At 46.6% G+C, this 57671-nt stretch carries 50 protein-coding genes, 1 tRNA gene and 1 pseudogene (1 of these 52 running past the window's edge); 21 read left to right on the forward strand and 31 right to left on the reverse strand.

The features are described 5' to 3' along the window. Positions 1–395 precede the first annotated feature (395 nt). From AB2U10_RS12685 to AB2U10_RS12740, 12 genes and pseudogenes are all read right to left on the reverse strand, one after another. Positions 396–929, reverse strand: a complete 534-nt coding sequence (locus AB2U10_RS12685) for a hypothetical protein (RefSeq protein WP_367914948.1) — start codon at positions 927–929, stop codon at positions 396–398. Then, positions 898–1092, reverse strand: coding sequence for a hypothetical protein (locus tag AB2U10_RS12690; RefSeq protein WP_493820569.1), 195 nt, complete (start codon positions 1090–1092; stop codon positions 898–900). Before AB2U10_RS12690 ends, AB2U10_RS12685 begins: the two co-directional genes overlap by 32 nt. 293 nt (positions 1093–1385) lie before the next feature. Then, positions 1386–1868 carry a hypothetical protein gene (locus AB2U10_RS12695; protein WP_367914949.1) on the reverse strand — a complete coding sequence of 161 codons (483 nt, stop codon included), beginning with the start codon at positions 1866–1868 and terminating at the stop codon, positions 1386–1388. 464 nt (positions 1869–2332) lie between these two features. Further along, the gene (locus AB2U10_RS12700; RefSeq protein ID WP_367914950.1) at positions 2333–2707 is read right to left on the reverse strand and encodes a hypothetical protein; all 375 of its coding nucleotides are present in this window, start codon (positions 2705–2707) and stop codon (positions 2333–2335) included. A gap of 170 nt (positions 2708–2877) precedes the next feature. Beyond that, positions 2878–3183, reverse strand: a complete 306-nt coding sequence (locus tag AB2U10_RS12705) for a hypothetical protein (protein WP_367914951.1) — start codon at positions 3181–3183, stop codon at positions 2878–2880. A gap of 848 nt (positions 3184–4031) precedes the next feature. After that, on the reverse strand, positions 4032–4508 hold the full coding sequence (locus tag AB2U10_RS12710) for a hypothetical protein (RefSeq protein ID WP_367914952.1): 477 nt from the start codon (positions 4506–4508) through the stop codon (positions 4032–4034). 153 nt (positions 4509–4661) lie between these two features. Further along, a complete protein-coding gene (locus AB2U10_RS12715) occupies positions 4662–5339 on the reverse strand; it encodes an Imm43 family immunity protein (RefSeq protein WP_367914953.1) in 678 nt (225 codons plus the stop codon). A gap of 31 nt (positions 5340–5370) precedes the next feature. Further along, positions 5371–5616 (reverse strand): DUF72 domain-containing protein, encoded by a 246-nt coding sequence (locus AB2U10_RS12720; RefSeq protein ID WP_493820571.1) that lies wholly within the window; start codon positions 5614–5616, stop codon positions 5371–5373. A 47-nt stretch (positions 5617–5663) separates the two neighbouring features. Next, a pseudogene (locus tag AB2U10_RS12725) lies at positions 5664–5831 on the reverse strand (DUF72 domain-containing protein); the annotation flags it as partial. A gap of 358 nt (positions 5832–6189) precedes the next feature. Beyond that, positions 6190–8586 (reverse strand): TonB-dependent receptor, encoded by a 2397-nt coding sequence (locus AB2U10_RS12730; RefSeq protein ID WP_367914954.1) that lies wholly within the window; start codon positions 8584–8586, stop codon positions 6190–6192. A 71-nt stretch (positions 8587–8657) separates the two neighbouring features. Beyond that, positions 8658–10379 carry an ABC transporter ATP-binding protein gene (locus AB2U10_RS12735; protein ID WP_367914955.1) on the reverse strand — a complete coding sequence of 574 codons (1722 nt, stop codon included), beginning with the start codon at positions 10377–10379 and terminating at the stop codon, positions 8658–8660. After that, complete coding sequence (locus AB2U10_RS12740; protein WP_367914956.1) at positions 10376–12121, reverse strand: ABC transporter ATP-binding protein; 1746 nt, start codon at positions 12119–12121, stop codon at positions 10376–10378. The genes AB2U10_RS12735 and AB2U10_RS12740 overlap by 4 nt, the downstream gene beginning before the upstream one ends. 265 nt (positions 12122–12386) lie before the next feature. On the opposite strand from AB2U10_RS12740, the gene AB2U10_RS12745 reads away from it, so the two are divergent. Then, a complete protein-coding gene (locus AB2U10_RS12745) occupies positions 12387–13100 on the forward strand; it encodes an O-methyltransferase (RefSeq protein WP_367914957.1) in 714 nt (237 codons plus the stop codon). A gap of 62 nt (positions 13101–13162) precedes the next feature. Here the strand turns inward: AB2U10_RS12745 and AB2U10_RS12750 are convergent, their stop codons facing one another. Then, positions 13163–13891, reverse strand: a complete 729-nt coding sequence (locus tag AB2U10_RS12750; protein WP_367914958.1) for a DsbA family oxidoreductase — start codon at positions 13889–13891, stop codon at positions 13163–13165. 177 nt (positions 13892–14068) lie between these two features. Here AB2U10_RS12750 and AB2U10_RS12755 point away from each other — a divergent pair, with 177 nt between their 5' ends. Together AB2U10_RS12755 and AB2U10_RS12760 are read left to right on the forward strand one after the other, a co-directional pair. Continuing rightward, entirely contained in the window at positions 14069–14680 is a 612-nt protein-coding gene (locus tag AB2U10_RS12755; RefSeq protein ID WP_367914959.1) for an ABC transporter ATP-binding protein, read from the forward strand. After that, positions 14677–15774, forward strand: coding sequence for a hypothetical protein (locus tag AB2U10_RS12760; protein ID WP_367914960.1), 1098 nt, complete (start codon positions 14677–14679; stop codon positions 15772–15774). Before AB2U10_RS12755 ends, AB2U10_RS12760 begins: the two co-directional genes overlap by 4 nt. A gap of 143 nt (positions 15775–15917) precedes the next feature. On the opposite strand, the gene AB2U10_RS12765 is transcribed toward AB2U10_RS12760, so the two are convergent. Both AB2U10_RS12765 and AB2U10_RS12770 read right to left on the reverse strand, forming a co-directional pair. Next, on the reverse strand, positions 15918–16751 hold the full coding sequence (locus AB2U10_RS12765; protein ID WP_367914961.1) for an arsenite methyltransferase: 834 nt from the start codon (positions 16749–16751) through the stop codon (positions 15918–15920). Positions 16752–16793: 42 nt separating this feature from the next. Further along, on the reverse strand, positions 16794–17123 hold the full coding sequence (locus AB2U10_RS12770) for an ArsR/SmtB family transcription factor (protein ID WP_367914962.1): 330 nt from the start codon (positions 17121–17123) through the stop codon (positions 16794–16796). Positions 17124–17415: 292 nt separating this feature from the next. Here AB2U10_RS12770 and AB2U10_RS12775 point away from each other — a divergent pair, with 292 nt between their 5' ends. Beyond that, complete coding sequence (locus AB2U10_RS12775) at positions 17416–18159, forward strand: SDR family NAD(P)-dependent oxidoreductase (protein WP_367914963.1); 744 nt, start codon at positions 17416–17418, stop codon at positions 18157–18159. 91 nt (positions 18160–18250) lie between these two features. On the opposite strand, the gene AB2U10_RS12780 is transcribed toward AB2U10_RS12775, so the two are convergent. From AB2U10_RS12780 to AB2U10_RS12800, 5 genes are all read right to left on the reverse strand, one after another. Next, on the reverse strand, positions 18251–19069 hold the full coding sequence (locus AB2U10_RS12780; protein ID WP_367914964.1) for an NYN domain-containing protein: 819 nt from the start codon (positions 19067–19069) through the stop codon (positions 18251–18253). Between the two features lie 102 nt (positions 19070–19171). After that, complete coding sequence (gene rbp / locus AB2U10_RS12785; RefSeq protein ID WP_367914965.1) at positions 19172–19462, reverse strand: RNA-binding regulator; 291 nt, start codon at positions 19460–19462, stop codon at positions 19172–19174. 223 nt (positions 19463–19685) lie between these two features. Beyond that, positions 19686–20090: an NAD(+)--rifampin ADP-ribosyltransferase gene (gene arr, locus AB2U10_RS12790; RefSeq protein ID WP_493820591.1), complete on the reverse strand. Its 405-nt coding sequence runs from the start codon at positions 20088–20090 to the stop codon at positions 19686–19688. A 347-nt stretch (positions 20091–20437) separates the two neighbouring features. Then, positions 20438–20644 (reverse strand): hypothetical protein, encoded by a 207-nt coding sequence (locus tag AB2U10_RS12795; protein WP_367914967.1) that lies wholly within the window; start codon positions 20642–20644, stop codon positions 20438–20440. Between the two features lie 18 nt (positions 20645–20662). After that, positions 20663–21295, reverse strand: coding sequence for a 3-keto-alpha-glucoside-1,2-lyase-like domain-containing protein (locus AB2U10_RS12800; RefSeq protein ID WP_367914968.1), 633 nt, complete (start codon positions 21293–21295; stop codon positions 20663–20665). A 166-nt stretch (positions 21296–21461) separates the two neighbouring features. On the opposite strand from AB2U10_RS12800, the gene AB2U10_RS12805 reads away from it, so the two are divergent. Both AB2U10_RS12805 and AB2U10_RS12810 read left to right on the forward strand, forming a co-directional pair. Then, positions 21462–22712 (forward strand): hypothetical protein, encoded by a 1251-nt coding sequence (locus AB2U10_RS12805; RefSeq protein WP_367914969.1) that lies wholly within the window; start codon positions 21462–21464, stop codon positions 22710–22712. A 186-nt stretch (positions 22713–22898) separates the two neighbouring features. Further along, positions 22899–23507 (forward strand): DUF2971 domain-containing protein, encoded by a 609-nt coding sequence (locus tag AB2U10_RS12810; protein ID WP_367914970.1) that lies wholly within the window; start codon positions 22899–22901, stop codon positions 23505–23507. A 378-nt stretch (positions 23508–23885) separates the two neighbouring features. Here the strand turns inward: AB2U10_RS12810 and AB2U10_RS12815 are convergent, their stop codons facing one another. From AB2U10_RS12815 to AB2U10_RS12850, 8 genes are all read right to left on the reverse strand, one after another. Then, a complete protein-coding gene (locus tag AB2U10_RS12815) occupies positions 23886–24188 on the reverse strand; it encodes an AtuA-related protein (protein ID WP_367914971.1) in 303 nt (100 codons plus the stop codon). Then, positions 24185–25498: an acyclic terpene utilization AtuA family protein gene (locus AB2U10_RS12820; RefSeq protein ID WP_367914972.1), complete on the reverse strand. Its 1314-nt coding sequence runs from the start codon at positions 25496–25498 to the stop codon at positions 24185–24187. The genes AB2U10_RS12815 and AB2U10_RS12820 overlap by 4 nt, the downstream gene beginning before the upstream one ends. Then, positions 25499–26794, reverse strand: a complete 1296-nt coding sequence (locus AB2U10_RS12825) for a CitMHS family transporter (RefSeq protein WP_367914973.1) — start codon at positions 26792–26794, stop codon at positions 25499–25501. Positions 26795–26798: 4 nt separating this feature from the next. Beyond that, the gene (locus AB2U10_RS12830) at positions 26799–27818 is read right to left on the reverse strand and encodes an alpha/beta hydrolase (RefSeq protein ID WP_367914974.1); all 1020 of its coding nucleotides are present in this window, start codon (positions 27816–27818) and stop codon (positions 26799–26801) included. Between the two features lie 53 nt (positions 27819–27871). Continuing rightward, on the reverse strand, positions 27872–30061 hold the full coding sequence (locus AB2U10_RS12835; RefSeq protein WP_367914975.1) for a beta-glucosidase family protein: 2190 nt from the start codon (positions 30059–30061) through the stop codon (positions 27872–27874). Positions 30062–30262: 201 nt separating this feature from the next. Further along, positions 30263–31447, reverse strand: coding sequence for an esterase (locus AB2U10_RS12840; protein WP_367914976.1), 1185 nt, complete (start codon positions 31445–31447; stop codon positions 30263–30265). 130 nt (positions 31448–31577) lie between these two features. Then, the gene (locus AB2U10_RS12845) at positions 31578–33155 is read right to left on the reverse strand and encodes a RagB/SusD family nutrient uptake outer membrane protein (RefSeq protein WP_367914977.1); all 1578 of its coding nucleotides are present in this window, start codon (positions 33153–33155) and stop codon (positions 31578–31580) included. 5 nt (positions 33156–33160) lie between these two features. Continuing rightward, complete coding sequence (locus AB2U10_RS12850; protein ID WP_367914978.1) at positions 33161–36256, reverse strand: SusC/RagA family TonB-linked outer membrane protein; 3096 nt, start codon at positions 36254–36256, stop codon at positions 33161–33163. Positions 36257–36504: 248 nt separating this feature from the next. Here AB2U10_RS12850 and AB2U10_RS12855 point away from each other — a divergent pair, with 248 nt between their 5' ends. Together AB2U10_RS12855 and AB2U10_RS12860 are read left to right on the forward strand one after the other, a co-directional pair. Beyond that, positions 36505–40479, forward strand: coding sequence for a two-component regulator propeller domain-containing protein (locus AB2U10_RS12855; RefSeq protein ID WP_367914979.1), 3975 nt, complete (start codon positions 36505–36507; stop codon positions 40477–40479). Positions 40480–41513: 1034 nt separating this feature from the next. Then, positions 41514–43967 carry an ABC transporter permease gene (locus AB2U10_RS12860; protein ID WP_493820578.1) on the forward strand — a complete coding sequence of 818 codons (2454 nt, stop codon included), beginning with the start codon at positions 41514–41516 and terminating at the stop codon, positions 43965–43967. A gap of 63 nt (positions 43968–44030) precedes the next feature. On the opposite strand, the gene AB2U10_RS12865 is transcribed toward AB2U10_RS12860, so the two are convergent. The 3 genes from AB2U10_RS12865 to AB2U10_RS12875 all read right to left on the reverse strand — a co-directional run bounded on the left by AB2U10_RS12865 (position 44031) and on the right by AB2U10_RS12875 (position 45507). Continuing rightward, positions 44031–44117: transfer RNA gene (locus AB2U10_RS12865), tRNA-Ser, on the reverse strand. A gap of 18 nt (positions 44118–44135) precedes the next feature. Continuing rightward, on the reverse strand, positions 44136–45188 hold the full coding sequence (locus AB2U10_RS12870; RefSeq protein ID WP_367914980.1) for an asparaginase: 1053 nt from the start codon (positions 45186–45188) through the stop codon (positions 44136–44138). Then, the gene (locus AB2U10_RS12875; protein WP_367914981.1) at positions 45175–45507 is read right to left on the reverse strand and encodes a tetratricopeptide repeat protein; all 333 of its coding nucleotides are present in this window, start codon (positions 45505–45507) and stop codon (positions 45175–45177) included. Before AB2U10_RS12875 ends, AB2U10_RS12870 begins: the two co-directional genes overlap by 14 nt. 105 nt (positions 45508–45612) lie before the next feature. On the opposite strand from AB2U10_RS12875, the gene AB2U10_RS12880 reads away from it, so the two are divergent. From AB2U10_RS12880 to AB2U10_RS12940, 13 genes are all read left to right on the forward strand, one after another. Next, entirely contained in the window at positions 45613–46347 is a 735-nt protein-coding gene (locus tag AB2U10_RS12880) for an electron transfer flavoprotein subunit beta/FixA family protein (protein ID WP_367914982.1), read from the forward strand. 21 nt (positions 46348–46368) lie between these two features. Next, the gene (locus tag AB2U10_RS12885) at positions 46369–47319 is read left to right on the forward strand and encodes an electron transfer flavoprotein subunit alpha/FixB family protein (protein WP_367914983.1); all 951 of its coding nucleotides are present in this window, start codon (positions 46369–46371) and stop codon (positions 47317–47319) included. Between the two features lie 266 nt (positions 47320–47585). Beyond that, entirely contained in the window at positions 47586–49805 is a 2220-nt protein-coding gene (locus tag AB2U10_RS12890) for an OmpA family protein (RefSeq protein ID WP_367914984.1), read from the forward strand. 24 nt (positions 49806–49829) lie between these two features. Further along, on the forward strand, positions 49830–50783 hold the full coding sequence (locus AB2U10_RS12895; RefSeq protein WP_367914985.1) for a glycosyltransferase family 2 protein: 954 nt from the start codon (positions 49830–49832) through the stop codon (positions 50781–50783). Positions 50784–50962: 179 nt separating this feature from the next. Beyond that, positions 50963–52684, forward strand: a complete 1722-nt coding sequence (locus AB2U10_RS12900) for a glycosyltransferase family 39 protein (protein ID WP_367914986.1) — start codon at positions 50963–50965, stop codon at positions 52682–52684. 3 nt (positions 52685–52687) lie between these two features. Next, a complete protein-coding gene (locus tag AB2U10_RS12905; RefSeq protein ID WP_367914987.1) occupies positions 52688–53614 on the forward strand; it encodes a glycosyltransferase in 927 nt (308 codons plus the stop codon). Continuing rightward, on the forward strand, positions 53611–53793 hold the full coding sequence (locus AB2U10_RS12910) for a hypothetical protein (protein WP_367914988.1): 183 nt from the start codon (positions 53611–53613) through the stop codon (positions 53791–53793). Before AB2U10_RS12905 ends, AB2U10_RS12910 begins: the two co-directional genes overlap by 4 nt. A 102-nt stretch (positions 53794–53895) precedes the next feature. Continuing rightward, positions 53896–54276 carry a glycine cleavage system protein GcvH gene (gene gcvH, locus AB2U10_RS12915; protein WP_367914989.1) on the forward strand — a complete coding sequence of 127 codons (381 nt, stop codon included), beginning with the start codon at positions 53896–53898 and terminating at the stop codon, positions 54274–54276. A gap of 62 nt (positions 54277–54338) precedes the next feature. After that, positions 54339–55616 carry a dihydroorotase gene (locus AB2U10_RS12920; protein ID WP_367914990.1) on the forward strand — a complete coding sequence of 426 codons (1278 nt, stop codon included), beginning with the start codon at positions 54339–54341 and terminating at the stop codon, positions 55614–55616. Beyond that, on the forward strand, positions 55613–56122 hold the full coding sequence (locus tag AB2U10_RS12925; RefSeq protein WP_367914991.1) for a DUF4199 domain-containing protein: 510 nt from the start codon (positions 55613–55615) through the stop codon (positions 56120–56122). The genes AB2U10_RS12920 and AB2U10_RS12925 overlap by 4 nt, the downstream gene beginning before the upstream one ends. 2 nt (positions 56123–56124) lie before the next feature. Then, positions 56125–56640, forward strand: coding sequence for a DUF4199 domain-containing protein (locus tag AB2U10_RS12930; protein ID WP_367914992.1), 516 nt, complete (start codon positions 56125–56127; stop codon positions 56638–56640). Positions 56641–56642: 2 nt separating this feature from the next. After that, entirely contained in the window at positions 56643–57368 is a 726-nt protein-coding gene (gene gldF, locus AB2U10_RS12935; RefSeq protein WP_367914993.1) for a gliding motility-associated ABC transporter permease subunit GldF, read from the forward strand. Then, positions 57365–57671, forward strand: the 5' end (the start) of a protein-coding gene (locus AB2U10_RS12940) for a PhzF family phenazine biosynthesis protein (protein ID WP_367914994.1). 488 nt of this gene lie beyond the right edge of the window; the window shows 307 of its 795 coding nt (coding positions 1–307); it begins with the start codon at positions 57365–57367; its stop codon lies off the right edge, out of view. The genes gldF and AB2U10_RS12940 overlap by 4 nt, the downstream gene beginning before the upstream one ends.

The following is a 57671-nucleotide window of genomic DNA, read 5'->3' on the forward strand; positions in this document are numbered from 1 at the left end:
TATTTATTAACTCATTTCGATTTCGGGGGTTAAATAACCCCCTTTCTATTATGTATTAAATTTAAGCATTTTATACATTATAACCTAATATGCTTCAATGCTTTTTTCCTTAACTAAATGGCATTGATATGGCAATACATAATATACTCGTTAAAGTATTTTTTAAAAGAAAAAAAGTTTATCTCTTTTGGAGAACTCATACTGATAGCCAGAAATATTAAGTAACTTTTCAATGATTTCCTGTTTCTTTTTTTATCTGGTACTTTATTTTCTTTAAAAAGCCACCTCCCCCCTTTTTGAATAAGGGAAGTTTTCTCGTAAATGAGTCACTTGATCATAAAATCCAGAATTATCTAAGATTTCCTTAAAAAATTCCCCGTTATTCCGGAGCGAGTCTAATTGTAATTCCATGTTTTGATTTTGTGATAAAACTCGTTTGAGAAATCCTCAAATATTTTTATAATCTCTAAAGTTATATGGTCAATATCAATGTTATTTAAAGCACAAAATCGATATGTTTCGTTTTCATATCCATTAAATTTCTGTATCAGATTATCAAACAAATTACCCCAAATAAGGAATTGAGGCTCTTCTTCTTTATAGTACACACCTATAGTCCCACCTATACTACTCTCATCTATTTTTATTCGTCCGATTGTAATAAAATTATCCTTTTCTTTATTTAATGAAAAAACCCATTCTTGTTTTCTAAAGTCAATAGGATAACCTACTCCCTTAAGAGTCTTTTCGATAATACTCTTTTTTTCATTTTTATCAGGGAGTTTATTAAAGTCATAAAATCGTTTTCCGTTCTTATAATAAGGGTACCTTTCTTTTAAATAAACAACCCTGTCATAAAAATTTATATTATTAAGAATTTCTTTAAAAAAGTCCTGATTATTCCGGAGCGAGTCTAATTGTAATTCCATATGATTTTGCAATATTTTTATACGTTTCCAAATCACTAAATGACGAATTAGACATAGGAATTTCTAAAATCATTTCTCCACTTATTTGCCTACTGCCCAATTGAGGAAGTCGATTAAATGTACCTGCACTAATTGTCTTTGGAGAGGCGTATTTTGTTTTCATTTCAGAAAGATAAGACTTAATGTTGTTATGTCAATATCTATCAACTCTGTGGCTTTTCTAGATACAATAGCAACCCCAGTTGTATAAGAATCTAACCTTTTCCGATTCTCTAATGTAATTTCATTAAATAAATAGGCTAGCTCCACTAACCGAGGTACCGGTAATATATGTACTTATCTTTCCGGAAAGTTTTTATTTCAATCTACGCATAATCAATTTGCTGCTACAATTCTGACAAGATCACCAATACATTTGATACATTACCCCAAAGCATTTCTGCATTGTTAAACTTTTTATTCACTTGGGATAACTGTTCGGAAAAAAACTTTTGATGTATCAGTTATAAATACATCAATTGGGCTTTTATCATTAAAATCGTATAGTTCAATATGAAGTTTATTTTTGAGTAGAGACTTCAACATGGGTATACTGGTGTCAACTACTTTCTCATCCTCGAATGGAAATAGGTCTATATGGTCAAAATGAATTAAAATAAGATTAGACCAGGAAAAATTATTTATTGAGATAACTACAGGCTCAATGTAATGAGAGTCCCAAAATAGCTTGGCACCATAAATAGATAAGGGTTCAACGCCTTCCGTTCTTAAATAGACTGAATCAACTCGGTGCTTATTCATAATCGGGTCCCTTAAGATTACAATTCTTTCAATTTTTGTTTTTGAAAAGGTAATTTTATCCTGTTTTTCATAACAGGATAAAATACTAAAAAGTATAAGAATTATCAATATCCTATACTTTTGAATTTTTTTCTCCATTCTGATTGGATTTTTGGATTATTCACTAAGCTCTCTAAAAGTGTATTTACTCTCTTTCTAACACACTCCTTATTAAAACTAGAACATTTATCGTATGTAAAATGTTGAACTTGCTTATGATAAATAAACAAATGTGCAACAATTCCAGGAACTGTAGTATCTCCTTGATTATCCAAGCCGTCTATTACATGTAAGGTTTCATGGAAAATAATATTTTTTACATCTCCGGGCCTTCTTAAAAATTCATTTATTCTTTCATTCGGAATTGTTGTGATATAAAAATTATTGTATAGGTCTACATCTATACGGGCGCTGACTTCTATCTCGCAACCCCCGCTGGTAATCTTCAGGCGGTATTCACCGGAGTACTCGAAAATGACACCGGAAATCTGTACAATACGGGTGTTAGCACGGGTGAGATGAAGTTTTTTTCCACCCCTTAACTCATCTTCACCTTTCCATGTTTAAAAAGAAAGCAACCCGAAGGTTGCCTTAATTTTTATTCTGGTCATCAAAATCAACCTATATAAGAGGTTAGCAACTCCTTTGTACATTACATCCCTTTTTTCGTTTATATAGCGTTTGATTACATTTAAAGTGTATTCTATATTCTCTTTACTAAAGGCCAAAACATCATTCATTTTTTCATCAAAATGATGCAATCCAATCTCTGTATTATCGACTTCTAATTTGTAATGTAGTATCCCTCGCTCACAACATATTTTAAATTCAATTTTTTTGTATAAAATCCATATTGCAAAGAAACCAAATTTGTTTTTTTGCATATCAATATCTGTTTTCTTTGTAACTATAAATTCTGAAAATTTTTCAGCTATCAAATTAATTAAATAGCTAAAGGCTTTTTCCCATCTCGGAAGTTATAAGTATTGTTTACCATATTACTTTCCATAAACTATTTCCTAAATCAATAACTTCGTAAGATAATTAACCTCTCTAAGGAAAAAGCCATCAGCACTTACTGGATTATGTGAAAAATAAAACTCTTTGTTCAGTATCTTTTGATCATCTCAAAACTTTTTGTTAATCTTCCACATTCGTCCAAATTATTACCTACTAAAGCCATTGCTTCATTCCATTTATTATCTCCCATGTCAGAATAGCAATGATCTGCTCCTGCTCGATTTATAGAACTGGTTGCCGCTCCACCATTATATTTCCCAAGCATTACTTTCGATTTACTTCCTTGCTTTGTTGCTAGTGCAGCATAATTATCTATTTCCTGTAAAATAGATCTACCCGCGCTCCTAACAACCTTAAACTTCTCAATAACTTTCCGCCAGTTTGCTTGTACCATTTCCGGCATCCTTGCAAACTTGGCAAATTTAGGGTTTTAAAGTATTTCTGCATATAGCTTTTTGCCTATTGGTTTCAGAGTAGAAGCTGTCACTTTAAGTGCTCCGTCTATCACTATATTTCCAGCCAGTACCCTGGCAAATTTCGAAGCAAACTTGTTCTTCATTGCAGGTATAACAGAACGCCCACGCTTCTGCAAAGCTGGTTGTTATCCATTGTCCCCTATTACTAGCAATGAATTGCCCGGCTGCAGTCTGACCCAAAGTTGTCTACCGGCAGCCACTCCTAATGCAACTGTTGCCGGAGCAGCAGCTACAGTACCCATAATTCCTACAAAACCATAGGCCATCATGTCTACCAATTCAGAACCGAGGCCTGCACCTGCTTCCAGATCTACACACTCGTAAGTACAGGTTCCGTTTGAATTTGGGCTAACACATTTGACCGAGGTACCGGTAAGCAGGGCGGTACCGCCGCTGACCACAGGACTGTTGGAAGTGACTTTGATATCATCGGGGATAGCCGATACAATGGTGAGGGGCTTTTCATCGCTTCCTCAGTTGTTGTCGTTTTTAATACAACGGAGCTTGACGGTCTGGAGCAAATAATATGAAGCGTTGTTTTTGCTTTTTGTGTATTCAAATTTAATCAATTTGCTGCTACATTTCGACAAGAATACCAACACGTTTGATACACGTGCGAGCCATTTATTTTATTCTGCCTTTTAAAGCTTCAAAAATAAAGAAAGCAACCCGAAGGTTACCTTATTATTTTTATGCCTGTCATCAAAATCAACCTCTCAAGCCATACTGAGGGGTTATCAACCCCTTTGCTACATTACTTGACTCTTCATAGTCCTCCGTAAAGCTCTTTCAAATGTATTTTACTGGTATCAAAAAATTCTACTTTACTTTTGCCATATTTTGTTGTATAAGTACTAAAAATATTATTTTTAATAATATATGTTTTGAGATATCGTCTTACAGAATCCAGTGAGACATCAAAACTATTTACAAATGGATCATTCCAAATAAAAGGTTTATTAGCACCATTATAGACTGCATTTACAAACACTAAATTATCTGATAAAACCAGGCTTTGGGATTTGAATTTTAACGTATCCCTAAAATCGACAACTACTTTTTCAATTTTGGTATTGTTAACAGGCTCTAATATTCTCAATCTGACAGAATCAACATCATAGCTGTTTCTTGATGGGTAATATGAAACATAAATCTCATCAATTAGTACTTTAATGTTGCTCTCTTTAGTATAACATGAGCAACAAATAAAAAACAATGTAATGAATGAATAGTAAACTTTCACTATAATCCCAAGTTTAAAGCTTTAAATTAAGGAATTGATCCCTTAAAGGCACTTATTTAGTGGATAAATGCCAAATTTAAATCAACTCCTTTGTCTGTCCAAAGGCCACACCCACGTCTTTACGCTTTAAAGAGCGAGTTAATAAGTAGTATTTCATAAATCTCCCAGAAAATCCTGCTCTTTTATCTCTATCCCGGTGATCTTCTCCTTTTTTATGGCTTTCATTAAACGTTCGGAGATAAAGAACTCTGTGGAAAATTGAAAGTATGGGATATAGAATAAATCTATGTGTTTAGAATTTTCTTTCAGAACTATTTTATACATATCAATTGAAACATTGTGTTTACTATAATAGCCCAAGGAGTCTTTTAACGACTTTAGCTTAACCAGATTTCCGTTGGTCTCTTTGAATATTGAATTTTCAAAATCTACAAATCGTTCTGCGTGTTCGCTAAGCGGATGAAACCAAAAATATTCTCTAAAAAACACTCCGGTTTTTACTTGTCCCTCATAAAAGCGATGCTCCATAAGGTTAAACTGCTCCAATAAAGCCTTAAATTTAGGACTCACCAGCATACCATTCGCTACCATATTAGGTATACCAACCCAATCAGATAACTTCCCCTTTTCACTTAACTCGAATTTGATTCTGGGCTCAAAGTCAGGAAATCTATCATTCTTTAAGTTTCCATGGTATTCGGGTAAAACTTCCAATTGATTCATTCTGGGAATCCCTTCAACAAAATTTAAATCGAACAACTCTTTTGTCTGTCCAAAGGCCACACCCACATCTTTGCGTTTTAGAGAACGTGTTAATAAATTATATTTCATAAACTAAATGTTAAATCGTCAACCTTGCCTTTCACTCCCCGTTAAACACCAGTTCCTGCATCTGCCGGCTGTTTTTTATAGCGGCATTTCCCCAGGTATTGTTGAAATAAATGAACATCTTTTTTATACCCTGTTCAAGCTGCTTAAGCAGATTCTGCAGGGCCTCTTCAGGGTATTCTGATGTATACAGAACCGGTTTCCCGTGGAAGCGGTAGTAGGCGGAAGGGTTGTTGACGACAAGCGCTTCCGGGATATCACCCGGTAGCTTTGCCCGCAAAAAATGATTTTGCTTTGCCGGAAACGTTCGAAAATCTCCGGCTGCCACCAGCTCTTGTGCCGAAATTCGACTGCATTGCTGAAACGGTTATCCAGCTTTTCGCAGATGAGCTGCAGGTGTTCAGGAGTGTAGTGGAAGGAGGGGGGCAGCTGGAACAAAATATTGCCCAGCTTCTTCTGCAGGCCCGCAGAGATCAATTGATAAAATGCGGCCATCTCTTCCCCGCTTACCCCGAACCTGCTGATATGAGTGATGCTTTTGGGGGCTTTGATCCGCTAAGTTATTGATACATTCCCGTATTTCCCTTTCCGGTGACCGGTTATTGCGTTTTCACGCGGATTCGGAAAAGGGCAAGTAAAATTATTCCCGCTCTGCATAAAAATGGTAACGGTCTTACCGGATGCCGGCAGCCGCTTTTAAACAGAAACAGGGTGTAATCCGTACGGGAAACACGAAAAAAACGTTATAGTATAAATGGGCATTGCTGTTGCCTGACTTTCGTTATTTTTAGTATGCCGGAGGGGCCGTCCATAGTTATTCTTAAAGAAGAGGCTGAAATTTTTACAGAAATGCTTAAAAAATCTTCTGCCCCGAAAACTGCATGGCTTCGCCCTTACCGAAGCCGTAGCTGATGCCCAGGGTTACAAAACGCCCCTGCCGCCGGCGACTGTAGAGCTCAAAATCAGGCTGATGCATGACGGTTTCGAAGAACCGGGAAGCGAAGACATCGCGTATGCTCAGGTTAACGATAGCCCGGCCTTTAAACAGCTTGTTCCGGGCGCCCAGGTCCATATAGGCAGCTTGGGTCACATAGCCCTGTATGGTGCGGTAGCCCGAGCGGTAATTCCCGGTCAGCTCCAGGTCAAACCCGGCGGGCAGCTTTAGTTTGGAGGTGAGCCGGCTGGTGAACTGGTCCGCACTGAATTCGTAGACCGTGCTTTCGTAGGCGCCGTTCCGGGTAAAGTAATTGTAATTCAGGTCGGTGCTGAGCGATAAGCGGTTCCCGGGAGCGTATTTGGCATTCAGCTCCAGTCCGTTGGCTTTTCGCGTGCCGATATTGGCGGGGAGGGTGGTCCGGATATTGTTTTCCACCGTGGAAATGTCTTCTATGGCATCGGTAGTGTACCGGTGATAGGCGCCCAGGTTAATGCTGACGGCAGAAAAATCGTAGATTCCCGTAATTTCATAGGAGTCGGTATATTCCGGGGTAAGCAGGGGGTTCCCCATCTCGATGTTATAGTTGTTCTGAATGCTGAAGAAGGGGTTAAGCTCCCACAGCCCCGGCCGGTAGATCCGCCGGGAGTAGCCCGCCTGTAAAGAAAGCTTCGATGTAAACTTATAGGAGGTGTGCGCACTCGGGAACAGGTTAAGATACCTTTGACGGCTGGTTTCCCCGGTATTTTCAAGCCGGGTGTCCAGGAAGGTATTCTCTGCCCTCAGGCCCAGCTTTATCCCGGCTTTTTTGCCTTCATAGGCTCCCGTGGCGTAAGCGGCCAGTACGTCGAGGTCCATAACGAAAATATTAGCCAGGTGGGTGTCGGTCACCCAGCTATCGTCCTGCCGGTTTTGTACGGCAAAATCACTGGAAAGGTCGTTGAGCTGGTACTGGGCTCCGGTTTCCAGGGTCCACTCTTTGGAGAAAGGTTTAGTGTAATCGGCTTTGAAAATATATTCTGCTTCGCCGTAATCCGTGTGTGATTTCTGGTCGGTAAATGACGCTACGCCTTGTGAAAGCCGGTGTGTAAAATCAGAATACTGGTCTTTTGCAAAAAAGTTTCCCGTGGAAGAGATCAGCAGCTTGTGCTTCTCATCATCTTCAAAGCTTTTCTGGTACTGTGCGTCGTACTGCCATTTGGGGTTATCGGCCCGGGTAGATTCGTTTCGGGTCCAGCCGGATTGCGTCACGCCGGCATTTCTGAGCAAAAAGTGATTGTCAGAAGTCTGGGTTTCTTTCTCAAAGCCGAACAGCCCGGATACGGAGATCAGGTTAAGCTTGTTCAGGTTGTAATCGGCCCCCAGCACCAGGTTATAAAACTGCTCGTTCATCTTGCTGCTTCCCGAACTTTCCACCTCAGAATCTCCGCTGGTATTAACCGACCGGTACCCGGCCGGGAAGGTACGGTATCCCACGCCGATCTGGCTGAATAAATTCAGCTTCGGGGTACGCCGGTTCAGGCTGAACCCCAGGCTGTGGTTATTGGGTATGCCGCCGTTCAGGGTAACCGAGCCGTTTACCCCGTTTTTATCTTCTTTTTTCAGGACAATATTAATGATCCCTGAGGTACCCTCTGCTTCGTATTTGGCCGAAGGGTTGGTGATGACTTCTATGCGGTCTATCATATCGGCGGTAATGGAACCGAGCGCATTGCCGCCTTCGGAGGCCATCACAGAGGGTTTGCCGTTAATGAGGATGCGTACCCCCTGGCTGCCCCGGAGGCTGATCTGTCCCTGGATATTGACCGTTACAGAAGGCACATTATTCAATACCTCCAGTGCGCTGGCACCGGTGCTGCTGAGGTCCTGGCCTACGTTAAAGACCCGTTTGTCGAGGTGAAACTCGGTTTGGGAGCGCTGCCCCCGTACATTCACCTCTGCCAGGGTTTGGGCATTCTGCTCCAGCAGTATTTCACCGAGGAGGATCTGCCCGTTCACCGCTTCCGGTAGCTTTATTTCCCGGGTTACAAAGCCGATAAAGCTGATTTCTATTAAAAACGGAGCCTGGGGAACCGTCACTTCGAACTCCCCGGTATCTGTGGCAGACGTTCCTGATATGATCGTATTATCCCGGTCTTTTAGAATTAAAGTGGCATATTCCACGGGGGCTTTGCCGGTACTTTCCAGCACTTTCCCTTTGACCGTTATATCTTTATTCTGACCTGAAGCAGGAGTGGATATGGCTAACAGAACGTATGCTGTAAGTACTGTAAGGATAAGCCAGACGGGTGTTCCGGCGGTTTGAGACGTATTCATAGGTACAAAAATAACACGAAACCAGGCATTTTGCCAAAAGAGATAGCTGCATTATTTATAATTAGTCTAAACTATTTTACTTTCCAACCGCCGGACTTCTGCTGAATTTCCCATAACCTGCAATACGTACCCTGCCTGCCCAGCAGTTCACCGTGCGTGCCTCTTTCCATGATCTGTCCGTTATCCAGTACAATAATCTGCTGAGCGTTTTGTATGGTGGCCAGCTTATGGGCAATCACCACCACGGTTTTGGATTTCACCAGCTCCTGGATGGCCTTCTGGATGTATATTTCATTTTCAGGGTCGAGGCTGGCGGTGGCTTCGTCCAGTAAAACAATGGGTGCATCTTTCAGGAGGGCTCTGGCAATACTGATGCGCTGCTTCTGTCCGCCGGAGAGCTTGCTGCCGCCTTCGCCCACTAACGTATCCATGCCATCCGGAAATTCCTGCACGAAATCCGGCACCTGGGCTTTGGCCGCGGCTTCCTGTATCTCTTCCCGGGTGGCATCGGGCTTCCCGATCCTGATGTTGTTATAAATGGTGTCGTCAAAAAGGTAGACCTCCTGGAAAACCTCGCTGATCAGCCGGTAAAACTTGTCCTGGTTGATGTGCCGGATATCCGTTCCGCCTATCCGGATGCTGCCTTCGTTCACATCCCAGAAGCGGGCAATGAGCGAGGCGATGGTGGTCTTGCCCGAGCCGGAATGGCCTACCAGCGCCAGCATGGATTTTTCGGGGATGGTAAAATCCAGGTGCTGAACCGTGGGCTTATCCAGGTACCCGAAGCTTACATTTTCAAATACGATATCATAGCTTTGCGGGAGCTCATCCCGGTCGGTTTCCATGGTGGGTTCTTCCAGCACGCCGATCACCCGGTTCAGGCTTTCGTTCATGTAGCGCAGCATCAGGTAATCTACCATCAGCACTTTCAGCGGGTTATACAGGTTGTAGCCCATGATCAGGAAAGTGATCAGCACCGGAACGGTGATGCTGTTTCCGCTCAGGTAGTACAATCCCAGCGCTACCATGCCCAGGAAGCATACCTCGAAAATGATGGTGGTGGTCACTACGATCGGCCCGGGCAGGGCTTCCATCCGGATGCTCTTTTTGCGGAGGTCATCAAAAGCGGCTTCCAGCGCCTGGTGCCTCTGGCCGGTGAGCCCGTACGACTTCAGGTGACGGATGCCCTGTACATATTCCAGGAATCTGGCTCCCACGTCATTGCGGGCAGCGATCTGCTTCTTAAAAAGCCGGCTGCCCAGGTAATCGGCCAGCCACAGGAACGGGTAGATCAGCGGAACCGCCACCAGCAGGCAAAGAGCCAGCCGCCAGTCATAAACGAGCAGGAAAACCGATAATACCACGGTGCCGAAGACGGCAGCGGCCAGGTTACCCACGCTGTGGCCGAAAATGCTTTCAAAATTAGCCACGTCCTGCAGCACCACCGAGGCGATTTCGCCCGGGTCTTTTTTCTTGAAAAAGCCCAGTGAAAACTTCTGGATGCGGTTGCCCAGCAGGATCCGCAGGCGGGTAGACAGGTCATAAACCCAGATATTGGACCTGACCATGGAGCGCGAAGCAATAAAAAACTGGATGACCAGCATAACGGCCATGAGGCCTGTCACCGACCAGACCCGGGTGATGTTGGGGTGTTCGGAAAACAACTCCCAAATAATCACCAGTAAAATGCCTGATGGCGCGGCCACAAAAAGACTGTGGGCGATTTCTCCTAAGGCTACCTCCCAGGTGCCTTTCCTATTAAACGAAGTAACGTATTTTAAATTCTTTATCATGATATTACAAATTCTTTGGCTCGGATATGTGCATTCCACATGCGCTCATAAAGCGCACTGTTTTGAAGCAGGTCCTGGTGCTTTCCCTGTGCGCTTAGTTTCCCGTGATCAAATAGCAGGATCGTATCGGCTTCGGTGATGGTGCTCAGGCGGTGGGCAATGATCAGCACGGTCTTGTCTTTGATCAGCTCGCTGAAGGCCTGCTGTATCCGGTACTCGTTTTCCGGGTCGGCAAAGGCGGTGGCCTCGTCGAGGATCAGGATGGGGGCGTCTTTCAGGATGGCCCGGGCCAGCTGAAAGCGCTGCTGCTCACCACCGCTCAGGTGCACGCCCGACTGGCCGAACAGGGTATCGTATCCCCGGGGCAGGCTGAGGATCAGCTCGTGTATCTGCGCTGCTTTCGCCGCATTTTCCACCTCTTCCCGGCTTTTGTCCATGCCCATACGGATGTTTTCAAACATAGTCTGCTGGAACATGAAACTGTCCTGGAAAACAAAAGACACCATCTGCATCAACTGCCCGGGCGGGTAGTCCCGGATGTCTTTCCCGCCAATGGAGATGCTTCCTTCGCTGACGTCCCAGAAGCGGGACAACAGCTGCCCGATGGTGCTTTTGCCTGCACCTGAAGGCCCCACCAGCGCGGTGATGGTTTTCTCCGGTATTTCAAAGCTGACGTTATGCAGCACCCGGTTCTGATCCTGGTAGGCGAACGACACATCGGCAAACCGGATACCGTAGCTTTCCGGGTTTTGCGGGGTGGTGCTTTCCGGCAGATCTTCCTGGTGAAGCAGGCCGTCAATCTGTTCCACACCCCGGTTGATGATAGAAAGCTGCATCCCCATATTGCTCAGCACAAACAGCGGTTTGATATAGCCCGTCCCGAGGATCAGGAACAGTAGGAGAGTGGCCAGGGTAACCCCGTTCTGAAAATACAGGTACAGCCCCAGGGCCAGCACGGGCAGCATGGCATTGCTGGTAAAGCTCATAAAGATGGCAAAACCCGGCGTACTGATCTTCACCCAGTCGGCTACAAAGCTGTTAAAACGCTTCACGGCATTCCCGTATTTCTCAAATGTTTCGGCCGATTGCCCGAAGATCTTCATGACCGGCATGGCCCGCACGTATTCTACGATACCGGCATTCATGTCTTCCAGCGACCGGTGGTAATTCTGTATCTGTTCCCGGTTTTTTCCGCCATACATTTTGGGGATCAGAACCGCCAGCACCAGCAGGGGCACGAAGCTGATGGCTGCCAGCCGCCAATCCTGGGAAAACAGGTAGATAATGGTGATCAGCGGCAGCGTTACCCCTTTCACAAAGTCGGGGATCTGGTGGGCAATGAAATTCTCGATACGCTCCACATCATCGGAAAGGATCTTCTTGAGGGCTCCGGAATTACGGTTGGTCAGGTAACCCATGGGCATTTTTCCTACTTTGTCGGTAATGTATCTCCGCAGCTCAAAAAGAATGTTGAAGGCGGCGATATGGGATAAAATTCCCGACAGGAACAGCACCAGCATACTCACCACGGCAGCAATAACCGCCCGGATAATATAGGTACGGATGAGCTCAAAATCTACGGTTTGGGTAGTGAGCTCCCGGATAATATAAAATACCAGCACATAGGGCACCAGGCTCAGGAGGGCGTGAATAACCGCCAACAGTCCGGAGGCCAGCAGCAGCCCTTTCTTCCTTCCCGCTATTTCGAGCAGGCGTGCAATGCCCGTTTTTCGTTTACTCATGGATAAATCAAAGTTTATTAAGAATAATTCTAAATAATTTTTAAATTTGGGCAAATATAGGAAAGCGGATGATGCCGGCAGGTGCGTTAGCGGGAGTATAATGTCCGCAAAACGGATTATTTGAAACAGAGAAGGCAAAACAGATGCTTACCCAGGACATGAGCATCGGGGAAGTGGCCCATATTTGAGGATATAAAAACCCGCGCCATTTTTCGGCCGCGTTTAAAGAAAATTCGGTGTGCTGCCGAACCGGATCAGGCGCTGAATGAACAAACTAATTCGTATGCCAAAAGTAACTCCCGATTTATTTGAAGTGCTGAACGACCCCAAAGTGGAAGCCGTTCTGACCCGACTCTATAAAGATGCCGTAAAGCAGATCAATTCCGTTATCTGGCACCTCCTGCCCAAGGCATTTCAGCTCTTCGGCAAGGGCATCCATTGGAAAACGGAAAAGAACGTCCGCTTTTACGATGACAAATACATTCCTGTCGTTCCCCAGCAGGGCACGTTCCTGTATATGCAGGCCCGGGCCCTGAACGCTAAAAATATTTTAGAATTCGGTACATCATACGGTATCTCTACCCTGTACCTGGCCAAGGCGGCCAAAGACAATGGGGGGAAAGTCATCACTACCGAATACCTGCCACATAAGGTGGCCGCAGCGAGGCAGAATTTTGAAGACGCCGGGCTGTCGGAGTACATTGAGCTCCGGGAAGGCGATGCCCTGGAAACCTTGAAAAGCATCGATACTGAAATAGATTTTGTACTTCTGGACGGCTGGCCTGACCTGGTTTACCCGGTTTTCAAACTGATAGAACCCCGGTTGAAAAAAGGGGCAGTAATAGCCGTAGATGATGTGAAAGAATACAAACCCTCCATGCAGGATTACCTGGATTATGTGCGAAATCCTGAAAACGGGTATATTTCCACCACCATTTATCCCAATAAAGGCACGGAGTTCACCGTAAAAGTAAAATGAAACGTACGCCCCGGGCAGCGCAATTGTTGAAAGAATGGCTTAAGAAATAATACCAGGGCAGATCAGTCGCATTTCCCGTCAGGGGTGCAGACCTGCCCTTCAATTACTTCTAATTGGGGTTCAGGATGGTCTTTCTGCCATTCGGAAAATGACTTCTCCAGGGTTTGCAGAAAGAGTTCTGCGGGCTGGGCCCCGGAAACGGCATATTTACGGTTAAATACGAAAAACGGCACACCCGTAACGCCCAGTTGCCGGGCCTCCTGTATGTCCTGGTTTACCCGGTAAGCGTACTCGTCGTCGGTAAAAGCCGCCTGCAGTTCGCTTTCATCCAGGCCGGCTTCTTTGCCCAGCTGAGTCAGGGTGCTTATGTCGGCCACGTTTTTGCTTTCGGTAAAAAAGGCGCGGAACAACCTCTCTTCCATGGCGTCGCCCAGTCCTTTTGTTTTGGCAAACTGGATCAGCCGGTGGGCTTTCATGGAATTAACGGTTACCGAATTATACAAATCGTATTCCAGGCCTACCTCTTTCGCATACCGGGTAACGTTTTCCAGCATTCCTTTTACCTGCTCCGCATCCATTCCCTTGCGTTTAACCAGGTAGTCGAGGTGGGTTTCGGTGGCCGTTTCAGGAGCCGAAGGATCAAGCTGGAAGCTTTTCCAGACAATTTCCACGCGACTGCTGCCGGCAAATTTTTCCAATGCCGCCTCGTACTGGCGTTTGCCGATATAGCAAAACGGGCACATAATGTCACTCCATACTTCCACTTTCATTTTAGGTGCTACCGGTTCCATGTCTTAAAATTTATGGTCATTACTGCTTACATAAATAACACCGGAACAAAGGAAATCATTCAAGTCCTCTTAAAAAGCCTTCCCGGGCAATGATAAGCAGATACCAGCATCCTGATCCGTTCGTTAATAAACATAATATGTATAACTACCCGTATGCCGTTTGAAACGATTGCGTTAATGAATTACAGAAAGTATTTCGGTGCGAGAGAAATACTGAATATTCCTGAATTAAAGCTGAACAGGGGTATTCATTGGATCAGAGGGGAGAACGGGGCAGGGAAGAGCACACTGCTGCGCTCGGTAGCCGGTATCTGCAGCTTTAAAGGTACGATTGTTTTAAACGATACCATTGACCTGGTCAGAAATCCGGTAGAATACAGAAGGAAGGTCAATTTTGCAGAAGCGGAACCGCTTTTCCCGCCTTTCCTGACGGGAAACGACCTGTTTGAGCTTTTTTGCGAGACCAAATCGGCCGACAGACCCCGGGCGGAAGCCCTGACAGAACAGATGAAGATTGACTTCCTGGACGATCCGGTTTCCTCTTATTCCAGCGGGATGTTGAAAAAGCTTTCCCTGGTGCTCGCCTTCACGGGCCAGGCAGAGGTGATACTTCTGGATGAGCCCCTGATTACGCTTGACGGCGCTTCAACGGCTGTGGTGCTGGCATGGATCGAAGAATATTACAGGAGGTACAATACGTCGTTCCTGGTGACATCACACCAGGAAATTCCGCAAAGCTTATATACAAGCCAATGGTTAATGGATAAAAAGACACTGCACCTTCTATGATCAGATCCACCCGTGTCTTGTATAAGCTTTTTGTCAAAAGCTACTACCGGGCCCATGCCAGCCAGATACTCGTCTTCTTTACCCTTTTCGGGGTCTATTTCTTTTTTACCCCGGTATTGAAAGACTCCCTTCTCAGCTTTTCCGAGAAGGTCTATCATAACCTGCTGCTGACCATATCTGTAGTGAGCGAGCCCCTGTTTGCAGGGCTTTTTGCCGTTTTTTTTGTGATCTTCCTGATCCGGGTAAATAAATATATAAAAGAGCTGCTGCCCGATCCGCAATATACTTTTTTGTTCTATAGCATAAATTCCCTGCAAAAAAGCCGGCAATTGCTTTGCTGGGTTTTGGTGAGCCTGGGCATTTCCCTGCCTTTCCTGGTTTTTATTGTTTTTTCAGTGGTGGTCGGCATTGTCAAAGGCTACTACCTTATACCCCTGGTGCTGCTGTGCCTGGCCGGTGTGGGTGTAACCATTAATTCGGTGCTGCTGGTTAACCGGTTAAATTCTCCCCGGCATTTTGATTCTGCCTCATTTTTAAGCAGCTATATTACCGGCTGGAAGAAACCCCTGTTTGCGATGTTCCCGCTCTATGCAGCAGAAAAACTGACGGGTACATTCTTCCTGTCAAAATCACTCAGCTTACTGTTGATTTTTGCCGTTTATTTCCTGTTCCGGGAAGATATGAACAACTACCAGCTTAACGCGGTATGCGGATTACTGGCCGCGGTGTCGAATGCCTACCTTTTGTTTGAAGAAAACAGGTTTAACACTATGTTTTTAAGCTTTTACAGGAACCTGCCCGTTCCGGCCTACCGGGTTTTTCTGCAAATCAGCTTCATGTGGATGCTGCTGCTGCTTCCCGAGATGATCGCCTTCGCCGCCCTGCCGGCTTACCGGGCCCCGTTGTTTTCGGTAGCCCTACTGCTCTTTTTCAGAGCGATTCTGCTGACGGTAACACAAGACTTTAAGCGGTATTTTTATGGGGTTTTACTGCTGTTCCTGGTTCTGTTTATAGCTATCCTGTTTAAGGTATTTGGCCTGCTGGTCATCGTTTGTTTTGCAATTTCCTGTAAATCGGTGTACTCAAACAGGTAAACGTTTCCCGGACACCGGAACTCTCTTGTACAAAACGCTCGCAGTAGTCCTTTATCAGGTATTATGCCAGCCGGAACTCCCGCATTACTTCTTTCTGGTTGCCTGTGACTTTTGCCGGATCAGAGAAGGCAGGGGGGGAAATGTCAACTGCAGCATGCCGTTCCGCAACCGCAGGTTTTAGATTTCTCTGCATAAACCGTGATGCTGAAAATTCCGGTATTTCCTGATTTGAAGCTTTTAAGCTCATCTTCGCTGAGGTAATTTCTTAGAATGTCATCGGGAACGGTGATCGGCTTTTCTTTTTGAAGGGTAATGTTGGAAAAGCCGGCGGTAGTGATCAGCTCCAGGTAGGCGTCTTTCTGAATAGCCCCGGCTACACAGCCTGCATACATTTCGGCGGCACTGCGTAATGCTTCGGGAAGGTGGCCGACCAGGACCACATCTGAAATGCTGAAATGCCCGCCTTGTTTCAGTACCCGGAAAATCTCCCTGAAAACCCGCTCTTTGTCGGGAACAAGATTCAGGACACAATTGCTCACCACCACATCTGCCACACCGTCAGAAACGGGAATATTTTCAATATCGCCCAGCCGGAACTCCACATTCATAAAACCTGCTTTTTGGGTGGCGGTTCTTGATTTGTCGACCATGGCAGGGGTAAAGTCGATACCGATCACCCTGCCGTCTTCCCCGGTTTCATTCCGGGCAATGAAGCAGTCATTACCTGCCCCGCTGCCCAGGTCAATTACCGTATCTCCCCTTTTTATTTTGGCGTATTGAGTGGGTAGCCCACAGCCCAGGCCCAGGTCTGCTTCCGGGTTATAGCCGCCCAGCTCGTTATAGTCTTCGCTCATGATGTTATAGACCTCCGTGCTGCAGCCGCCCGCACCGCAGCAGGAAGACGCATTGGTGTCTTTGTCCTGTAGGGCTATCTGCGCGTACTTTTGTCTTACCATTTCTTTGATGTCATTTTCCATTATTCCTATTGTTTTATTGTAATATTACGATATTTAAAAACCTTAACAACACTCCGGACGGTTGTTTAGCCCTGATATAACAGCTGACAAATAGCTGCTCAGTACCTCAAACGTACTTTCATCTATGCAATAACAGATGGAATTCCCCTCAATATTCCCCTTTATCAGCCCGGCGTTTTTTAATTCTTTCAGGTGCTGGGAAACGGTAGGCTGCGCCAGGGGCAGCTCTTCCACGATATCGCTGCAAATACAGGCATTGACTTTAAGCAAATGCTCGATGATGGCTATCCGGGCGGGGTGGCCCAGGGCTTTGGCGATAGTAGCTACCTGGTTTTGGCGGTCGGTGAAGTGATCTGTTTTAGTGGCTCCCATTGATTTCGTATTTTAATATCGCAATATTACGATAATAATGCTCTGTAGCAAAACATTCCCTGCTTTTTTTTCAAATCGCTCATAATTCAGGTCGTTTTCTGTTTTTCACCGGCTTGATAAACACCTATTGGCAGAATTTGAATACATGCTGAAGAAGAAAAATTATCAACGGAATTTTCGTTATCTTTATAACATGAAACGCCGGATCTTTATACAGCAAACTGCATGGGCAGGAGCGGGGCTGATGTCTGTTCAGTCCTTCACGCAGGCTTTTTCACCAACACATCCTCAAATGGCAAGAATATTTATTACCGGCTCTTCAGACGGGCTGGGCCTGCTGGCGGCAAAATCACTGATAGCACAGGGGCACCGGGTGGTGCTGCATGCCCGCAATGCCGGGCGAAAAGAAGAGACTTTACAAAAGATACAGGGAGCAGAGGCGGTTTTAACGGGTGATTTCTCCAGCCTGGAGGAAACCCAGGCGCTGGCAGAGCAGGTCAACCAATTGGGGCATTTTGACGCCATTATCCATAATGCCGGGGTGTATAAGGCCTCGGCGCAGCAGATTTTTTCAGTCAATGTGCTGGCGCCTTATGTGCTTACCTGCCTGATTCAGAAACCCGAACGACTGATTTACCTGACTTCCGATATGCATGCCGGCGGGCGCCCCAAGCTGGAACATTTCAAAACCGGCATTGAACAGATCAACTATTCAGACAGCAAGCTGCATGTACTGATGCTTTGCAAAGCCGTGGCCCGGAAATGGAAAGAGGTGTATGCCAACGGGGTAAACCCGGGTTGGGTGCCTACAAAAATGGGCGGCGCTAATGCACCGGATGACCTGCAGAAAGGATACGAAACACAAGTATGGCTGGCTGTCAGTAACGATGCAGAGGCCAAAGTGAGCGGTCGCTATTTTTACCATCAGCAGGTAAAAAGCGCTAACCCGGCCGCAGATGATACCTCGCTGCAGGAGAGGTTTATGAAGCTGTGTGAAGAGATTACCGGGGTGAAATTTCCTGAAGACGGTAAGTAGATTCGGTGGGGACCTGAAGCTACCGGATAGGTGAATCCGATCAAATAGTTACCTTCAGACCTCCTCCAAAACCGGTCAGTACCGGCCGGAATTATACCAGCTTAACGATGGGCTGACTTAACCCATTGACCTGATTTTTGATAATGGAATATTTGTCCAGCGTGGAAAGCAGCTTGGTTAAGGTCTTAAAGCCGTAGGTCCTGGAATCAAAAGAAGGCTCTATTTTCCGGATATTTAAACCTACCTGCGATACAAGAGCCTGGTCATCTTCATTGGCCGAAATCTGGAAAGCACGGTCAATAAGATTTAAGTCCAGTTCCGGAAATTTCCGGGAGGGCTCCTCCGGCTGTGGTTTAGCCGTTTCTGTTTTTTGCTTCTCTTGATTTTTAACCCCCTTTTCTTTACCGGCAGCCGGTGCTTTCGGTTTTTTTGTTGTTTTTGAAACCGCCTTTTCTTCTTTTACAACCGTGCTTTCTTCAACGATCAGGTTTTCGGTAAACGTGAAAATCTCGCAGGAGTTTACAAAGGCTATGGGGGTTGTTCTTTTCCCGATTCCCATGACAAACAAACCTTCCTCCCGTATTCTTTTGGCTAAACCGGTATAATCACTGTCGCTTGAAACAATACAGAATCCCTCCATATTTCCCGCATAGAGAATATCCATTGCATCAATAATCAGGGAGCTGTCGGTGGAGTTTTTTCCTGTAGTGTAGGAGAACTTCTGAATAGGGCTGATGGAATATTGATTTATTTTTTCTTTCCAGCTGTTCATTTGGGGGTTGGTCCAATCGCCGTAAACCCGCCGGATGGTGGCTTTCCCGTAGACAGAAACTTCTTCTATGATCTCCTTAATGAGCTTTGCCTGGGCATTATCTCCATCAATTAATACAGCAATATTGAATTTGTTCATTGGGTAAACCGGGATAAAGTGATAAATTCCGAGGCTAAAATAAAAAATCCCCGGTTACTATAACCAGGGATTCTTAAAAAAGATCTCATAAGACTATTGGTCTCAATATCTGCTTCTGTTAGAATACGAATTGTTGCTTCTTTCTCTGGAGCCTCTTTCTTCAGCTTGCTTCACCACGATGGTTCTTCCGTCCAGCTCGCTTTCGTTTAACTCGGCAATAGCTGCAGATGCCTCCGAGTGGTCACCCATTTCCACAAAACCAAAACCTTTTGATTTTCCGGTGTAATTGTCCATAATTACTTTCGCAGAATCAACTGATCCATACGTTTCAAATGCTTCTCTCAGGCCTTCATCGTCCGTGTTGAAGCTCAACTTCGCTACAAAAATGTTCATAATACTAATAAAAAAATAATTGAAAAATCAGAGTAGCTCTATTTGACAGGATTTGAAAATATAATTCAGAAGAAAAATCTTGAAAAGCTATAAACGAAATACTCTATTAACTTCACAAAGGTACAAACAATATTTTACATAAAATACTTTATTCCAATAAATTATCCGGAATACTTTATGTTCATTGATCAACCTGTGTTTTCTTTTCCCGGAATCCGGCCTGCTAATTGATAATCTCTCCCTTATTGTTGGCCAGCCTTTCCCGCCATTTCTGAAGCTCTTCTTCCGGTAGTCTGCTCCATCCGGTGAGTTCGCCGGTAATTCTCAGCGGCTCTGCGCTACGGTAGGAGCGTGTCGGGTTGCCCGGAAATTTTTTATCTGTAACATTCGGGTCATTTTCAAAGCTCCCTGTGGGTTCAACGATATACACCCGTGGGGCTCCCTCGCCTTTGGCCAGTTCTGCGGCCAGTCCTGCATTATTAACCAGGGCAGTAAAATAAATATGGTTCATTTTGAGCCCGGATTTATAATTGGAGCTGCCACCGGCTGTCAGTAAATCGCCCGGTTGCAGATCTGCTTTTGTACCGTGATAAAACAGACCTTTATCAGCAGGGTTGTGCTTAAACAGGGCGGCTGATTCCGAATTCTTCTTTGCCTTTTCTGCATCACCCAAATCTTCGTAGCATCGGGCAATGTTTGCGTATAGTGACGGGAAAGCGCTCTTAACCGTATCATCGTTTATTTTCAATGCATGCTGCAGGGCCGTTTCAAGCCACGCTAATTTACCCGAAACCGTTTCCTGGTGCCGGGCTACATAATGGGCGGCAAGAAATTTCTCCAGGTCGTTGGTTGCTTCCTCCCAGGCCTGCAGAAACAATTGGGCGGCTTCTTCCGGCCGGCCTTTTTCTTCTATATCCATGCCCCGTATGCAGCGTTTAACCACAGGATTAAAGGGTGAAAATTCCATTCTCTGATCTAATCATCGTAAAAAGAAACGGCAATATAGGAAAAAAGAGAGGCATCCGCATTCTTCCGGTTTTCCAGGTTGACCCCCATACCGCTTTCAAAAATGATAACCGGATCGTTTTCCTTCCTGTTTTCAAGCCCTTTTACAAAAACATGATAATTGCTTCCATTGACATTCACTGTTTTTTCCTGTCCGGACATAGCGACAGATAGCATGAAAAATGAAAATTACTCTCATGGATAAATGATCCGGAGGTTCCTGAACCACCCCTCTGAGCCGTTACCTACCCAGAAACCAATACGACCCTGCCTTTGACTACTGAGTTGTTCCACCTGAAGGGCGGGTTCAGATGCGTTATTGATATAGACCTTTACTTCGGGGTAGTTTACGACAATCCGGACATGAAACCAACTGTCTGCCGGGTCAGGCACGGGATTAGCTGCGTTTTCGTATCTTCCGGGGAATTTCTCGCGCAATTTCTCCCAATCGTTTCCGGGCAAGCTTATATACTGAACGGAATGCCCCTTTCGTTCCGGGTTACGGAAGTTGAACGGACGGAAATACACCGCATCAAAAGTAGTATTGTCCCGGCCATGAAAAGCCAGCCCCACGAAACTTTGCCCCGGGATGGCCGTACCCTTCAGCTCGAGTTCAAGGATGCCGTTCGCAAAAGAGGAGTCGTTAAGCCAAAGCACGCCATAATCTTCTTTTTTATTCAAATGAACTTCGCCGTCTGTAAAGGAAGCCTTGCGGTTGAACTCCGTAAAGCGTTCAGCATGTATAGAAACAGTTCCGGCTTCAGACTGAGCCAGCAGCCGCCCGAAGGTTCCGGCCAGGATAAATGAAATCTTAAAAAGTGTTCTCAAAGTTCTTGTTATTTTTAGCGCAAAAGTAAATTCTCCGGAGTGCGTAACGCCGGTCAAACCCGGTTCAAAACCCGGTCAAACTGGATTCTGACATCGTTTATAAAACTATATGAATATTTGTAGCTACTTTTAAAGAGAATTACACCGAAAGAAAACAATTTCAGTTATGCCTTTTTCTGACCAGGCTTACCTGGCACTATGCAGGAAACAGATCGAAAAAAAACTGGCGTTCGGGAACGGCAACGGATACACCCAACGCGACCTCGAAACCCTATCACAGCATATTGAAGAACGAACAGGAGTTGTTTTGAGCTTGTCTACCCTGAAGCGCCTCTGGAAAGACGACTTCAAGCAACGACCTCAGCCGGCTACCCTGAATGCCCTGGCCGCAGTATTGGATTACCGCGACTGGCAGGATTTCAGGCAGCAAAACACTCTCCCGGCCCAACGCTCCGTTTCAAAGAAAACCCTACTGCAGATCGGTGGGCTACTCCTGCTCCTGGCCGTTGCCTCTCTTTTGATCATGCACCTGATGAACCGATCTGCCAGGGATGTAAAAATCAGGGGGCCTGTACGATTTACGGCTCAAAAAACCGTAGTTTCAGGTACCCCGGCCACGGTCATATTCAATTATGACGTATCCGGCGTAAGCGCCGACAGCTTCTTTATTCAGCAATCCTGGAACCCCTCACACCGGGTTCTTATTGACCCTAAGGGAAATATCTATTCGGGCATTTACTACGAATCGGGTTATCACCGGGCGCGGCTGATGGCTAACGACACCGTTCTGGCCATGCAACCCATACACATACTCAGTGAAGGCTGGGAACCCCGGCTCTATTACAATTACCGCGACAGAGAACCCATTCACTTTAAGAAGGAAAATTTTACCGGCCACGGGCGTCTGCACATCAGTAAAGAACTGCTCATCAAAAAGAACGTAGATCTCTCCCGGGCATTCGAGACAAGGATCACCAACAGCCGGGTGTTCGGCTCTTCTTCAGACCATTTTGATTTGGTCTCCCGCATAAAAGTAGACAGCCTGACCGATACGGCCTGCCCCTTTATGCAGATCAATATCGTAACCGAGAAAAATTTTTTCTGGATAAAGCTGCAAAACCGGGGTTGCGAAACAAATGCCGGCTACAAACTGGGCGAAATCATACGCTCAGGTACCAACAATGACCTTTCTCACCTGGGAGTTGACGTATTCCAATGGCAGGAAATACGCGTTCAGGTGAAAAATAAGGAGGCCGAAATAACACTGAACGGGCAGCCACTGGTAACCGAAACTTTCCGGGAGGACTTTGGAGACATTATGGCAATCACTTACATCTTCAGCGGCACCGGGTCTATTGACCACGTCAGGCTGACCGGTAAAAACGGGGAAGTCACTTTTGAAGATAATTTCAATTAGGCGAAAGCCTGCGGGTTAACCACATAGATAACTTAGTTAGGAGCTTACAGTATTAACAACGACCTGTATTATCTTCCCGGTAATCTATCATGACTCCGATTTTACCGGGTGCCTCTAAATTTTATAAGGCCGGTTTGGCTCATTGAGATGCAACATATAACTTGAAGGCTTTAAGCTGGTAGAATTATGAGAACCACTCGGGCAAGAGAGGAAGAGACTACTTCTGTAAATACTTCAGAGCTAAGTCTCCGTCAGATTCGTAATCTTATTCCCCGGAAGCTTTATAAGTATAATTCAGTAACAGACTATTTCCTGAAAGGTCTGGAAGCACATTCGTTATGGTTTTCTTCACCCCTGGACTTTAATGACCCCTTTGATTGCAAGGTCAATCTGTATTATGGCAGGAAGAAGAAAGAAATAGCTCATAACCTTCTAAAAATTCTAACCCCTGAAAGATCTGCCGGGATTCTGGAAGACGAAGACCTCTTGAGAAAATTGCTCTCCAAGCCTCGTGCATTGGAAGATATTCTGAATAAGATCAGTCATTATACTTTCGGGGAAAAATTAGGAGTTTGCTGTTTTTCGGAGCGTAAGGACCATATTTTGATGTGGTCGCATTATGCTGCCAATCATTCGGGGGTATGCCTCCAATTTAATACCGCCAGAAGGGGTATCATTCATGATTCAATACACCAACAAAAGACATCGAAAGAATTGATGCCATTGTCAAGTACAATGGCTTCCCGGAATTGCAGTACTACAGGGCAGAGATGGATAGTAAAGATTATTTATTGAGGATCAGGAAAATATAGTTCGGCCATAAAAGTATAATGGTGAGTAAAATGTGGTAATCATTATTAACTGGAGAGCAAGGCATGTATCAACCTGTTTATTAAAATTTGCTTTTGGTGTATAAAAGGTGCCAAACACCGGGCCCGGAATATTGAACAGCTTATTAGTGCCTGAAGATTCCTGGCTACGCGTTTCAAACTGCTTTTTAGTAATCGAAATATCCTCAAACCCTAAATCCGGCTTTTTATAAAAATCAAGAAGCGCGTGTCGGGTCAGTTTGTTTTCCCATAAATCAAAAGCCTATTTCATCTGGTAAGAAATTATTATAAATTGATACAGAGATGTATTAAAGCAATTCCCTGTTTATATTTCCTGGTCATCCTATATGTCCATTTCAAGCAATAAAGAGCTAAGACACTTTCCGTGCGGATCAAGAGACAACGAGGTAGTTACCCCGCCAGAAAGAGCTTCTTCGCATACAAACAGCAGGCTTTTGATATTATCCAATTCATAACGTATGATATCTCCCTGTAAAAAAGACCATAAATGTTCTCGTACTTTTTCAACAGTGACTTTTTCGCACATCAACGGATAGTCTTCTTCATTAAAAGGAATTAATGATAGGGTAGATGTATTGCCCTTATCTCCCGCTCTGCTATGAGCCAAATGGTATAATTTTGTCATACTAAGGTTACTTTAAAGTGTACATTATCTTTTTCCATGAAAACCGAATGAATACCTATAACTTCTTTGCAATACTTTCTGCAGCCACCACCACCGGCAGGCCCGTTGGTATAAAGTGCTTCCACTTCTTCTCCAATCCGCTGAGCGGCAGCCTTTGAAGTACATTTTGCCGCCACTCTTAATCTTACATCATAAGGGAAACTCCTTACATTCAATTTATCTTCGTTGATAGAGTTCAGCCCGATCAGGTCGTAGCGTATTTCCTGCACTTCATCTGATTTTAATCTCTCCTCCAGGATAGTAATAGCTAGTTTTGAGCGGTCTACAGCGTCATAGCCCGCATAGGATATTTCACCCTCTCCGAGATAATATGCTTTATAACCCACACTCACCTTTAGCAGATTGCCGGCTTCTGTCCCTGTACCATCCGTTACTAAAACCTCATCTTTTCCGAGTTCTTTCAATCTCACTTTCGTAAAATCTGCAATAACATCCGGAGTTGCGTACCGGTGCGGATTAAGTACTTCATACAGTAATTGCTCCTTCACTGTTCTCAGGTTAAGACTCCCACCGGTTCCGGCAATTTTAGTGAGAACGGCCGTTCCGTTTTTACTTACTTCTGCTATCGGGAAGCCCAGGTTGGCAGGATTAGAAACCTGTTTTCCGGCAACATCCATAAAGTATCCACCTGTTAACTGGCCTCCGCATTCCAATAAATGACCTATAACAGTCCCCTGTCCTAACTGTTCAGCAAGGGTCCAGCCGAATTCAAACACCATAGGAGCTAAAAACAGGGATGGATCTGCTACCCTGCCGGTAATTATAATATCGGCATCTGCTGCCAAAGCTTCCAGAATTCCCTCTATTCCTAAATATGCATTTGCAGAAACCAGAATGCCTGACTCTGAAATGGTCCTGTTGTTTTCAATTACCTTTTCATTTCCCGTAATCGAACTTAAAACATCATCTCCGGTCAGGGCAGCAACTTTAAGATTAAAACCCTGTTTCACACACAACTCTTTAACTTTCCGGGCAGCGGCAAGAGGGTTAGCAGCTCCCATATTTGTAATTAATGTGATTTTTCTCCTGGCCAGAAAAGGCAAAAGCGAATTTATCCTCCTTTCTAAAAACGGGTCATAACCCAGCTCCGGATTGATTTGCTTTTGTTGCTGAGCCAGAGCAATTGTTCTCTCGGCCAGACATTCCAGAACCAGGTAATCCAACTGTCCTTTCTCTGCCAAAATAACAGCGGGCTCAAACCTGTCTCCGGAAAAACCCGCTCCGCACCCTATTCTAATCGTATCTTTCATTTATAAAAGTATTGAACCGGTTAAAACGGCCACCAGCGTCATAACCAGAGTAGTACCCCATGCCCATAAAAATGTGTGCTTCTGGTGATCGGCCAGATCCACCTCAGCCATACCCGTCAATAAAAAAGTAGATGCCGTTAAGGGGCTCAGCGGAAACCCCACCGTCATTTGCCCCAGCAAAGCCGCCCTCCCGAACTGAAGCGTATCGATATTTAGCTGGCTTGCCGATTCCCTGATAATGGGTAAAACACCAAAATAATAGGCATCGGGTGTAAAAAGGATGCTGGCCGGCATACTGGTTATGGCCGTAAACAAAACAAGTAACCCCGAATTTTCCGCCTTAACCACACGGATCAGTGACGTTGCCATGGCTTCAATCATGCCGGCACCCGTTAAAATTCCGGAGAAAACCCCCGCGGCAAAGATCATGCTGACTACCATAAAAATGTTATTGCCATGCCTGCCCAGCACCTGCTTCTGTTCCTGAAGCCGGGGGTAGTTAATTTGAAGAGCCAGCAAAGAAGCCAGCACAAACAAAACCGGGGAAGAAACCACCTCAAAAGTCAGCAGCACGATAACGGCGGTTGTTAAAATGGCATTTAATCCTACCAGCCCCGGTCTTCTCAGGCGCCGTTCTTCCGGAGTAAAATTTTCGCCAAATGAATACGTAAAATCTGCAACACCCAGCCGTCTTTTTTCCGCCCGTCCCCAATACCAGGCTACAAACAGCACCCAAAGTATCCCGGCAGCTATAGCCGGTAAGTTAGGAATGAAAATCTCCGCACTGCTGGCTTCGAAGACTGACAGGGCTCTGGCTGAAGTACCTGACCAGGGCACCAGGTGAACAGGCCCCACACTGAGAGCCACTATCCCGGCGAGAACAAGTTTACTCATCTTTAATGCCTGATAAACAGGTAAAAAAGCGGAAATCACAATCATAAAAGTAGCCGTGCCGTCTCCGTCTAAATGTACCAGCATGGTCAGCAGAGCCGTACCTGTTGCCACTTTCACCGGGTCGCCTTTTACTAATTGCAGCACCTTTTTTATTACAGGGTCAAAGAGGCCCGAATCTAACATGACTGAAAAATACAGTACCGCAAACATCAGCATTACAGCGGTAGGAGCCACCTGGCGGATTCCCCCCAATGCAAAACTCCCGATATCCGCAACCGCAAAACCTGCTGTCAGGCCTACCAGAACAGGTATCATGACCAGGGCTACCATCACTGAAACTTTTTTACTCCATATCAGGAGAAGAAAGATGATAATGATCATTACACCGTATACCGCCAGCATCGGGTTACTCGAATTTTAAATAATCATTAAAGAAAGGAAGCACAGCGTTTAGCACCCGTCCATCGGCTGTCCATATTTTATCTACATGTGTACCGATATACTCTTCAGCGTAATGATGGATGCCCAGGTTTTCGAGCTTCTGGCTAAAAGCCATGTTCTGAACAGGAAATCTCGGTGAATCATTTCTGCCCCAATCCAGCTTAATGGCTTTTAGTTTTCTTAAATTATCCGCATAATCATTTACCATTTCAACCGGCATATTCTTATGCCATTTCTCTAAAACATCCTGATTCACAATGAGGGAGTCACCCTGGTATGAAAAAGGCATATCGCAGTAAAACGGCGGTTTATTTGCATTAGGCGACCAGGCTCTGCCCACAGCGGCTAAAACTTTAGGATAATACGTTTTATTCAGATCCTCCTCCGTTCCGGCGTTCTGATAGATTTTGAAAAACGGGCTGTTAGGGCCGAATTCTTTCACAAAAGCCATTAAGCCGGGGCTTAAGCCATAGACTGAGCTAAAAACATCCGGATGGCGCATGGCTATTTTAATCGCTCCGTAGCCCCCCATAGAGTGTCCCGCAATTCCGCGGGACTCTCTGTTTGGCAGCGTACGAAAGTTTTTGTCCATATATTCCACCAGTTCCTTGCAGGTAAATGTCTCCCAATGACCCGTCAGCTCCGAATCTGTGTAAAAACTACCCTGGTAAAGGGTATGATGATTAGGAATAACCAGAATATAGGGCCTGATTTTTTTTCTCAGAATCCCTTCATCCAGCACCTGTTTCATCTCATCCGTAATCTGGTCTGTGGCGGTAAATCCATGAAGAAAGTAGATAACGGGATAGCGTTCTTTCCCCTGCTCATAACCCGGAGGTAAATAAACTGAACAGCTTCTGTCCGGGTTTTCTCCACCTTTATTGATTAAGGCTTTTGAGTTCAGGATAAACGTTTTAACACTTCCTTTCTGGGCGAAGCCCGCGAATGACACACAGGCTAATAAAATAGGGAACAGATATTTCATATTCATAATAGTTTTCCTCCGTTTGTACAGGACTGACCCCTTGAAATCAAAGGTTAAAACCTGGCAATAAGGGGTTTTTCCAACTTGTTTTTTACTTCAACCGATTGACTTGCAACGATCTCATCCACACTTTTTCCAAGAAGGAGCTTGTAAGCTCCCGGTTTTGTAAGCCAGCAGTTGCCGGCTTCATTAAAGCTGGCAAGGTCTTCTGCCGTAATCTTAAAACGCAAAGTTTCCTGCTCTCCCGGAGCCAGCTCCCGGGTCTTGGCAAAAGCCACAAGCTCCTTTTGCGGGTCATTGTCCGGAGTTGACCTGTACACCTGCACAATCTCTTTTCCTTTCCGTTTTCCTGTATTTTTAACGTTTACCGTTAGGTTAAATCCATTTTGAGAGTTACCGGAAACCTTTACATTCTCATAACTAAAAGTGGTATACGATAGCCCAAAACCAAATGGAAAAGAAACCGGTTTCTTATGGGTTACATAGTCTCTGTAGCCTACATAAAGATTCTCATCATAATGCGTAAAGTCCAGATTTCTCCGGGGCACTTCAGGAGCCGGAGCCATATTGGCCCCCATCATTTCCTGGAAACTCAGCTTAACGTCCAGGGGAAAATTTACATTGGAGGCTACATCCGATAGATCATTCGGGAAAGTCATGGTTAATTTTCCGGACGGCGTCACATGGCCACTTAAAATATCCGCAACCGAATGGCCACCCTCCTGTCCCGCCTGCCATGCAAGCAATATTGCATCCGGCTTGCTTTTCCATGAGGCGGTCTCAATTACTCCGCCGATATTCAGAATAACAACCACCTTTTTACCCTGGCTATGGTAGGCTTGGGTCACCGCAGAAATCAAATTCTGCTCTTCATCGGTTAAGTAAAAATCTCCCTTGGTCTTGCGGTCTTCAAACTCTCCCGAGTTACGCCCTATGGTCACAATAGCCAGATCAGTAGCTGCTGCGGCTTCTGCCACCTCTTTTTCAGACAGAACAAGCTCCGGCATTCTGGGCTTGCCAAGAATAAGCTCAAGTATATTGTTAGGGTCAGGCTTGTGCTTCTCCTTGTAGCCGGTAACGTACTCCTTGTATCTCCGGCTCAGCTTATCGTCTATAGGATACCCGGCAAGGCCTTCCAGCAATGAAACTACATACGCTTCATACACGTCTCCGCTACCGGTACCTCCCGCTACAAAGTCATAAGAAGTAACCCCGAAGGCGGCTATCTTAGCCCCCGGATTTAAAGGCAAAGTCTGCCGCTCATTTTTAAGTAAAATCATTCCTTCTGCCGCCGCTTGCCTTGCTATAGCTGCATGAGCTTTTAAATCGGGCTTATTGGAAAAAGGATACTTCTTGAATTTCGGGGTTTTAAGAATAAGCTCAAGTATGCGTTTCACATTTACATCTACATCACTGATTGCCAGTTTACCTTCTTTTATGTTTTTCAGAATGGCTTCTTTCTGTTGAGGCGTACCGGGCATTAACAGGTCATTGCCTGCGTGCACCTGTTTAACAATATCTGTTCCTCCAAACCAGTCAGTCATTACAATCCCGTTGTATTTCCACTCATCACGCAATACGGTTGTCAGCAAATCCCGGCTCTCAGAAGTATAAGTGCCGTTAATTTTATTGTAAGACGACATGATTGTCCAGGGCGAAGACTCCTTAACCGCAATTTCAAACCCTTTAAGATAGAGCTCCCTGAGCGGACGGTTTTTGATGATAACATCATTTCTGCCCCGTAAGCTTTCCTGGTTGTTAGCTGCAAAATGTTTGATGGAAGTTCCTACACCATTCGACTGAATACCTCTTACTGCTGCTGCGGTCATTTTCCCGGAAATAACCGGATCTTCGGAATAGTACTCAAAATTCCTCCCGTTAAGCGGATGCCTGTGAAGGTTTAAGGCAGGAGCCAGAAGTATATCCGCGCCATATTCCAGCACCTCATTTCCCATGGCTTTACCGACATTTTCAGCCAGCTCCGGATTCCAGGATGAAGCAATCAGTGTGGCTATCGGAAATGCGGTGGCATAATACGTTTGCGTGTCATTGGGGCGGGTAGGACTTATGCGTATTCCGGCCGGTCCGTCTGCCAGGACTATGGCCGGAATTCCTAACCTTGGAATGGCTTTTGTGGTTCCGGCAGCTCCCGGCACCAGGTTTTGGGTTTGCCCTACCGCAGGCCCCCCGAAACCGGGCATTCCCGTACCGATCAGTAAGTCTGCCTTTTCGTCTAAAGTCATTGCATTTAAGACTTCCTGTACGGTGTTTTTCCCAAGTTGAGGTACTTGCTGGGCATAAAGTGCGGATGAAACAAAAAATACGCCGATTGATATAAATAGTTTTTTCATCAGGTTTTCAATATGATTTCGGTTGAATTGCAAACAGTAGGGTATTCAGGCACATTCCTGAACAGAACATGCCTGAATACAGTGGTTATTTATCTACTTAAATAAAAGCGGGGCAAACTCTGACAGGTAAAGCCTCCAGTTTGACCACGTATGTCCGCCTTCTGATTCCCGGTAGGTATATTTTGCTTTTTTATCGTCCAGGAGTTTTCTGAAGTCTGCTCCGCTCTGGTAAAGAAAATCTGTTTTTCCCATTCCTATCCAGTATAACCTGTATCCGTTGTCGCGCTGCTTTTCCAGGTTTTTCTCGTAATTCTCATAAACCGCCGGAATCTCCTTTACATCCGGTCTGCCCAGGCGATACGCCGCAGAAAACAACCCTACATAATCAAAGGTGTTATTCAGGTATGCCGATATGAACAAAGTATGTGATCCGCCCATCGATAAACCTGCAATAGCACGATCCGCCTTGTTTTTCTTAACCCGGTAAGTTTTTTCCACGAAATCAACCACATCCTGAAACGTACTCTCCATATTTCCGGAACCTACATCAGGAGTCATCATGACAGGTTTGTAAAGTCCTTTGCTAGATTCTCCGGGAGCAGCGGCATTACTCGTATGCCCGTTTGTCATCACCACCAGCATGGGCTTTGCTTTTCCGGCCGCAATCAGGTTATCCAGGATCTGGGCGGTTCTTCCTAAGGAAATCCAGGCTTCCTCATCACCGCCTACGCCGTGCAGAAGATAAAGTACAGGATAGCTTTCTTTCGTTTGCTCATATCCCGGAGGCGTATAGACGGTTAAGCGCCTTGTAGCTTTTAAGCGGGGGGAATCGTACCAGGTACGGGAAACGGTTCCATGAGGTACATCTTCTACTTTGTACAAGGATGACTGGTTACCGTTGGTAATAAAAATACTGAAAATATTGGCAATATCCCTGATTTGATACACATTGTTAGGATCTGTGATTTTCAATCCGTCCACAATAAAATTATACATAAACAAATCAGACTTAAGCGCCTCAGACGTATATGTCCAGATTCCTTTTTCATCCTTACTCATGGCTGCTTTGCCCGGAACCCAGCCCTGTGACGGCATCCAGTCACCCTGAATAAAAACCTCTGCGGCTTTGGGGGCATCGAGCTTAAAGGTTACGGTGTTGTTATTATTCACCACGGGTGAGATGATCCCCTGTGCACCGGAGAAATCGAGATTTTGCTGAGCCTTAAGCGTAAAAACGCTGACTATCAGAATACTTAAAACTAAAAATGTTTTTTTCATGTACGTGTATTGTTTATTAATTTTTAAAAATTTCTTGTCGTAAATCTTAAAGCCTCATAGCGAGCAGAAGGGCCGTCTCTGCCCCCCGCTAAGAAGCGGGCAGCAGTGAGAAAGCTCCGTAAATTCCGTGTTACCATCCCGGGTTTTGCTTAATATTCCTGTTTACATTCATTTCGTGTTCGGGAAACGGAAGCAGTTCGTTTTTCCCTTTTTTGAAACCAAAGGCCTGGTTGGTATAAGGGTAAGTTACCGCATGGCTTCCGTCGCTGTTGAGCCCGGTAAAAGTGGGTATCTTTTGCCCCTGGCGTTCCAGGGGCTGCGTATCGCCCCAACGTACCAGATCCTGAAAACGAACCCCTTCAAAACACAGCTCAAGCCTCTTTTCTGTCTTCACATTGGCCAGCGAAACATTATCCAGGGGCTTTAATTTTGCCCGGCTTCTGACCTGGTTGATATAGGCCAGCGCCTGGGTGTTTTTCCCGGTTTGTACTGCAGCTTCTGCCGCTAAAAGGAGAACCTCGGCATACCTCAGAACCCTGAAATTGGCGGTGGTAGAAAAACCAAACGATGACACCAGCACTTCAGAACCTAAGTACCGGTGCTTCCAGTTAAAATATCCCTCATTTCCATAAAGGGTACTTCCCGGATTGAGGGTTATACCGATCCCATTCAGTTGCTTATAGGTCCTGATAGTGCTGTTTAAACGATAGCCGTCCGTTCCCTCCTCGGCCACAAAAGCCTGGTACAATGCTGAAGTAGGGTTACCAAATCCCCAGCCTGAAGGATAAATCCCATGTGAACCGCTGAAATATCCTGAAAGATTAAGCTTATCACTTCTGTACCCGTTCATAATTCCCCAAAGGGTATTTCCCTGTGCAAAGGCGTTGTTATTGTCTCCTATGGAGTTAAATTCAAAAACTGACTCGCTGGAAAAATCAGAAACCGCCCGAAGCACATTTTCATAATCCGCCACCAAAGCATGTTTTCCGTCATTGATTATTTTCGACAAATTTTCAAACGCTTCTTCATTTTTCCCTTGAAACAGCTGTGCTTTTCCTAAGAAAGCCCTGGCGGCATCGGCCGTAAGTCTTGCGGGCTGGGCGCTGTTAACCGTACTTTTCTTTTGCGGAAGGCTGTTGCTCTGCAAGGCATCCCTGTAACCTGTTTCGATCAGCTCCCAGAGTGCATTTTTATCTCCGTTAGGCTGCTGATATTCGTCCGGAGACAACTCGGCAGTCACCAGGGGTACGTTTCCCCATAAGGTAACCAGATCAAAGTAAACTGCGGCACGGATGGTCTTCGCTTCAGCGACAACTCTTTTCTTGACGTCTGAGTCCGGCTCTATACGGTTGATGATCAGGTTAGCCAGGTAAATTGTGTTGTAATATTGGGCAAAAGGCCCACTTACGGTGGTACTTGCCGCTCCAAAATTGTACTCGTTGATCTGCTCATACATGCTGTTGTCGCCCCTTGATCCGCCACCACATAGGATATCATCGGAAAGCAGGTTTTTTAACCAGAACTGACCATACAGGGAAGCACGCCACGATGAATAAACCGCTGCAATTGCCTCTTCGGCATCTTTATCTGTCTTGTAAAAATTATCCACGCTGGTGGCCCCCGGCTGTACTATTTTCAGCTGGTTTTCGCAGGCAGAAGTAATCGTTATGACTATAAATAAGGTTAGACTTTGAATTATCTTTTTCATGATTTTTAAAAGGAAAGGTTAATACCGAAAACCAGTTTTTTTGCAATGGGATACGCTCCTTTGTCTACTCCCAGAGCCGAAGTGGAGCCTGCTGAAGCCTCGGGATCCATACCGGGGTATCGGGTAAATACAAACCAGTCATCCAGTGACGTATAGATCCGGCAGTTTTCTACTTTTAATTTACCCAGCAGCGACTGCGGCAGCCTGTAACCCACCTGCAATTGCTTGATCTTAAAGAAGGATCCGTCAAAAATGGCGGCATCGCTGATCCAGTACTTATCTTCCCCGTTTGCGTTAGGTCTTGGTCTTGAAGCATCCTTATTGGCGGGGGTCCACCTTTCATCATAAAAAATACTGAGCTTGTTTCCCCTCGGTCTGTCAATACGGGTTAAGGCGTTGTAAATCTGGTTCCCTTTTGACCCTGCTCCGAAAACCGTTAAATCAAATCCCCTGAATGAACCTGTGAGGGTAATGCCATAGGTAAAATCGGGGATGGCGCTGCCAATCATCGCCATATCCTGATTGTTGATCACCCCGTCGCCCTGATCCGGAATCCCGTCACCGTTGGTATCTACGGTAAGCTGATCTTTGAAAACCGGGTCACCGGTTTCCCGGTTGATTCCCTGCAATTCATACCCTCTGAAATACCACACGGGAAGTCCCTGCTGAAATGCCGTTATTCCTGTGAATGTATGGTAAGAAGCCCCGCTGATTCTTGAGATGCTGGGATCCAGGTACGTAACCTTATTGGTAAGCGTGGCTATATTTCCCTTAATCCCATACTTAAAGCCATTGCTGAACCGGTCTTCCCAGCCTAATTCCGCCTCAAAACCTTTATTCATTACATTTCCGGCATTAACTACGGTAGAGGTAACCCCGGTTTCGTAAGGAGGAGTAATGGCCACTAACAGCCCGCTTGTTTTCTTGTGAAAGTAATCAAGCGTGGCGGAGAAACGATTATCAAAAGCCCTGAGATCTATACCGAAGTCAGTCTGCTCCGAGGTTTCCCATTTGAGGTTAGGGTTAGTGAGTGTATTGGGCGCTGAAGCTACCTGGTAGCTGATATCGGATGAATACGGATACATGCCGCCCGACAGAATTGAGGCAAGGTAGGCATATCTTCCCAGCGGGCCGGTGCTTCCGTTTTGTCCCCAGCTGGCCCGGACCTTAAGAAAAGAAACCCAGTCGGTCTTCGGGAAAAACTTTTCTTTTGAAATCACGTATCCCAATGACATGGCCGGAAATGTACCCCAGCGGTTTTCGTAAGGTAAAACCGAATTATCACTGGCATCTCTTCTTAAGGAGGCCTGAAACAGTACTTTATCCAGGTAATTGTAGCTCAGACGGCCGAAATAAGAAAGCTGCCGCGTGTAGAGTTTAATTCCGCCGATGGTTCGGGTGGCTGCCGGAGCTAAAAAATCCAGATCCCTGTAGGGTATATCGTTTTTGATGAGCTCATTGCCGGCAGCATTCACACTGACCGTTTCGGTGTGCTGATAAGATGTGCCCGCCATTAAAGTAAAATCATGCGCCTTCACCCTGAAATGGTAGTTGGCAAAGTTCTCCCATTGATAGTAGAGGCTGTTAGAGGTAGTTCTGCTCAGGTTGACCTTATCTCTGTAAGCCACGGCATTGCCGTAATAGATGTCCTGGAAAGTGTGATTATTGGAAAAAGCGCCCCGGTATCCGAATTTAGAGGTAAATACCAGCCCTTTAAGGGGCATAATGTCCAGAAACATGGTTCCGAGGAGGTTTGCTCCCGAATTTTTGTTTTGGTTAACATCCCGCATGAGAAGAGGGTGAATCTGTTCCGACTCAAAAATCCGGGAAAGCGCGTAATAATCTCCTGAACTGTTTTTTACCAGGGCCCGGCCGGCCTGCAAGTGATTTTTCATAAAATCAGGCAGGTTGTTTTTGCTGTATACATCGGGGGTAAGCGGATCCATGGTTAACACGGCTGCCAGCAGGCTTCCGTATTCTGAATTCTCCGATACGGCCTGGCTGGACCATTTTTCCAGCGTGTTGGTCGTTCCTACCTTCAGCCAGGGTCGTATTCTGTAATCTCCGTTAATCATTCCGGAAACACGGGTGTACACATCCTGGTTGCCCACCACGATTCCGTCCTGATCCAGGTAGGATAACCCCACGAAATAAGTTCCTTTCTCGTTTCCTCCCTGGAATCCCAGGTTATGCCTTTGCATAAGCGATTTCTCAAACGCCACATCGGCCCAGTTGGTATGGGTAACCCCATCCCATAAGGTATTTACCTCATTAGGAGTAATAAAATTAGCCTCTGTCATATAGGTCACATACTCCTGAGCATTCATAACTCTCGGAACCCGGTTCAGCTCACTGGTAGACATCTGGTAGTCGTAGCTTATTTTTGCTACGCCTGATTTCCCCTTTTTTGTGGTGATCAATACCACCCCGTTTCCCGCCTGAGCGCCGTAAATAGCCGCTGAGGCCGCATCTTTCAGCACCTCCATGCTCTCAATGTTGTTAGGGTCGATCCCGGAAATATTGGCCGTTCTTAACCCGTCTACCACATACAGCGGGTCGGAGGAGGAATTCGAGCTAAATCCTCTGATCCGGATTGTCGGGTTACTTCCCGGAGCTCCGGAAGTTTGTATAACCTGTACACCGGCAGCCTTGCCCTGCAAAGCCTGCTGCGCATTTACCACAGTTCTGTTTTCAATATCCTCGGTCTTTACCTGTGATATCGCTCCGGTTAAATCACTTTTCCGCTGCACACCGTAGCCCACCACCACCACTTCTTCCAGGCTGATATTGCTTTCTTCCAATATCACCTCCACAAAAGAAGAAGTAGCCGTTACTTCTTTCGTAATGTACCCAATCATTGAAAAAACAAGAACAGGCTTTTCTGCTGATGTTTTTATTTCAAAATTACCTTTCGCATCCGTAAACCCTCCCGTACCTGCTCCCTTTACGGTTACGGATACGCCAATCAGGGGTTCTTTTCCGTCGGTAACTTTCCCTTTAACGGCTTGTTGGGCATTGGCCGGCGGCGGCAATAAAAAAAGGAGTAATAAGGTGACACCGATAAAGCGCCACGTTTTTCTTTCAGATAAAACATTTTTCATATTTATTAAGGTTGAATTGTACCCGTGTTTAAAAGCCTGAAGAGCCCTCAAACATTACGGATGCAAGTACACACCCTGATTTTTTTTAGGCTTTCACAAATGCTTATCTATTGCTCTCATCCTGTTGAAATGTTTTTATTATTTGTTCAAATACTTATATTTTTGTTCAAAACAGCCCTTTAACGCTTGAAATGCACGCCTGGTCGTCTATTATTACGGTGAAATATTTCAAAACCCGGTGCTCATTTATGGATCGCATTTATAAGGTCATTTTCGCTTTACTTTTGTTAGGTTGCGGTTCTTCTGAGAACAGCGCTGAAAACACCGCAGTGGAGACGGAGAGCGAAACCGTATCAAATAAGTTTGTGACTGCTATGGCCGAAGATCAGTACGGTTATATCTGGATGGCTACCACACGCGGACTAAACCGGTACAACGGGCATGAATTTACCCAGTTTTACTTCAATAACGATAGCATAAGTTTACCGGCCAATGTGGTGAAGTGCTTACTGTATGACTCTCAGAAAAGGCTCTGGGTGGGTACGGCCACACACGGGGTTGCGGTCTACGAAAACGGACAATTCAGGAAAATTCCCTCGGGCAGCTCCAGTAATTTTGTCACCCAGATTTTAGAAGATAAAACGGGGAAAATAATCGTGAATACCAGCAATGATATCTGTGCCTATAACCCCGAAACGAATAAGTTGGATGTTAAGCTCACTTATTATTCCAAATTCCCGAATCCCACGGTGCTTAACCTGGAAGCCATAGATGGCCACAACAGGCTCTGGGTGGCTACTCAAAACGACATCTCCGTGTACGATTCCGATTTTAAACTGATTAAGAAGCTGTCTATACCTCCGGTACGGCTGATCCATAGCCTGTATGTTAACTCGTTCGGAGAACTTTGGCTTTCGCACTCCGGCGGTCTGACGATCGTAGACACGGATCATATTGCTTTTAAGCCTCTTCCCGCAAAAATTGAAAGTTTCCGCGGTTTCCCCGTTTCTGAGATTTCAAACATTTTTGAATACAATCCAAGGTCTGTCATCCTTAAAACTTTTCAGAATGAGCTCTATTACTTTGATTTTATCACCCATAATTTAATTCATCAATCCGGCAAAGACTTCCCTTTTGCAGCGCCTGATTTTGAAATAACCACCATTTTTACCGACTCCCGCAATAACCTCTGGTTCGGGTCCACCGACAAGGGATTTGAAATGGCCCGGAAATCAGAGAAGATATTCAACGAAAAATACCTCCTGGAAAATGCTCTTCAGGGAAAGTCAATTATGAAAATTGTGGTCTCTAAAGATAAGGATTTATGGATTCTTACCAGTAAAGACGGTATTTACAAATACACCGTAAGTGATGGCAGGATTGAAAAGGCCGCTTTACCCGGCCCGGGTTTCGGGAAAAACGGGAATATTTTTTTTGACTCTCACGGATACCTTTGGGTAACCTCCAATAATGATGTATTTCAGTGCAGTGTAAATAACGCGGCTGTTTCCATCCTGAAAAGTTTTAAGTTTGACCAGAGTATGTCGTCTATAGCCGAAGATGATAACGGAACTATCTGGGTAGCCGGGTTTGGCGAGTATATCTATTATAAAAAGAACGACACCTTCGAAAGAAAACAGTTTTACAAACCGGGCTATAACTTTACAACCGGGCTAACCAAGCTCAGAAGCGGTCAAATAGCCGTCTCGGCGCTTGGGAGAAATGTATTCTTAATTAACCCCGGCAATCTTACCGTACAAGACATAGCAATCAAACCAACCATTAAACCTTTTTTGCCCAATGTAGTGTTTGAGGACTCGAACGGTCAGATCTGGGTAGCCTCCCACTTAAACGGGTTATTCTCTTACTCGCCGGTGACTAAGAAAATAAAAAATTACATCAATCATAAAATGATCTGCAATGATGCCTCAGGTATCATTGAGGATAGCCAGGGTTTTCTGTGGATACCCTCTCAAAACGGCCTGTCAAAACTGGATCCGAAAACCGATAAGGCCATTATCTATTTCAGCGAAGACGGAACCGGCGGAAATCAATACAATTTCAATGCTCTTGCTAAAGATCATGAAGGCCGTTTGTATTTCGGCGGCCCCCACGGCATCACCGAGATTAACCCTTTGAAGCCCATTCCGGAGCAATCCAGCAAACTGATTATCGAAAAAATCACTTCTGATAAACACAGGCTCTTTGAAACCGGCATTCAAAAAGACCCGGTTGATAAAATACAATTGAAAAACTGGAACAACTCCTTCAACATACACTATACCATACTGAATTACAGTCAGCTGAAAAATTACCATTATGCCTATAAATTAGAAGGATACAACGACGACTGGACAGATGCCGGCAAAAGCCGCCAGGCTAATTTCTATAAAATCCCTCCGGGAAACTACGTCTTTCGGGTAAGGGCCGGCAGCACTAACCAGGGGGAAAGTTTTGAAACCTCCGTCAGGATTAAATTGCTTCCCCCCTGGTGGGCATCCCCGTTAATGTTACTTCTCTATGTTATCGTTTTTGCCGGGCTGGGTTACATATTTTTCAGGTTATACAATTCATGGAAAGCCGACAGGAACAAAACCCTGCTGGCCGAAAGAGAAAAAATGGAAGCCCTCAAGGTAAATGAACTCAACTTTAACTATTTTTCCAATATCTCGCATGAATTCCGTACGCCTCTTACCATGCTTAAAGGGCCGGTAACTATGTTATCAGCCAAAAAACTGGACCCTGAAACCCTGAACCTGATTTCGATAATTCAGCGAAACGTAGATAAAATGCTGGGCCTGGTGAATCAGTTTTTGGATTTTAATAATCTGAAAGAGGGCGAATCCACCCTTAAAACCACTTACCTGGATCTTGTTCCTGAATTAAAGCGGAATGTTGACTTATTTTCTTTTGTGGCCCGGGAAAAGAAAATCAGGCTTTCTGTTGAAATCGATACCGAGCCCGTTATGCTCTACCTGGACAGGGACAAATTTGACAAAATAATCTCGAATGTTATTTCAAATGCTGTAAAATATACCCCCTTGGGAGGAAGCATTGAAATTTCAGTGAGTATGGCAGACTACAGCAAAGCCATAGAGAAGCACTTCGAAAATATCTCTCCCGTAACATCCGGGTTGGTAAGAATAGATGTCACAGACACCGGGATAGGGATTCCGGATAAAGACCTGAAAAAGGTTTTTGACCGGTTCTACCAGGTAAATCACCATAACGGGCTGAATCACTATGGCACAGGCATAGGGCTTAACTATAGTCAGCGCCTGGTCAGAATTCACCATGGAGATATTGCCGCATTTCAAAACGCGGAGGGGGGAACCATACTATCCATTGTTCTTCCTCTCGGCAGGGAGGCCTATTCTCCTTCGGAAATAATAGCAGAAGATGACGCTCCTGCGCTGAAACATGATAAATCCTGGCTTTCCACCACGGCGGATGTGGAAAATATCGTTTCTCAGAAAGAAAAAATATTGATTGTTGATGACGAGCCCGAGATAACTTATTTTCTCAACACCATTCTCTCTTCCGATTATATCACAAAATGTGTTTTTGATGCCAAAGAAGCCATACAAAACCTGGAAACATATGAACCCGACCTCATTATTTCTGACGTTCTGATGCCGGGCATGAGTGGATACGACTTCTGCCAGTATCTGAAATCTAATATGGATTACAGCCACATCCCGGTAATTTTGTTAACGGCAAAAAGCACCACTCATGAGCAGGTGCAGGGCTTATCCCAGGGGGCCGATGCGTATATTGTCAAACCCTTTGACCCGCTCTACCTGATAGCCGTCATTAAATCTCAGATAAATAACCGGAAGCGGGTAAGGGAAATGCTGAGCACCACCACCACCACCAAAAAAATGCTTTCAGAGGCAAGTATCTCTCCGCACGACAAAGAATTACTTAAGGAATTCTATCTCTTAATGAATGAGGAGCTGGACAATACAGAACTTAACATTGTACGTATAACGGAAAAGCTAAACCTCAGCCGGACCAAGTTCTACTATAAGATAAAATCTTTAACAGGCGAAAATCCGGCCGCTTTCTTTAAAACCTACAAACTAAACAAGGCAGCGGAATTGATCAGGACAGGTCAGTACAACATCTCGGAAATAGCGTATATGACCGGTTTTAACACCCTGTCACATTTTTCTATCAGCTTCAAAAAGCAGTTTGGAGTACCGCCGAGTGAATATCAGTAGTTAGGGGCCCGGCCTGACCTGGTTTCAGCGGTTCGCCAGGGCCCGGCCAGGGAGCAACTGTCATGAGGCAATATTCCCTGTTTCCTGCTCTGCCATTCATAAGTCACTACATTCAATTTTGATTTTTAAGCTATATCTATCAGCTTGGGCATTATCTTCACCCCGGCGGTTTTCACTGGGTATGAATGGATAGAATATGGAAAAACTACTAACCATACGGCAAATCCGGCCATTGGCTATTTTGAAAAAATTTGTCAGACCCTTCCCCGAAATCTAATCGTTCCACAAACGCTGCATCGGATCTCCGGCACCTGATTTATAAAAAAAAAGGAGATTTCGTGAAGCCCCCCCAAGCAGGCTACAGGGGATTCCAGTCGAACACGTTATTCCGTTTTTGATGTTTTTTAATAGCACTAAGTTATTGTAAATCAGTAATATATGAGCGTTCTTATTTTTAAAGGAATAAATCTTCCCTGCTTGTTCCTTTATTTTTTGACATTTTGTTTAACAATGAAAGCTACTGATAACTTACGCATGTACAGGAACCAAATTGATGGCTGCAGGTTACAGTTCTTTACTTTCAAAATAACCACTGTTCCGATCTTACCTAAAATATCAACAAGGTTAGGAGACTGGTTTCCAGGATCATTTTCATCTGTAATGGTCATTCCCACATTTAGGCTGACTTGCTCGGTTCCAGGTTGTCGACAATGATTTTAATTTCTTCCCGCAGAAAGTAGTAATCGTAAGCGATCCGCTCCACCTCGGCCAATGTGATTTCACTAATGCTGAAACGGTGTGTAACACGGTTCCGATCCTCATATAACTCATATAGCCCATTATTGTACAGGTCATCGGTAATCACTCCTAAGGCCAATGCCTTTTTGTAAACATCTTTTTCGGATTTCTTCTTATCACCCGGCCCCCTGGTAGATCCATCACATTTTGTTTGTATTTGATCACATTTTGTATGTATAATAAAAAACTGCTACTACATTCATGTAATTAATACCCACCTTTTTATCAACCGGATCATGATCGGAAACTATGTAAAAACATCATGGCGCAACTTAATGCGCAACAAGTTGTTCTCGTTCATCAATATTGTCGGCCTTGCCGTCAGTATGTCCGTAGGCTTGCTGCTGATCGCGTTCCTGTTCGACCTGCATTCGTACGACAGGTTCCACAAGAATGGGGAGAGGATCTATCGCATCACCAACGTGGTTACTACAAATCATGAGCAAACCGGTAAGTTTGCCACCACATCCATAAAGACCGGAAAGCTCATCCGGGAGAAGGTGACCGGTATTGAAGAAGTAGCCATTGTTCGCAACGATTTTTCGCAGGATGCAAAGGTTGGCGACAATATTGTCCCTGTCAGGGGCCTCTGGGCAGAACCTTCGCTGTTCAGGATCTTTACATTTCCAATGCTGGAAGGTAATCCCTATTTGGCTCTGAAAGATCCTTACTCGGTGGTGCTGACGGAGACGGCTGCGAAAAAGCTATTCGGCAACGAACCTGCGTTGGGCAGGGCGATCCGGTTCGATACCCTCAATTACCAGGTGACAGGTGTCATGAAGGATGTCCCCTTCTTTTCACACATCGACTTCGAAGTGTTGGTATCGCTGTCAACAGCCGAGCAGCTCAACAAGAATAACAGCAACTTCGGGAAGTGGACGAGCATGTCGTCGAACTACGTGTACCTCCTGCTGCCGGAAGATGCGGAACTCTCTTCCCGCCGGGCCTCAATCCAGTCTCAGCTTGACGCGATTGCAAAAGAAGAAAATCGTACCGGAGAGAATTCAAAGATCGGGCTCGAGCTTCTTCCTTTGTACCAGATCGTGGTTGGAGAGAACCTTCGCCGTTCAGAGGGAGGGCCGGGGTCCCTGGGCCCGCACATGTCTCCGGTGATGCTTTGGATACTCGGCGGGCTTGCCCTCGTTGTGATTTTGTCGGCGTGTTTCAACTATACCAATCTTTCGATGGCGAGGGCCATGCGTCGTTTTAAGGAAATCGGTCTTCGCAAAGCCATCGGTGCCGGAAATAGCCAGGTATGGCAGCAGTTCCTGGTGGAAGCGGTCATGGTTTCCCTGGCAGCCCTTATCCTTTCATACTTGATCTTTCTCGTATTGCGGTCGCAGCTGATCAACCTGGCTCCGGAGATGCAGTATATGGTGAAGCTGGAGCTTACACCGCCTGTGGTTATCGCCTTCATTATTTTTTCGGTCGTTGTGGGGGGGATTGCCGGCTTCATGCCTGCCCTGTTCTTTTCGAAAGTCAGCGCGATCAATGCGCTCAGGAAGGTGTCCGCTCCGGCGTACCGGTCGGTGAAAGCATTCGAACACCTGACGCTCCGGCGCGCACTGGTGGTGATTCAGTATACGCTCACGCTCATCTTTATAACGACAACCGCTATCGGCTATGTGCAGTATAAAAACATCCTGGCATTTGACCTGGGATTCAATACGAAAAACATCCTGAACATCGATATGCAGGGGAACAAACCGGATGCTCTTCTCAAGGAATTGGGCGAGATGCCCGAAGTAGCTGCGGTATCGCGGTCGTTGATAGTCACCAGCATAGGGAACGCCTGGGGTGGATTTATGAAATATAAAGATTCGCGTGACTCTGTGCTGGTTCTGACCAACCACGTCGACGAAAACTACCTGGCTCTGCATGAATACAAGCTCATCGCCGGGGCTAATTTCGTTGCACGGCCCACTACAACCGCGGCCGCTACGGAAGTGATCGTTAACCAGCAGGTCTTAAAAAGATTCAACATTGGCAGCAACGACCCTGAGAAAGCAATCGGGGAAGAGATCATATTCAGCAATGTGCAGGGGCAAGGGCGCAGGATGACCATTGTCGGCGTAATGAAAGACTTTCACTACGGTAAGGTCGACAACCTCATCGAGCCGACAGCATTCATGTTCTGGACGCCCGAAAACGGGGCAATCATCAATGCCAGGATACAAAGCGCCGACATACCGGCAACCATGGCCAGGATCGCGTCCGCATGGAAGAAGATCGATCGGGTTCATCCGTTCCGGGCAGAATTCTATGACGAAGCAATCGAAAATGCATACAGCGAACTTTCTGCCATGATCAGGATCATCGGCTTCCTTTCGTTCCTCGCTATTTTTATCGCATCGATGGGACTGTTCGGAATGGTGGTATTCAGTACCGAGACAAGACTAAAAGAGATCAGCATCAGAAAGGTAATGGGGGCCGGCTACAGCAACCTTATTTACCTGTTGAGCCGTGGTTTTCTGATACTGTTATCGATATCGGCGCTCATTGCCCTGCCGGTAACTTATGTATTCTTTGAAAACGTAGTACTTACGAATTTCCCCTATCATAAGCCGGTACAATTTGCCGAGCTGTTCGCGGGCCTGTTGGGGGTATTACTTATTGCATTCATAATGATCGGCTCGCAGACGATGAAGGCAGTGCGGAGTAATCCGGTGGAGGTGCTGAAGAATGAATAGGGGATGACAGGATGGCATTTATAAAACAAAAAGCGCTGAGAAATCAGCGCTTTGAAAAATCTGCAGAGAGGAAGAGATTCGAACTCTCGATACAGTTACCCGTATACTACCTTTCCAGGGTAGCTCCTTCAACCACTCGGACACCTCTCTGTGTATCGGAGTGCAAAGTTAGGGCAAAGAAATCTCTCCTGCCAGATTTTGGGCGAAAATTTCTTTGAGCGACGTGTCCGTCCGGGTCAGGCCCCACATCATTTTGCCCACGGCCGCTTCCAGGGTCATGTCAGAGCCGGAGATCACCCCGATGTCTTTCAGGCGCTGGCTCGAGGCGTATTTTCCCATCATCACTTTGCCGCCCGTGCATTGGGTAATGTTCAGTACGGCTTTACCGCTGTCTATGCCCTGCTTTAAAGTATCAATAAACCAGTCGGCCGACGGCGCGTTGCCTGAACCGTACGTGAGGAGGATCACCCCGCGGGTGCTTTCATTCAGCAGGTGCTTTCTCAGGATCTCCCGGCTGATGCCGGGGAAGAGCGTAAGCACGCTGACCTCGTCAGATAATACATTGTAAAAACGGGTTTCGCCTTCGCTGTAGCGGATATGCCTGAAATTGTAATCAATATACACCCCGATCTCCGCCAGGTAAGGGTAATTTTCCGAATCAAAGGCGTCAAACTGGCTGCTTTCCCGTTTACGGGCCCGGTTGCCGCGCAGCAGCCGCCCGTTAAAATAAATGCATACTTCAGGCACTATGGCCTTGTTGTTCATCCGGGCGGCGGCTATTTCTATGCTGGTGATCAGGTTTTCACGGGCATCTGTGCGCGGAATACCAATGGGCAGCTGGGCACCGGTAAGCACAATGGGCTTGTGCGGGTTATGGATCAGGAAGCTCAGCGCTGAGGCCGTAAACGCCATGGTATCGGTGCCGTGAATGATCACGAAGCCGTCGTAAGAATGATAATGTCTTTCAATGATGCCTGCCAGCGTAAGGTAAATGTCGGCATCCACATCCGAAGAATCGAAAGGCTTCTCAAAAGACACCAGGTGAATTTCGGGCGGCAGATGGTTGAGCTCGGGCAGCTTCCGCAGCGTATCGTGAAAGCGGAACGGTACCAGCGTCTTCTTTTCTTCATCAAATACCATTCCCAGCGTGCCGCCGGTATAAATAATCAGTATACGGGTACCGTTGCCCGTCTTTATGGTTATCGGGTTAAAATTCGTCATCGGTTTCGGTTTTGAAAATAGAATAGCTGCCTTTCAGCTCCCGGAGGGTTTTTTCGTTTTTTTGCTCTTCTGCCAGCGCAATGCCGGCCAGGAATAATTCTTCAGCCCGGCCGGTTTCCCCTTTTTCAAAGTAATAATTGGCCGCCTGGTAATACACGGGGAGGTAGCCGGGAAAATCGCTGATAAGCTTCCCGAAAAGCCGCTCCGCCTCAGCAGGAACGCTTCCGGCATACTCCAGAGCCAGTGCATAATAATTGAAAGGATCTTCGGGGAAATTTTCTATTTCTTCTTGTAAATATTTTATTCTCTGCGCTTGCATTCTTTAAAGTTGACCCGTAGTTTTGTAAATGTTATGCATGCATAACAATTTTAAAATGTATAAAAGTATATTCGATTTCAAAAGTACAACAATTACACAAAAATCATGAAAATTTTGGTTTGTATATCGAGTGTGCCGGATACGACCTCCCGGATTGCTTTCGAGGAAGGAAACACCCGGTTCGCTAAAGCAGGGATCCAGTACATTATTGGTCCGTATGATGATTATGCTTTGGCCCGTGCCGTTGAACTTAAAGAAGCCGGTGGCGGATCAGTGACCGTGCTGAACGTCGGGAAAGCCGATGCCGAACCACAGATCCGCAAGGCCCTGGCCATTGGCGCCGATGATGCCGTACGCATTGATGCCGAACCCGCCGATTCGTATTTTGTGGCATCTGAAATAGCATCGTATGCCAGAGACAAGGGATTTGACCTGATCCTGATGGGCCGTGAAACCACCGATTACAACTCGGGTGTGGTACACGGTATAGTAGGGGAGATGCTGGGGATTCCCTCGTTCTCACCCGTGATGGAGCTCAATGTGGAAGGCAATAAGGTATTGATAGCCAAAGAGATTGAAGGCGGGAAGGAAAAGCTGGAGACCTCGCTGCCCGTAGTGCTGGGCTGCCAGGAGCCGATCGCCGAATGGAAAATTCCGAGCATGCGGGGAATCATGAGCGCCCGAACCAAGCCGCTGGCTGTGGTGCCTCCTTCTGCCGGTGCGCTGACCGACGTCCGTTCGTACGAATTGCCACCTGCCAAGGGAGCGGTGAAAATGATTCCGGCAGAAGAGGCCGGTACGTTGATCCGCCTGCTGAAAACCGAAGCCAAAGTATTGTAAAATCCATTAAATCAAGAGATCATGACCGTTTTAATATTTGCCGAATTAGCAGACGGCAGCATCCGGAAAAATTCGCAGGAAGCCATCGTATACGGAGCAAAAGTGGCTTCGCAGACGGGCGGAAGCGCCCTTGTGCTCGCCATTGGTGAAGCATCAGAAGACGAGCTGGCCAAAGCCGGCCGTTTCGGCGCTGAAAAAGTGCTCTACGTGAAGAAAGACGAGAACATCATGGCCTATGCCCGGGTAGTCACCGAAGTGGTGAAAAGCACCGGTGCCACCGTGGTGGTAGCGGCCCGCTCAGCGCTGTCTGATGCCGTGCTGGCACGTGCTGCCGGTGCGCTGAAGGCCGGTTTTGCCGGTAATGTTACCTCCCTGCCTGACACCTCCTCCGGCTTTACCGTGACCCGGAGCATCTTTTCAGGCAAGGCATTTGCGCAAACCGCCATTACCAGCGATATCCGGATACTGGCCATCAAAAAGAACACCGTTGACGTGACCGAAGGGTCGGGTACCGCCCCGGTAGAAACCCTGAGCATAGATACCTCAGCAGAAGACGGCAGCGCTAAGATTTTATCGGTGGAAAAAGCTTCCGGAAGCATTTCCCTGCCCGAAGCCGACATCGTGGTGTCGGGCGGAAGAGGCATGAAAGGCCCTGAGCACTGGCAGCCGCTGCTTGACCTGGCAGAAGCTTTGGGCGCTGCTACAGCCTGCTCCAAGCCGGTTTCCGACCTCGACTGGCGCCCGCATCACGAGCACGTGGGACAGACCGGCGTAAAAGTAGCCCCCAATCTCTACATTGCCTGTGGCATTTCAGGGGCTATCCAGCACCTGGCAGGGGTAAACGCGTCTAAAGTGATCGTGGTGATCAACAAAGACCCGGAAGCTCCCTTCTTTAAGGCCGCCGACTACGGAATTGTGGGAGACGTATTTGACGTGCTGCCGAAGCTGACCGCAGCGGCAAAAGAGCTGTAATAAATAAAGTACAGATGCCTCTCTTATTTTCCTGGTAGAAGACCCGAAGGGATCAAATGTCTATAGCAACTACAGGCATTTGATACCTTCGGTCTGTTTTTGTTCCCGTACAATTATGCCTCAGGGTGTCCTTCACTGCGGCCATACTTTTCAACCCCTTTCCTGCGTTTCATTTAAAGAGAGAAATTTCGTAACTTTACACCTCTTTAACAGCCTGGAATGATTCTTGCCGGATCTTTCAGGGATTCGAACCAAAGTCTTGCATTTTGATAAAGTCATTTATACGGTTGGCCTTTTTCTTTGTCTTTATAACCCGGCTTTCTGCCCAGGAAGTGCTCTGGGCCAATAAAGTACTGGAAAAATCGTCAGAGACGGTAGATGAAAAATTCTCGCCGAAGCACCGGGCCGTGCAGGTGCTGGGCCCTCCCAGTGTATTGCCCCTGGCCGTGAGCTCGGCCTGCAGCTGGCGGCCGGCCGGTACCTCTTTTGGGGAAGATTATATTAAGGTAGGATTTGAAAAGGCCATCCGGGTCAGGCAGATCATTGTGGGGGAAACCGTAGGGCCCGGCGCAGTGGGCCGGATATTCGGGTATACAAAAGACAACAGGGAAATACTCCTCTTTGAAAATAAAGGGAACAACACCCGCCGCAAGGCCGGCATCTGGAACGAGATCATCCCCGAAACAGACCAGGAGATCGTGGCCGTGAAGCTGCTGATTGTGCATTCGCTGAACAAAGGCCCGAAAGAATACGATTGCATAGGCATCTCTGCCAGCAGTGAGCCGTTTATAGCACGGGTAAATGTAGCCGGGGGGCTCCCGCCTGACCTGGAGAAAATGAACCTGGGGGCAGCGGTCAATTCACGGTACAGCGAAGTGGCTCCGCTGGTTTCGCCTGACGGCCGTTATCTCTATTTTACCCGGCTGGATCACCCTAAAAATTATACTCTCCCGAACAAAAATGCAGAAGGCGAGCCCAGCCTTGATGTCTGGGTTTCAACCTTGTCAAAAACGGGCGACTGGGAGCCCGCCCGGAACATGAGCACCTCTATCCACAACAGCTCCAAAAATGCCGCTGCAACCATTGCCATGGACGGCAAAAGTATATTTGCCCTCAATGTGGAGGTGGCACCGGGGAAATACGATGCCGGCCTGACCAAGGTAAGCCTGAAAAACAACAAATGGGTCAATAAGCGCCCCCTGAAGATTGCCGATTTTGAAGCGCTCAGCTACTACAATCAAAACGATCGCAAGCCGAAAAAAGAAACCGAATTTTCCATGAGCTCCGACGAGCAGTTCCTGGTCATGGGGCTGGTCAGGAAAGAAACTTACGGTGATAAAGACCTCTATGTTTCTTTCCGTACGGGTGAAAACGCGTACTCAAAGCCGGTGAACCTGGGCCCGGTGATCAATACGGCCGGAAACGAAGGGTCGCCTTTCTTGGCCGCCGATAACAAAACCCTTTACTTCAACTCCAATGGCCACCCCGGTTACGGCGATATGGATATTTTTATGACCACACGTCTCGACGACACCTGGACCAACTGGAGCGAGCCGGTCAACCTCGGTCCCCATATCAACAGCCCGCAGTTCGACGGCTATATTTCCATTCCGGCTTCCGGAGAATACGCTTATTTCAGCTCGGCCAAAAACTCTATGGGGCTTGATGACCTGTTCAAGGTCAGGCTGTTCCCGGGTATCAAACCGGAAGCGGTGATGATGCTCGACTTCAAATTCGTGGATAAGACTACGAAAAAAGAGCTCCGGCCTGAAATCTCCCTGCAGCGGTCGGGTAACCGGATGGATTTTATTTCCGATGACGAAACGGGCTTTTTCAAAACTGTGCTGCAGGCCGGGTTTACCTATGAGCTCACGGCCAGCCTGGAGGGATACCCGCCGTTCCGCAAGAGCATAGATCTGCGCCGGACTACCGAATATACCGAGCTGCAGGAAGTATATGAGCTGGAAGCCCCCGCCACTGCCGCTGCCGCCCCTCTGCAAAACACGGAAACGGTGACAACCCCGCCGGCCCGGAAAGAATCCTCACCTGCTGCTGCCGTTCGGGAAACCCCGGTAAAAAAAGCAGGCACGGAAGCCGGTAAAGAGCCGGAAAGCGTGGCTGACCTGGTGCTGGAAGCCGGCAGGAAGCTGGTGCTGAAGGAAGTATATTTTGACCAGAGCAAAGCGGAAATCCGGGAGGAATCGTACGCCGAGCTCGACAGGATCCGGAAGATCATGGTTGAAAATCCATCTATGGAAATCCTGCTGGAAGGGCATACCGATAACCAGGGCGATGCAGCCTTAAACTTTAAGCTGGCAGAAGAAAGAATCACCAACGTGAAAAACTACCTGACCGCCGACGGTAAAATCTCGCCCGACAGGATAGCCGTGAAATCATGGGGACAATACCGGCCTTTGCAAAAGAACACCACCGAAGAGGCCCGAAGGAAAAACCGGAGGGTTGAATTTACTATCACTAAAATGTAATAATTTTGCTAAAATTTAAATCTTATGATTCCAAAATTGCTTTTGGTTTTGCCTTGCTACAACGAAGAAGCTATTCTGCACATCACCAACACAAAGCTGAATGATTTCTGTGATTCGCTGATCAGCCGGGGGCTGATCAGTAACGAAAGCAGGATCTGTTACGTGAACGACGGCAGCCGGGATGCCACCTGGGACATCATCGAGGCGTTGGCTGCCACAAACCCGCGGGTACTGGGAGTGAAGCTTTCGCGTAACTTCGGCCACCAGAATGCGCTCCTGGCCGGGTTGTTTGAATACAAAGGACTTTTCGACTGCTATATATCTATTGACGCCGACCTGCAGGATGACCTTAACGCCATCATCCCCATGCTGGAAAAATACCGCGAAGGCGCCTCGGTCGTATACGGTGTGCGCGACGACCGCAGCAGCGACACCTTTTTTAAGAAATTTACGGCCGAAACATTTTACAAGATGATGCTGTGGCTGAAAGTACCCGTAATTTTTAACCACGCCGACTTCCGGCTGATTGATAACCGGGTGCTCACCGAGCTGGAAAACTACCGGGAAGTAAACATGTTCATCCGGGGCATCATTCCCACTATCGGCCTGAAGAGCGAGAAAGTGTTCTACAAGCGCCTGGAAAGAGAAGCGGGGGAAACCAAATACCCGTTGAAAAAAATGCTTACGTTTGCCTGGAACGGCGTGACCTCTTTCTCCGTTATGCCCATGCGTTTTGTGCTGTGGTTCGGGGCCTTCAGCTTCGTGCTTTCTGCCATCCTGGCCATTTACGTGCTGTATACCAAATTTGCCGGGGTAACCACGGCCGGCTGGACTTCCACGCTGCTGATGATGGCCTTTTTTAACGGCAGCAACATGCTGGCCATCGGGCTGATCGGCGAGTATATCGGGAAAATATACGAAGAAGTGAAGGCTCGCCCGCGCTATATTGTGGAAAAGAGCTCACCGGTAAGGGACTAGCCGGCAGCAGGGGACTTACACAGAAATTAGAAATTAGAAAGCAAACAGCGGTCTGCCGCGAGGCTGGCAGTGGAAAACAGATACCAATGAAATAGCTGTTAGAAGTTAGACATACTATAAGACGCGCCTTAGGTCGCCGAAGCTAACAGCTAATTTCTAACCGCTATAAATTTATATAAATGAAGAAATACTTTCTCCTCTTCCTCCTTGCCGGTATCGCGCTGGGTCTCCGTCTCTACCGGCTGGATGCACGGGGACTGATCACCGACGAGAAATTTACCCTGCTGAATGCCAACGGCTTCTGGGTAGACGGAGCCAACCAGTCGGCTTTTAAGAAAGACTATTTTACGGCAGCTGACTTCTGGGAGGAGAAAGGCGTACGCGACTACCTGGATGCCAGTGCGCATGCCGATTTCGGAACCCACATGGTACACAATACCGTGCTGCATTACTGGATGAAAGCCTTCGGGAACTCCGATTATTCCGTGCGGCTGCCCGGCACGCTCTTCAATGTGCTTACAGTTATCCTCCTCTTCCTGCTGGTTCTCAAATACTTCGGAAGCTATCGGATGGCCTTCCTGGCGGGCCTTTTCCTGGCCGTTGACCCGCTGAATGTAGCCCAGAGCCATATTGCGCGCAGCTACCCGCTCTCCTTTTTCCTGATCACCCTCAGTACGGAATACTTTATCCGGATCGTACGCCGGGAGGCATCCGTCAAAAACTTTGTCATATATACTTTGCTGGTGGCACTGGCCCTGCTGAACCACTACATAAACTTCTTTATCCCCCTGGCGCACGGGTTGATCTTCCTGGTTCTCCGCAATAAAAAGCAGCTCTGGCCGGGGTTTATTGCTGCTGCGGCATTCAATGCCCTGCTGCTTTTTTACTGGTTCAACTGGGGCGGCGGCTATACCGCCATGGGGTTCCTGAAAGATAAAAATGAGCTGCACAGGAAGATCGCCGAGAACCAGAACGATGACCTGAGCATGACCATCCAGAAATCTACGCCCGACCTCATCGTTAAAAAAGCCATCGGCCTGTATTACGATATCGGCGTGCTGGGGCACGGTCTTTTTGACCGGGTCAAAGGAGTGAAGGTTTTTTTGAGCTCCTTCCTGTTCTTTGCAGCGGTAATGCTGGCCGTACAATACAAAAAGCGGGTGTGGGTCAGGTACGGGTCGGTCGTGCTGGCCTTGCTGATCCTGGCCCTGCAGGCAACGTACATAACGGGTATCCTGGTATCGGCCGGTATTTTTGTGATTCTTTACTTTGCCTGGAAAGCCCTGCGCGAAAGCTATGTTTTTGAATCGGAAAAGGGACAGTTTGTATGGCTGATGACCGGTTTCCTGATGCTTATCCTGCCGGTGCTTTTCGTGGTTAACGATGCTTACAGCAACGGCAACACCACCAGCCTTACCCACCGCTACATTGGCAATGCCTCACCGTTTGTAGTCATTCTTATAGCCGTAGGAATGGTCAGGGCGGCAGATTTCCGTTTCGGATTCCTGCTGTGGATGGCTTTTATCACGGTAGTGCAGGCCGGAAGCATACGGAAAGGACTAAACGATTACTTTGCCGACCGTTCGGTGTACAACGCCTGGTTTGTGCCGGCACGGGTGAGCAATCCCTACCGGCAGGTAGCAGAGCGGCTTCAGGAACAGGCGATGCCCGGAGATACGGTGCTTATTCCCGGAGCATATAAAGATAAATACCAGGAACGTTTTAACCCGGATATGGAAATATCCTATAAAGATGCACAATTCCTGAACCTCTACCTCAGCAAAGACTTCACCGTACCGCAACGGGTAGACCCGCAGGAGCGTGAAAAACTGTACCTGAAGAGGGAGAGTGGAGAAAAAGTGCTTATTTTTGACTTTAAAGGCGAGGAATACCGATACTAATCAATGAAAATAAAGATTATCATGCCGGTTTACAACGATTGGGAGGCTCTGAAGCTCCTGGTCAGCAGAACCGATGAGCTGTATAAAAACAAAGGCTACCAGATTTCTTACCTGGCTGTAGACGACTGCTCCAGCATTCCGTATAATGCCGAAGATTTTAAGGAGTTTGACCTCCAGGTCATTCACCTGATCAGCAACCAGGGGCATCAGCGGGCCATCGCCATCGGGCTTTCGTATTTTGCAGATAACCGGAGCGCCGACATCGTGATTGTCATGGATTCTGACGGGGAAGATCAGCCCGAGCATATCGAAGACCTGCTGGCCAAAGCGGCCGGAGAACCCGATAAGATCATATTTGCCCAAAGAAAAAAACGGACCGAATCTTTCGTGTTCAGGTTTTTTTACCGCATCTATAAGCTGGTATTCAAGCTGATGACCGGTAACGTGATCACCTTCGGTAACTACAGCCTAATTCCTGCCCACAAGGTGAAGAAGCTGGCCAATGTTTCGGAGCTCTGGAACAACTACCCCGGGGCCATCATCCGCTCCCGGCTGCCGTTTGACTCGGTGCCGCTCGACAGGGGCGTACGGCTGGCCGGGAAATCAAAGATGAACTTCAGCTCACTGGTGCTGCACGGCATGAGTGCGGTTTCGGTATTCCTGGATATCACCGCGGTGCGTATCGTGATGTTTGCCGCCGTCATGATCGTTTCGTCGGTGGTGGGGGTTTTTGTTGTGCTCTACTTTAAATATGGGCTGGGCCAGGCTACACCGGGTTGGGCCACCAGCGTTATTTCGGGGCTGTTTATCGTATTTATACAAGGGTTTTTTATCGCCTTGTTTATTCTTTTTATGGTGCTGAGCTCCAGGCGCTACACCAGCTTTATCCCGTATTTCGGCTATAAAAAATTTATTGAATCTGTAGAGTGACCTTTTCCGAATACCTCCTGGCCAAAAAAATTGATGCCGCCCGTTTTCAGTCGGCAGAGCCTGCCCTTTACCGGGAATGGGAAGAAGAATTCGGGCTGATGCATCCCGAAAGTTTTACTGTGCGTAAAAAATATAAAATTAACCCGGTCAGGAGGAAATACCTTTTAAGCGAGAAGTGAAAAGTGAAAAACTAAAAATCAGGATACCTTTTCTTTTCACTTTTAGCTTTTAAATTTTAAGTTTTTTGCCTAACATTGTGGTCAAAATATATCTGATTATTTATGAATTTTCCTGAAGGAATCAAGTACACCGAAGAACACGAATGGATCAGCCTTGAAGGAGACGTGGCGACCATCGGCATTACTGACTTTGCACAAAGCGAATTGGGAGATATTGTCTTCGTAGAAGTGGAGACAGTGGGCGAATCTCTGGGTAAAAATGAGATCTTCGGTACGGTAGAAGCCGTGAAAACCGTTTCTGATCTTTACCTGCCCGTGAGCGGTGAAGTGCTGGAAGTAAATGCAAGACTGGCCGATGAGCCCGAGCTGATCAACAACGACCCGTTTGGAGAAGGGTGGATCATTAAGCTTAAGGTAGATAATGCGGCCGATGTTGACGCGCTGATGGATGCAGACGCATACAAAGAATCGGTGGGGCATTGATTATGAATTCGAAAGATTAAAATAACAGGTAGCCCATAAGTGGGCTATTTTTTTGTACAGGAATGAAGCTGGTAATTCAAAACGTTAAAGTTGCAGATAAAAATTCCTCCTTCAACGGGAAAACCGTTAGCCTTCAGACAGAAGGAGGAAAGATCACCCGGATATCCGGGACCCCGCTGACCGGCACAGACTCCGAAGTTTTTGATGCTGCGGGAATGCACGTTTCTCCCGGTTGGGCAGATGGCGGCGCTCACCTGAAAGACCCGGGATACGAATGGCTGGATGACCTGGCTTCGCTCAGCGATGCCGCAGCCCATGGCGGCTTTACCAAAGTGCTGGGGTTTCCGAATACGCAACCCGTGGTGCAGAGCAAAGAGGCCATAAGCTATTTCACCCGTTTCAATACCGGCAGTGCGGTTCAGCTGCTGAATCTGGCGGCCGTAACCCGCAATTGCAAAGGCGAAGACTTCACCGATATGATTGATCTGAAAACAGGCGGTGCAGCCGGTTTTTCAGACGGCCGTGAGGCCATTCAGAACTCCGATATATTTCTTAAAACGCTGCAATACCTCGAACCCCTGGATACCGTGCTGGTGGTTAAGTCGGAAGACCGCTACCTGAGCATGTACGGGCAGATGCACGAAGGGGTCACCAGCACCCTGCTGGGCCTGAAGGGGATCCCCTCGGCGGGTGAAGAGCTGATGATCATGCGGAACCTGAAGCTCCTGGAGTACAGCGGGGTAAAATCAGAAAGGCCCGTTCTTCATTTTTCCACCATCTCCACCCGCGGAGCCGTAGAGCTGATCAGGGAGGCAAAGCAAAAAGGCCTTCCCGTTTCCTGCGATATTGCAGCGCATCACCTGGTGTTTACGGAAGAAGACCTCATGGGTTTTGATACCAACCTCAAAGTGTATCCGCCCTTCCGTTCGGCCGATGACATCGAAGCCCTGAAAGAGGGGCTGAAAGACGGCACCATTGATATGATCGTATCTGACCATAACTCCTGGGATGAAGAGCACAAAACCCTTGAATTTGATGCGGCAGAGTTTGGCGCAACAGGCCTGCAGACCGTGTTCCCGGTAGTGCTGGAATACGGCGGGGTAGAAGCCGTGCTGGAGAAGCTGGTGTACAATCCCCGGAAGATCTTCCGCCTGCCTGTTACCCGTATTGAAGAAGGCCACGCCGCAGACCTGACCGTTTTTTCGACTGAAGAACGGTATCTTTTCTCGGAAAGCCTGATCCGGTCAAAAGGGAAAAACTCGCCGTTCCTGGGGCGTGAGCTGAAGGGAAGGGCCAAAGCGATTTTAAATAACGGATTTTTTAAAGTGAATCACTCATGAACCGGCTCGTAAAAAATGCGTTGATCTTCGGAACCATAGCAGGTGTAACCTGTTTCCTGTTCTTCCTGGTGCTGTACGGGATGAGCGATAACCCCCTTTCCCTGCGCAGGCCTGATCTTGGCATCAATATTATATTTATCGGCTCGGCCATCTGGTACTACAAGCGGTCGAATAACGGGTATCTCCACTTCTACGAAGGGTTTTCTATAGGCTTCCTGACGAATATCCTGGCTGCTTTAATCACCGGAGTGCTTATTTTCCTATTTTTGCAATTCATAGACGGGCAACCTCTTGAAAGGTGGATGACGGAAAGCCGGCAAATGCTTATCGCTGACCGTGCAAGGAGCAAAGACCTGATGAGCGAAGAAACCTTTCAGACCTTGCTGGATTCTTTCGGGAAGAAACGCCCGTCAGTGGTTATCGGAGATGAGCTCCTGTACAAACAACTGGCCGTTGTTGCGGTTACTCTCTTCAGTATGGCTATGCGTAAAATCAAACCTTTATAAATATGGAAAAAGTATCTACAGCAAGAATTGCCCTGAAATGGGGATTAATTTATGGTTTGTTAAGTGTAGTGGTAACTACCATTATCTATACATTTAATCTTCTTTCCCAGCAATGGATAAGCTCAGTGGTCTCGATACTGCTTTCGTTCGGCGTGCTGTTCCTGGCTTTCAGGGAATTCAGGGAACTGAACGGCGGCTTTATGAGCTTCGGCCAGGGCCTCGGCCTGGGCATGCTGTTATTCGTTACCGGGGGGGTGCTGGCTGCCGGTTTTGATATCGTCTATAAAAAAGTCATTGATCCCGGTATAATTGATAAAATCCTGGAAATGACCGAAATGCAATATGAAAAATCAGGACTGTCACCGGATGCCATTGAAAAGGCTATGGAATCGGCCAAACCTTTTATAGCCGGTCCGCTGGCCCCTGTGGTGGTCATATTTTCATTTGCCCTTACCGGCTTTATCTGTTCGCTGATCATGGCGGCTATCATGAAAAAGAACCCGCCCGTGTTTGAATAAATATGTGGAGTATCTTTAGGAAAGAAGTTGCTGTATTTTTTAATTCGCTGATCGCCTACATCGTTATAGGGGTATTCCTGCTGCTGAACGGGCTGCTGTTCTGGTTGTACCCCGAAACGAGCATACTGGACTACGGTTATGCGGAAATGGATGGCTTTTTTCAATGGTGTCCCTATATCCTCCTGTTCTTCGTGCCCGCCATTACCATGCGGATGTTCTCGGAAGAGCTGCGGTCGGGTACCATTGAATTCCTGTTGACAAGACCGGTCTCCCTGCCGGCGGTTATCGGTGGCAAATACCTCTCCTGCATCTTTATTATCGTGCTGGCGTTGCTGCCTACGCTGATTTACTATATCAGCTTATATCAGCTGGGAAACCCCGTAGGGAATATTGATTCGGCGTCTGTGGCCGGTTCGTACTTCGGGCTGGTGCTGCTGGCCTCGGTTTATGCGGCAGTAGGGCTGTTTATGTCTTCCGTGACCCGTAATCAGGTGGTGGCCTTTCTCCTGACGGCCGTGGTTTGCTATATCCTCATGGCAGGACTGGAGCAGGTTTCGGGCCTGTTTTCAGGAGGTGTACAGTTTATCTTATCCTATCTCGGGCTCAGCTTTCACTACAGTTCCCTGGGAAAGGGTGTTATTGACAGCCGTGACGTGATCTTTTTTGTGAGCGTTGCCTTTGTTTTCCTGGTTCTGACCTTATCATCATTAAACAACATCAGAAAATGATCTCGTTAAAAATTTTTCATATCAACTCATTCAGCTCCGAAGACTTCAAAGGCAACCCGGCAGGGGTAGTGCCGCTTGATTTCTGGATCTCGGATGCATTGATGCAGAAAATAGCTAACCAGAACGGGTTGTCGGAAACAGCTTTTTTTGTTAAAACTATCCGCGGCTTCTCTATTCGCTGGTTTACGCCCGATGTGGAAGTGCCACTCTGCGGACACGCCACTTTGGCTGCCGGTTATGTGCTCATTGAGTATATGGGGCACCCGGAAGACCGCATCCTGTTCGAATCGCGTAGCGGCGACC

It is taken from the genome of Leadbetterella sp. DM7 (assembly GCF_040829825.2).
In the GTDB taxonomy this organism is placed as follows: domain Bacteria; phylum Bacteroidota; class Bacteroidia; order Cytophagales; family Spirosomataceae; genus Leadbetterella.

Excerpts from the sequence above, each read along its gene's own strand:
- AB2U10_RS12715 (WP_367914953.1), bottom strand. The coding sequence starts at position 5,339 with ATGAAATATAATTTATTAACACGTTCTCTAAAACGCAAAGATGTGGGT.
- AB2U10_RS12705 (WP_367914951.1), bottom strand. The coding sequence starts at position 3,183 with ATGGTACAAGCAAACTGGCGGAAAGTTATTGAGAAGTTTAAGGTTGTT.
- AB2U10_RS12770 (WP_367914962.1), bottom strand. The coding sequence starts at position 17,123 with ATGGGAGCCACTAAAACAGATCACTTCACCGACCGCCAAAACCAGGTA.
- AB2U10_RS12860 (WP_493820578.1), top strand. The coding sequence starts at position 41,514 with ATGATCGGAAACTATGTAAAAACATCATGGCGCAACTTAATGCGCAAC.
- AB2U10_RS12765 (WP_367914961.1), bottom strand. The coding sequence starts at position 16,751 with ATGGAAAATGACATCAAAGAAATGGTAAGACAAAAGTACGCGCAGATA.
- AB2U10_RS12735 (WP_367914955.1), bottom strand. The coding sequence starts at position 10,379 with ATGATAAAGAATTTAAAATACGTTACTTCGTTTAATAGGAAAGGCACC.
- AB2U10_RS12930 (WP_367914992.1), top strand. The coding sequence starts at position 56,125 with ATGGAAAAAGTATCTACAGCAAGAATTGCCCTGAAATGGGGATTAATT.
- AB2U10_RS12695 (WP_367914949.1), bottom strand. The coding sequence starts at position 1,868 with ATGGAGAAAAAAATTCAAAAGTATAGGATATTGATAATTCTTATACTT.
- AB2U10_RS12840 (WP_367914976.1), bottom strand. The coding sequence starts at position 31,447 with ATGAAAAAAACATTTTTAGTTTTAAGTATTCTGATAGTCAGCGTTTTT.
- AB2U10_RS12745 (WP_367914957.1), top strand. The coding sequence starts at position 12,387 with ATGAACAAACTAATTCGTATGCCAAAAGTAACTCCCGATTTATTTGAA.
- AB2U10_RS12920 (WP_367914990.1), top strand. The coding sequence starts at position 54,339 with ATGAAGCTGGTAATTCAAAACGTTAAAGTTGCAGATAAAAATTCCTCC.
- AB2U10_RS12750 (WP_367914958.1), bottom strand. The coding sequence starts at position 13,891 with ATGGAACCGGTAGCACCTAAAATGAAAGTGGAAGTATGGAGTGACATT.
- AB2U10_RS12875 (WP_367914981.1), bottom strand. The coding sequence starts at position 45,507 with ATGCAAGCGCAGAGAATAAAATATTTACAAGAAGAAATAGAAAATTTC.
- gldF (WP_367914993.1), top strand. The coding sequence starts at position 56,643 with ATGTGGAGTATCTTTAGGAAAGAAGTTGCTGTATTTTTTAATTCGCTG.
- AB2U10_RS12905 (WP_367914987.1), top strand. The coding sequence starts at position 52,688 with ATGAAAATAAAGATTATCATGCCGGTTTACAACGATTGGGAGGCTCTG.
- AB2U10_RS12760 (WP_367914960.1), top strand. The coding sequence starts at position 14,677 with ATGATCAGATCCACCCGTGTCTTGTATAAGCTTTTTGTCAAAAGCTAC.
- AB2U10_RS12895 (WP_367914985.1), top strand. The coding sequence starts at position 49,830 with ATGATTCCAAAATTGCTTTTGGTTTTGCCTTGCTACAACGAAGAAGCT.
- AB2U10_RS12815 (WP_367914971.1), bottom strand. The coding sequence starts at position 24,188 with ATGACAAAATTATACCATTTGGCTCATAGCAGAGCGGGAGATAAGGGC.
- AB2U10_RS12855 (WP_367914979.1), top strand. The coding sequence starts at position 36,505 with ATGGATCGCATTTATAAGGTCATTTTCGCTTTACTTTTGTTAGGTTGC.
- AB2U10_RS12850 (WP_367914978.1), bottom strand. The coding sequence starts at position 36,256 with ATGAAAAATGTTTTATCTGAAAGAAAAACGTGGCGCTTTATCGGTGTC.
- AB2U10_RS12845 (WP_367914977.1), bottom strand. The coding sequence starts at position 33,155 with ATGAAAAAGATAATTCAAAGTCTAACCTTATTTATAGTCATAACGATT.
- AB2U10_RS12870 (WP_367914980.1), bottom strand. The coding sequence starts at position 45,188 with ATGACGAATTTTAACCCGATAACCATAAAGACGGGCAACGGTACCCGT.
- AB2U10_RS12885 (WP_367914983.1), top strand. The coding sequence starts at position 46,369 with ATGACCGTTTTAATATTTGCCGAATTAGCAGACGGCAGCATCCGGAAA.
- AB2U10_RS12730 (WP_367914954.1), bottom strand. The coding sequence starts at position 8,586 with ATGAATACGTCTCAAACCGCCGGAACACCCGTCTGGCTTATCCTTACA.
- AB2U10_RS12805 (WP_367914969.1), top strand. The coding sequence starts at position 21,462 with ATGCCTTTTTCTGACCAGGCTTACCTGGCACTATGCAGGAAACAGATC.
- AB2U10_RS12780 (WP_367914964.1), bottom strand. The coding sequence starts at position 19,069 with ATGAACAAATTCAATATTGCTGTATTAATTGATGGAGATAATGCCCAG.
- AB2U10_RS12880 (WP_367914982.1), top strand. The coding sequence starts at position 45,613 with ATGAAAATTTTGGTTTGTATATCGAGTGTGCCGGATACGACCTCCCGG.
- AB2U10_RS12810 (WP_367914970.1), top strand. The coding sequence starts at position 22,899 with ATGAGAACCACTCGGGCAAGAGAGGAAGAGACTACTTCTGTAAATACT.
- AB2U10_RS12835 (WP_367914975.1), bottom strand. The coding sequence starts at position 30,061 with ATGACTTTAGACGAAAAGGCAGACTTACTGATCGGTACGGGAATGCCC.
- AB2U10_RS12775 (WP_367914963.1), top strand. The coding sequence starts at position 17,416 with ATGGCAAGAATATTTATTACCGGCTCTTCAGACGGGCTGGGCCTGCTG.
- rbp (WP_367914965.1), bottom strand. The coding sequence starts at position 19,462 with ATGAACATTTTTGTAGCGAAGTTGAGCTTCAACACGGACGATGAAGGC.
- AB2U10_RS12740 (WP_367914956.1), bottom strand. The coding sequence starts at position 12,121 with ATGAGTAAACGAAAAACGGGCATTGCACGCCTGCTCGAAATAGCGGGA.
- AB2U10_RS12795 (WP_367914967.1), bottom strand. The coding sequence starts at position 20,644 with ATGCTATCTGTCGCTATGTCCGGACAGGAAAAAACAGTGAATGTCAAT.
- AB2U10_RS12925 (WP_367914991.1), top strand. The coding sequence starts at position 55,613 with ATGAACCGGCTCGTAAAAAATGCGTTGATCTTCGGAACCATAGCAGGT.
- gcvH (WP_367914989.1), top strand. The coding sequence starts at position 53,896 with ATGAATTTTCCTGAAGGAATCAAGTACACCGAAGAACACGAATGGATC.
- AB2U10_RS12755 (WP_367914959.1), top strand. The coding sequence starts at position 14,069 with ATGAATTACAGAAAGTATTTCGGTGCGAGAGAAATACTGAATATTCCT.
- AB2U10_RS12830 (WP_367914974.1), bottom strand. The coding sequence starts at position 27,818 with ATGAAATATCTGTTCCCTATTTTATTAGCCTGTGTGTCATTCGCGGGC.
- AB2U10_RS12820 (WP_367914972.1), bottom strand. The coding sequence starts at position 25,498 with ATGAAAGATACGATTAGAATAGGGTGCGGAGCGGGTTTTTCCGGAGAC.
- AB2U10_RS12690 (WP_493820569.1), bottom strand. The coding sequence starts at position 1,092 with ATGAAAACAAAATACGCCTCTCCAAAGACAATTAGTGCAGGTACATTT.
- AB2U10_RS12685 (WP_367914948.1), bottom strand. The coding sequence starts at position 929 with ATGGAATTACAATTAGACTCGCTCCGGAATAATCAGGACTTTTTTAAA.
- AB2U10_RS12825 (WP_367914973.1), bottom strand. The coding sequence starts at position 26,794 with ATGCTGGCGGTATACGGTGTAATGATCATTATCATCTTTCTTCTCCTG.
- AB2U10_RS12900 (WP_367914986.1), top strand. The coding sequence starts at position 50,963 with ATGAAGAAATACTTTCTCCTCTTCCTCCTTGCCGGTATCGCGCTGGGT.